General features: G+C 69.6%; 51 protein-coding genes, 1 tRNA gene and 1 pseudogene (2 of these 53 only partly in view). 32 read left to right on the top strand and 21 right to left on the bottom strand.

Annotation, left to right across the window (positions count from 1 at the left end):
- The 3 genes in view from ACT53Q_RS11765 to ACT53Q_RS11755 are tightly spaced (each overlapping or abutting the next) and all read right to left on the bottom strand, a layout consistent with a single transcriptional unit that may run on beyond the window.
- Positions 1-284, bottom strand: the beginning of a protein-coding gene (locus tag ACT53Q_RS11765; RefSeq protein ID WP_476186823.1) for a response regulator. It extends 376 nt beyond the left edge of the window; the window shows 284 of its 660 coding nt (coding positions 1-284); the start codon lies at positions 282-284; the stop codon falls past the left edge of the window.
- Positions 281-1,003 carry a sensor histidine kinase gene (locus ACT53Q_RS11760; RefSeq protein WP_476186822.1) on the bottom strand — a complete coding sequence of 241 codons (723 nt, stop codon included), beginning with the start codon at positions 1,001-1,003 and terminating at the stop codon, positions 281-283. Before ACT53Q_RS11760 ends, ACT53Q_RS11765 begins: the two co-directional genes overlap by 4 nt.
- Complete coding sequence (locus tag ACT53Q_RS11755) at positions 1,000-3,378, bottom strand: serine/threonine-protein kinase (RefSeq protein WP_476186821.1); 2,379 nt, start codon at positions 3,376-3,378, stop codon at positions 1,000-1,002. The genes ACT53Q_RS11760 and ACT53Q_RS11755 overlap by 4 nt, the downstream gene beginning before the upstream one ends.
- Positions 3,379-3,756: 378 nt before the next feature.
- Here ACT53Q_RS11755 and ACT53Q_RS11750 point away from each other — a divergent pair, with 378 nt between their 5' ends.
- The 8 genes from ACT53Q_RS11750 (at position 3,757) to ACT53Q_RS11715 (ending at position 16,721) form a co-directional block, all read left to right on the top strand.
- Positions 3,757-4,023 carry a hypothetical protein gene (locus tag ACT53Q_RS11750; RefSeq protein WP_476186820.1) on the top strand — a complete coding sequence of 89 codons (267 nt, stop codon included), beginning with the start codon at positions 3,757-3,759 and terminating at the stop codon, positions 4,021-4,023.
- 450 nt (positions 4,024-4,473) lie between these two features.
- Entirely contained in the window at positions 4,474-5,460 is a 987-nt protein-coding gene (locus ACT53Q_RS11745; RefSeq protein WP_476186819.1) for a chromate resistance protein ChrB domain-containing protein, read from the top strand.
- Between the two features lie 29 nt (positions 5,461-5,489).
- Positions 5,490-6,158 (top strand): ferric reductase-like transmembrane domain-containing protein, encoded by a 669-nt coding sequence (locus ACT53Q_RS11740; RefSeq protein ID WP_476186818.1) that lies wholly within the window; start codon positions 5,490-5,492, stop codon positions 6,156-6,158.
- A gap of 59 nt (positions 6,159-6,217) precedes the next feature.
- Complete coding sequence (locus ACT53Q_RS11735) at positions 6,218-9,463, top strand: FlgD immunoglobulin-like domain containing protein (RefSeq protein ID WP_476186817.1); 3,246 nt, start codon at positions 6,218-6,220, stop codon at positions 9,461-9,463.
- A 16-nt stretch (positions 9,464-9,479) separates the two neighbouring features.
- Positions 9,480-10,382, top strand: coding sequence for a TolB family protein (locus ACT53Q_RS11730; RefSeq protein WP_476186816.1), 903 nt, complete (start codon positions 9,480-9,482; stop codon positions 10,380-10,382).
- On the top strand, positions 10,379-11,548 hold the full coding sequence (locus tag ACT53Q_RS11725; RefSeq protein WP_476186815.1) for a FlgD immunoglobulin-like domain containing protein: 1,170 nt from the start codon (positions 10,379-10,381) through the stop codon (positions 11,546-11,548). Before ACT53Q_RS11730 ends, ACT53Q_RS11725 begins: the two co-directional genes overlap by 4 nt.
- A 263-nt stretch (positions 11,549-11,811) precedes the next feature.
- Positions 11,812-16,245 (top strand): RHS repeat-associated core domain-containing protein, encoded by a 4,434-nt coding sequence (locus ACT53Q_RS11720; RefSeq protein WP_476186814.1) that lies wholly within the window; start codon positions 11,812-11,814, stop codon positions 16,243-16,245.
- Entirely contained in the window at positions 16,245-16,721 is a 477-nt protein-coding gene (locus tag ACT53Q_RS11715) for an Imm42 family immunity protein (protein WP_476186813.1), read from the top strand. The genes ACT53Q_RS11720 and ACT53Q_RS11715 overlap by 1 nt, the downstream gene beginning before the upstream one ends.
- A 41-nt stretch (positions 16,722-16,762) precedes the next feature.
- On the opposite strand, the pseudogene ACT53Q_RS11710 reads toward ACT53Q_RS11715, so the two are convergent.
- Positions 16,763-16,897: pseudogene (locus ACT53Q_RS11710) on the bottom strand (IS256 family transposase); the annotation flags it as partial.
- A gap of 55 nt (positions 16,898-16,952) precedes the next feature.
- Here ACT53Q_RS11710 and ACT53Q_RS11705 point away from each other — a divergent pair.
- From ACT53Q_RS11705 to ACT53Q_RS11665, 9 genes are all read left to right on the top strand, one after another.
- On the top strand, positions 16,953-17,252 hold the full coding sequence (locus ACT53Q_RS11705; protein ID WP_476186842.1) for an RHS repeat domain-containing protein: 300 nt from the start codon (positions 16,953-16,955) through the stop codon (positions 17,250-17,252).
- An 83-nt stretch (positions 17,253-17,335) separates the two neighbouring features.
- Entirely contained in the window at positions 17,336-17,602 is a 267-nt protein-coding gene (locus tag ACT53Q_RS11700) for a hypothetical protein (protein ID WP_476186812.1), read from the top strand.
- A 74-nt stretch (positions 17,603-17,676) separates the two neighbouring features.
- Entirely contained in the window at positions 17,677-17,985 is a 309-nt protein-coding gene (locus ACT53Q_RS11695; RefSeq protein ID WP_476186811.1) for a hypothetical protein, read from the top strand.
- Between the two features lie 539 nt (positions 17,986-18,524).
- On the top strand, positions 18,525-19,913 hold the full coding sequence (locus ACT53Q_RS11690; RefSeq protein WP_476186810.1) for an SWIM zinc finger family protein: 1,389 nt from the start codon (positions 18,525-18,527) through the stop codon (positions 19,911-19,913).
- Positions 19,914-19,920: 7 nt separating this feature from the next.
- Entirely contained in the window at positions 19,921-21,432 is a 1,512-nt protein-coding gene (locus ACT53Q_RS11685; RefSeq protein WP_476186809.1) for a DUF5691 domain-containing protein, read from the top strand.
- Positions 21,429-22,508, top strand: coding sequence for an ATP-binding protein (locus tag ACT53Q_RS11680; protein WP_476186808.1), 1,080 nt, complete (start codon positions 21,429-21,431; stop codon positions 22,506-22,508). The genes ACT53Q_RS11685 and ACT53Q_RS11680 overlap by 4 nt, the downstream gene beginning before the upstream one ends.
- Positions 22,509-22,515: 7 nt before the next feature.
- A complete protein-coding gene (locus ACT53Q_RS11675; RefSeq protein ID WP_476186807.1) occupies positions 22,516-24,840 on the top strand; it encodes a DUF5682 family protein in 2,325 nt (774 codons plus the stop codon).
- Positions 24,828-26,036, top strand: a complete 1,209-nt coding sequence (locus ACT53Q_RS11670) for a VWA domain-containing protein (protein ID WP_476186806.1) — start codon at positions 24,828-24,830, stop codon at positions 26,034-26,036. Before ACT53Q_RS11675 ends, ACT53Q_RS11670 begins: the two co-directional genes overlap by 13 nt.
- Positions 26,037-26,256: 220 nt before the next feature.
- Positions 26,257-27,312 carry a TraB/GumN family protein gene (locus ACT53Q_RS11665; protein WP_476186805.1) on the top strand — a complete coding sequence of 352 codons (1,056 nt, stop codon included), beginning with the start codon at positions 26,257-26,259 and terminating at the stop codon, positions 27,310-27,312.
- Between the two features lie 36 nt (positions 27,313-27,348).
- On the opposite strand, the gene dxs is transcribed toward ACT53Q_RS11665, so the two are convergent.
- The 7 genes from dxs to ACT53Q_RS11630 form a co-directional block, all read right to left on the bottom strand.
- Complete coding sequence (gene dxs, locus ACT53Q_RS11660) at positions 27,349-29,268, bottom strand: 1-deoxy-D-xylulose-5-phosphate synthase (protein ID WP_476186841.1); 1,920 nt, start codon at positions 29,266-29,268, stop codon at positions 27,349-27,351.
- A gap of 97 nt (positions 29,269-29,365) precedes the next feature.
- Positions 29,366-30,574: a hypothetical protein gene (locus tag ACT53Q_RS11655; protein ID WP_476186804.1), complete on the bottom strand. Its 1,209-nt coding sequence runs from the start codon at positions 30,572-30,574 to the stop codon at positions 29,366-29,368.
- A 153-nt stretch (positions 30,575-30,727) separates the two neighbouring features.
- On the bottom strand, positions 30,728-31,342 hold the full coding sequence (locus ACT53Q_RS11650) for an HNH endonuclease (RefSeq protein WP_476186840.1): 615 nt from the start codon (positions 31,340-31,342) through the stop codon (positions 30,728-30,730).
- A gap of 194 nt (positions 31,343-31,536) precedes the next feature.
- The gene (locus ACT53Q_RS11645) at positions 31,537-33,327 is read right to left on the bottom strand and encodes an acyl-CoA dehydrogenase C-terminal domain-containing protein (RefSeq protein WP_476186803.1); all 1,791 of its coding nucleotides are present in this window, start codon (positions 33,325-33,327) and stop codon (positions 31,537-31,539) included.
- Between the two features lie 75 nt (positions 33,328-33,402).
- Positions 33,403-33,888, bottom strand: a complete 486-nt coding sequence (locus ACT53Q_RS11640) for an LEA/WHy family protein (RefSeq protein ID WP_476186802.1) — start codon at positions 33,886-33,888, stop codon at positions 33,403-33,405.
- A gap of 126 nt (positions 33,889-34,014) precedes the next feature.
- Positions 34,015-34,599, bottom strand: a complete 585-nt coding sequence (locus tag ACT53Q_RS11635; protein WP_476186801.1) for a lipocalin family protein — start codon at positions 34,597-34,599, stop codon at positions 34,015-34,017.
- A 231-nt stretch (positions 34,600-34,830) separates the two neighbouring features.
- Positions 34,831-34,906, bottom strand: a tRNA-Phe gene (locus tag ACT53Q_RS11630).
- Between the two features lie 158 nt (positions 34,907-35,064).
- On the opposite strand from ACT53Q_RS11630, the gene ACT53Q_RS11625 reads away from it, so the two are divergent.
- On the top strand, positions 35,065-35,562 hold the full coding sequence (locus ACT53Q_RS11625) for a DUF6491 family protein (protein ID WP_476186800.1): 498 nt from the start codon (positions 35,065-35,067) through the stop codon (positions 35,560-35,562).
- On the opposite strand, the gene ACT53Q_RS11620 is transcribed toward ACT53Q_RS11625, so the two are convergent.
- From ACT53Q_RS11620 to ftsY, 4 genes are read right to left on the bottom strand one after another with little or no spacing between them, the layout of a single operon-like run.
- Positions 35,493-35,813 (bottom strand): oxidative damage protection protein, encoded by a 321-nt coding sequence (locus ACT53Q_RS11620; protein WP_476186799.1) that lies wholly within the window; start codon positions 35,811-35,813, stop codon positions 35,493-35,495. The genes ACT53Q_RS11625 and ACT53Q_RS11620 overlap by 70 nt on opposite strands.
- A 13-nt stretch (positions 35,814-35,826) precedes the next feature.
- Positions 35,827-36,891, bottom strand: coding sequence for an A/G-specific adenine glycosylase (mutY, locus tag ACT53Q_RS11615; RefSeq protein ID WP_476186798.1), 1,065 nt, complete (start codon positions 36,889-36,891; stop codon positions 35,827-35,829).
- Positions 36,888-38,144, bottom strand: a complete 1,257-nt coding sequence (locus tag ACT53Q_RS11610; RefSeq protein ID WP_476186797.1) for an AsmA family protein — start codon at positions 38,142-38,144, stop codon at positions 36,888-36,890. Before ACT53Q_RS11610 ends, mutY begins: the two co-directional genes overlap by 4 nt.
- A complete protein-coding gene (gene ftsY, locus ACT53Q_RS11605; RefSeq protein ID WP_476186796.1) occupies positions 38,141-39,439 on the bottom strand; it encodes a signal recognition particle-docking protein FtsY in 1,299 nt (432 codons plus the stop codon). The genes ACT53Q_RS11610 and ftsY overlap by 4 nt, the downstream gene beginning before the upstream one ends.
- Here ftsY and rsmD point away from each other — a divergent pair.
- The 8 genes from rsmD (at position 39,381) to ACT53Q_RS11565 (ending at position 45,220) form a co-directional block, all read left to right on the top strand.
- Complete coding sequence (rsmD, locus tag ACT53Q_RS11600; RefSeq protein WP_476186795.1) at positions 39,381-39,974, top strand: 16S rRNA (guanine(966)-N(2))-methyltransferase RsmD; 594 nt, start codon at positions 39,381-39,383, stop codon at positions 39,972-39,974. The genes ftsY and rsmD overlap by 59 nt on opposite strands.
- A 73-nt stretch (positions 39,975-40,047) precedes the next feature.
- The gene (gene coaD, locus ACT53Q_RS11595; protein ID WP_476186794.1) at positions 40,048-40,563 is read left to right on the top strand and encodes a pantetheine-phosphate adenylyltransferase; all 516 of its coding nucleotides are present in this window, start codon (positions 40,048-40,050) and stop codon (positions 40,561-40,563) included.
- Positions 40,564-40,677: 114 nt separating this feature from the next.
- The gene (locus tag ACT53Q_RS11590; protein WP_476186793.1) at positions 40,678-41,175 is read left to right on the top strand and encodes a hypothetical protein; all 498 of its coding nucleotides are present in this window, start codon (positions 40,678-40,680) and stop codon (positions 41,173-41,175) included.
- A gap of 103 nt (positions 41,176-41,278) precedes the next feature.
- Positions 41,279-41,533: a YfhL family 4Fe-4S dicluster ferredoxin gene (locus tag ACT53Q_RS11585; protein ID WP_476186792.1), complete on the top strand. Its 255-nt coding sequence runs from the start codon at positions 41,279-41,281 to the stop codon at positions 41,531-41,533.
- Positions 41,530-43,299 carry a gamma-glutamyltransferase gene (gene ggt / locus ACT53Q_RS11580; protein WP_476186791.1) on the top strand — a complete coding sequence of 590 codons (1,770 nt, stop codon included), beginning with the start codon at positions 41,530-41,532 and terminating at the stop codon, positions 43,297-43,299. Before ACT53Q_RS11585 ends, ggt begins: the two co-directional genes overlap by 4 nt.
- A gap of 30 nt (positions 43,300-43,329) precedes the next feature.
- Complete coding sequence (locus ACT53Q_RS11575; protein WP_476186790.1) at positions 43,330-43,875, top strand: GNAT family N-acetyltransferase; 546 nt, start codon at positions 43,330-43,332, stop codon at positions 43,873-43,875.
- Between the two features lie 40 nt (positions 43,876-43,915).
- A complete protein-coding gene (locus ACT53Q_RS11570; protein WP_476186789.1) occupies positions 43,916-44,806 on the top strand; it encodes an MBL fold metallo-hydrolase in 891 nt (296 codons plus the stop codon).
- Positions 44,807-44,827: 21 nt separating this feature from the next.
- Positions 44,828-45,220 carry an MAPEG family protein gene (locus tag ACT53Q_RS11565; protein ID WP_476186788.1) on the top strand — a complete coding sequence of 131 codons (393 nt, stop codon included), beginning with the start codon at positions 44,828-44,830 and terminating at the stop codon, positions 45,218-45,220.
- Positions 45,221-45,349: 129 nt separating this feature from the next.
- Here ACT53Q_RS11565 and upp read toward each other — a convergent pair whose 3' ends face one another.
- The 4 genes from upp to ACT53Q_RS11545 are packed head-to-tail and all read right to left on the bottom strand — an operon-like array spanning position 45,350 to position 49,004.
- A complete protein-coding gene (gene upp / locus ACT53Q_RS11560; protein ID WP_476186787.1) occupies positions 45,350-45,979 on the bottom strand; it encodes a uracil phosphoribosyltransferase in 630 nt (209 codons plus the stop codon).
- 37 nt (positions 45,980-46,016) lie between these two features.
- Positions 46,017-46,718: an alpha/beta fold hydrolase gene (locus tag ACT53Q_RS11555; RefSeq protein WP_476186786.1), complete on the bottom strand. Its 702-nt coding sequence runs from the start codon at positions 46,716-46,718 to the stop codon at positions 46,017-46,019.
- Positions 46,715-47,473, bottom strand: a complete 759-nt coding sequence (locus ACT53Q_RS11550; RefSeq protein WP_476186785.1) for a response regulator — start codon at positions 47,471-47,473, stop codon at positions 46,715-46,717. Before ACT53Q_RS11550 ends, ACT53Q_RS11555 begins: the two co-directional genes overlap by 4 nt.
- Before the next feature lie 10 nt (positions 47,474-47,483).
- Positions 47,484-49,004 carry an ATP-binding protein gene (locus ACT53Q_RS11545; protein WP_476186784.1) on the bottom strand — a complete coding sequence of 507 codons (1,521 nt, stop codon included), beginning with the start codon at positions 49,002-49,004 and terminating at the stop codon, positions 47,484-47,486.
- Positions 49,005-49,217: 213 nt separating this feature from the next.
- On the opposite strand from ACT53Q_RS11545, the gene ACT53Q_RS11540 reads away from it, so the two are divergent.
- Together ACT53Q_RS11540 and ACT53Q_RS11535 are read left to right on the top strand one after the other, a co-directional pair.
- Positions 49,218-49,715 (top strand): hypothetical protein, encoded by a 498-nt coding sequence (locus ACT53Q_RS11540; RefSeq protein WP_476186783.1) that lies wholly within the window; start codon positions 49,218-49,220, stop codon positions 49,713-49,715.
- 3 nt (positions 49,716-49,718) lie between these two features.
- Positions 49,719-51,032, top strand: a complete 1,314-nt coding sequence (locus ACT53Q_RS11535) for a di-heme oxidoredictase family protein (RefSeq protein WP_476186782.1) — start codon at positions 49,719-49,721, stop codon at positions 51,030-51,032.
- Between the two features lie 88 nt (positions 51,033-51,120).
- On the opposite strand, the gene ACT53Q_RS11530 is transcribed toward ACT53Q_RS11535, so the two are convergent.
- The gene (locus ACT53Q_RS11530) at positions 51,121-52,617 is read right to left on the bottom strand and encodes an aminotransferase class III-fold pyridoxal phosphate-dependent enzyme (protein WP_476186781.1); all 1,497 of its coding nucleotides are present in this window, start codon (positions 52,615-52,617) and stop codon (positions 51,121-51,123) included.
- A gap of 121 nt (positions 52,618-52,738) precedes the next feature.
- Between ACT53Q_RS11530 and ACT53Q_RS11525 the strand changes: the two genes are divergently transcribed.
- From ACT53Q_RS11525 to ACT53Q_RS11510, 4 genes are read left to right on the top strand one after another with little or no spacing between them, the layout of a single operon-like run.
- Positions 52,739-53,170: an Lrp/AsnC family transcriptional regulator gene (locus tag ACT53Q_RS11525; RefSeq protein ID WP_476170058.1), complete on the top strand. Its 432-nt coding sequence runs from the start codon at positions 52,739-52,741 to the stop codon at positions 53,168-53,170.
- A gap of 7 nt (positions 53,171-53,177) precedes the next feature.
- Positions 53,178-54,209, top strand: coding sequence for an isopenicillin N synthase family dioxygenase (locus ACT53Q_RS11520; RefSeq protein ID WP_476186780.1), 1,032 nt, complete (start codon positions 53,178-53,180; stop codon positions 54,207-54,209).
- Between the two features lie 41 nt (positions 54,210-54,250).
- Complete coding sequence (queA, locus tag ACT53Q_RS11515) at positions 54,251-55,324, top strand: tRNA preQ1(34) S-adenosylmethionine ribosyltransferase-isomerase QueA (protein ID WP_476186779.1); 1,074 nt, start codon at positions 54,251-54,253, stop codon at positions 55,322-55,324.
- Entirely contained in the window at positions 55,314-55,922 is a 609-nt protein-coding gene (locus ACT53Q_RS11510) for a flavin reductase family protein (protein ID WP_476186778.1), read from the top strand. The genes queA and ACT53Q_RS11510 overlap by 11 nt, the downstream gene beginning before the upstream one ends.
- Before the next feature lie 24 nt (positions 55,923-55,946).
- Here the strand turns inward: ACT53Q_RS11510 and ACT53Q_RS11505 are convergent, their stop codons facing one another.
- A protein-coding gene (locus ACT53Q_RS11505; RefSeq protein ID WP_476186777.1) for a lysozyme inhibitor LprI family protein crosses the window boundary here: on the bottom strand, positions 55,947-56,486 show its 3' portion. Its footprint extends 489 nt past the window's final position; 540 of the gene's 1,029 nt are visible here — the last part of the coding sequence; its start codon lies off the right edge, out of view; its stop codon occupies positions 55,947-55,949.

Genomic DNA, 56,486 nt, shown 5'->3' with positions numbered 1-56,486 from the left:
ACGTGCGCGTCGTCGCCGAACAGGGTCGTGACCACGATGACGCAGCGCGGATGCTCCATCGCGAGCCGGCGGATCAGGTCGACGCCGCTGCCGTCGGGCAGGCCGAGGTCGACCAGCGCCACGTCGGGCGACGGGCCGGTCTCCAGTTGCCGCCGCGCCTGCGCGAGCGTGCCGGCGCAGGCCACCTGCACGCTGGCGAAGCGCTGTTCGAGCAGGCGCATGAGCCACGCGGACACGTCGGGCAGGTCTTCCAGGATCAGCGCGTGGGCCGGGATCGCGGTCATTGCGGCATGCTCTCCGTGTCGATGCCTGCGGGATATCCCGTCGATGCGGGAGCGACATCCGGCAGCGGAAAGCGCAGGCGCACCTTGGTGCCGCCGAGCGTGCCGGCCTGCCAGCGGATGTCGCCGTGCAGTTCCCCGGCGCGCGTCTGCATGCTGCGCGTGCCGCGTCCGCTGCCGATGCGCGCGGGATCGAACTGCCCGTCGTCGGTGACTTCGAACACCAGGTCGTCGCCGACGCGATCGATCACCACCCGCAGCCGATGCGCCGCCGCGTGGCGCAGGGCATTCGTGATCGCTTCGCGGCCGATGCGGAACAGGTGCATGGCCTGCGCCGGATCGAGTGGCGGATCGGGCAGGTCGTCGGCCTGGCGCCAGTCCAGCGCGATGTCGCGGGTGTCGAGCCGCTGTTCGGCTTCCTCGCGCAACTGCGCCAGCGCTTCGAGCAGCGTGCCTTCGACGCCGCGTTCGCGGGCGAGGATGGCGCGCAGGTCCTGCAGCACTTCGCGCACCAGCTGCTGGTGCTCCGGTTCGCGCACGCGATGCAGCAGCGTGAGCAGGCGGCTGCCGATGTCGTCGTGCAGGTCGTCGTGGATGCGCCGACGTTCCGCTTCCAGCGCCTGCGCGAGGTCGACCTGACGCTGCAGCGCGGCGACGAGTTCGCGGGTCTCCCCGGACGGCGCGGATCTGGCGGTGCGCCACCGTCGCCACCACCGCATCATGCCGGCGCTCCTGCCGCGAGCAGCCGTTCGCGGTTCTTGCGCGTGCGTGCGTGGTCGGCGCCGAGGTTCGCTTCGAGGATGGCCTGCGCCGCGCGCAGTTCCCGCACCGCGTCGGCCTTGCGGCCGGCACGGGTGAGGATCTCGCCGAAATTGCTGCGGAAGATGCCGACGTAGGGATGGCCCGCGCCCAGCGCGCCGGTGGCGTCGTCGAGCACCGCGCGCATCGTCGCGATCGCTTCGTCGTGGCGGCCGCGCTTGGACAGCAGCATCGCGAGGTTGCTGCGCGGCGCGAGGCGTTCGGGATGTACGTCGCCGCCCTGCGCTTCCTGCACGGCGACGATGGCGCGCAGCTGCGCTTCCGCCTCGTCGAACTTGCCGAGGTCTTCGAGCACGTAGGCGCGCTGGTTCATCGCCATCAGCGTGTTCGGCGCGTCGTCGCCGAAGCGTTCGGTGGTCGCCTGCACCAGCGTGTCCAGCAGCGGGCGGGCTTCCTCCAGTGCGCCGCGCTGGATCAGCAGCGCGGTGAGGTTGTTGAGCGTGACCAGCGTGCTCGGATGCCGCGGCCCCAGCGTCTCGCGCCGCGCGGCGTAGGTCTCGCGGTAGATGGCTTCGGCCTGCTCGGTCTTGCCGAGACGGTCGAGGATGCCGCCCAACTGGTTGTACGCGTACAGCGTGAGCGGATGGTGCGCGCCGAGCGTCGCCCGCCGGCGCTGGTACACCTCGCGTGCCAGCGGCTCGGCGGCGGCGAATTCGCCACGGTACTTCAGCAGGCCGGCGCGGTTGTGGCGTGCGGTCAGCGCGTCGGGATCGTCCGCGCCGAGGGCGCGCGCCGCGCGTGCGTCGGTCTTCGTGGCCAGCGCATGCGCTTCGTCGATGCGACCTTCCGTTTCGAGCATCGTGGTCAGTGCGATGCCGGCGCGCACGGCGATGCGATCGTCGGCGCGTTTTTCGGCCGACTGCAGGATCGCGCGCAGCCGCTTCTCGCCTTCACCCGGATGTGTCTTCGGATCGATCGCGGCCGCGGCGTTGATGCGGATCGCCTGCGTGTCGAAGGCCGATTCGCCGCGCAGGCGGGTGGACAGCGCGTCGGCGGCTTCCAGCAGGTCCGTCGCCTGGTCGGCCTCGCCCATGTGCAGCAGCGACGTGCCCAACGTCGATGCCAGCGCCATGCGTGCCCCTTCGGGCAGCCGCGACGCACGGCTGAGATAACCCTGGCGCGTGATCGCCAGCCACTCGCGCATGCGCAGGTCGTTGCCGGCGCCCTGTTCGGGATCGGCCGAATGCAGCATGTCGGTGAGGAAGTCGTTGACCGCGTCGCGTTCGGCCAGGCGCAGTTCGGCGATGCGTCGCGCTTCGGCTTCGGCCAGCGCCATGCGCGTGGACACCACGGTCGCGACGACCAGCGTCGCGATCATCATGGCCGCCGAGATCGACAGCGCGCGGTGACGGCGCACGAACAGGCGCGTGGTGCGCCACAGGCCAGGCGGCACGGCTTCCACCGGGCGGCCTTCGGACCAGCGCCGCAGTTCGTCGGCGAGTTCCGCGGCCGAGCCGTAGCGGTCCGCGGGATCGTGGGCGATGGCCTTCATCACCACGGTGTCGAGCTCGCCCTGCGTCGCCGGCGCGATGCGGCCCAGCGGCACCGGCGCGCGCGCGGCCACCAGCTTCATTGCGGCGACCACCGACGTGGTGTCGGTGAGGCCGGGGTAGGGCAGCGCGCCGCCCAGCAGTTCGTAGGCGATCGCGCCGAGCGCGTAGACGTCCCAGCGCGGATCCGCCGGCGCGCTGCCGTCAAGTTGCTCGGGGCTCATGTACGGCAGCGTGCCCAGCACCGCGCCGGCGGTGGTCACGCGGGTGAGGTCGCCGCGTTCGAGCGCGGTGGCGATGCCGAAGTCGATGATGTGCGGCTGGTCCTGCGCATCGACGAGGATGTTCGACGGCTTGAGATCGCGATGGATCACGCCGCGCGTGTGGGCGAAATGCACCGCGCGGCACAGCGCTTCCAGCAGGCGGATGCGTTCCCGCAGCGGCGGTGCGGATGCGGCCCAGGCATCGAGGCGGCGGCCGTCGACGTACTCCATCGCCAGCCACGGCACCGGCCCGGACGGGCCGTCGACCGCGCCCGATTCGTACAGCCGCGCGATGCCGGGGTGTTCGAGCATCGCCAGCAGCTCGACTTCATGGCGGAAGCGCGCCGCCAGTTCGGGACTGGCGAGGCTGCCGTTGAGGATCTTCAGGGCGACGTTGCGCCTGGGCACCGCCTGGCTGGCGAGCCACACGGTGCCATGGCTGCCTTCGCCCAGCAGCGATGTGCGCCGGAAAGGGCCGAACGCGGCGCCGTCCGGGTGTGTCCCCTCGTCGACCATGATGCTCATCCCCCTTCTGGCCCGATTGTAGAAGAAAACGCCGGGCGGTTGGCGCGGCCGCGACGTCGGGCGCTTGCACGCGCCAAGCCCGGCCGTCGGGCGCAGACTGCGCGATCCCGGGTTGCGTGCGTCCGCCTCGTTTCAGGTGCGCCGGATCGGTTCATGCGCACATGGCCTGTTGCGCGGACGTCATCGATCGTCTTCGCGCTGTGCTTCGGATGTGTTCACTGCATGTGCGGAAATTCGCTGGCTCGACGTGCAGAGGTCTTGCCTTTCGATCCCGCCATCGTTGCAGCGGAAACGCAGTCGACGGTGTCGATCGTGGTGCCGGCATGAAGGTTGCATTTTCCTGCGCGGGGTGAATCCCGGCGCACAGGAGCGGAGCACATGCCCTGCAAGGCAACGCACAAGACGACGGTCATCAAGGTCACGCCAACCGCGAAGGTGAAAGTGTCCAGAGAGATCACCGAAACGGAAGGCACCTCGGCGAACGAGGACGTCCTGCCGCAGGGCGATCACCGCGAGGTGCAGACGCTGCTCGTGCAGTACCGGACGGCGGATTTCGACGACGACAAGACGCGCCCGATGCAGCAGATCTTCCATCCTGCCTGCCGCGGATCGACCAGGAACGAAACGAGCGGGGCCGGTTCGTGAGCGACGACGCTCGACGCTCCTCCTGACGCGACCGCGACGACGACCCTGGCTACGGCCGTTCCGGCGGCGGCAGCCAGCACGGCCATCACCACGTGAAACGGATGGCGGGAACGATCGACGCCGACCGCTGCCGATGACGCGGGTCCCGGCGGTGGCAAGCCTGTTTCGACGATCCAGGTCCGACAGGCATCCCTGCAGGCCACTGCCAAGGGATGCGCTCGTGCTCGCGGTGAACATTCCCGTAGCGGGACGCGTTTGCGTTGTGATAGCGTCCGCGAAAATTCCTGCGTCCGCGCCCAGGGTGCGGTGCGTTGTCCCCGAACCTTCCGGGAGTTCCCGGGCTGGATCCGGTCTCAATCCGCGCGCCGAGCGTCGTCCAGGATCGACGGCAACCAGAACAAGGATGACCATTGGATGTCGGAAGTGCCGAGACGAACCGCGCGATTTGCCTTGTGTCTGGTCGCATGGCTGCTGTTGGCGGGGTGTGGCGTTTCCACCCACCCGCAGGCAGCGGTGGTCACCGAATATGGTCTGGGGCCCGACAAGTGGGCGACCGCCTGGCTGATGACCCGCCACGCCGTGCCGGGCGCGGCGCTGAAGGTGGTATCGCAAGGCAAGCCGCTGGTGCCCGGGCTCGCGTTCGACGTGCCGACCTCGCCGCTGCGCCGCGATCGTGACCACGCCGCCTTCCAGGCCGTGGTCGAGCATTACAAACTGACCGACCCGGACCTGCTGCGGATGGCGACGATCGTCCGCGACATCGAGGTCAACTACTGGGGCAACCCGGACGCGGCCGAGTCGCCGGCCGTGGAGACCGCCTTCCGGTCGATCCAGCAGCGTCACGGCCGCTACTCGGTGGCGCCGGAGTGCTACCTCGCGTTCTACGATCGGGTCTTCGATGCGGTGCACGCCCAGCGCACCAGCGGCAAGGCCCTCGACGCCGACAGCCTGAAGGTCGATTGCCACGCGCTCGCCAGCCAGGACGCGCAGGGACCGCTGGTCCCGGAACTGCCGATCGAGACCCTGCTCGCCGAGATGAAGGCCGGCAAATCGGTGGCGTTCGTCGACGTGCGCGAGCCCGAAGAATTCGCCGAAGCCCACATTCCCGATGCGCTCAACATCCAGCTGCGCGAACTGGGCGAGGACGACCTGGCGAAGCTGCGCGGCGTGGACTACGTCGTCAGCTACTGCATCAAGGATTTCCGGGGCTTCGAGATGGCGCGCTCGCTGCGCGATGCAGGGATCGGCAATGCCGTGATCCTCAATCCCTACGGCATCAAGGGCTGGATCGCGGACGGCCTGCCGACCGTCGGCCCGAAGGCGATGACGCCCGTCGCCGCGCACCAGCGACTCGCCCGATGCATGGACTCGCTGCAGGCCTGCAAGGACAGTGCCGAGGCGGTCAAGCCTGCGGCACCCGGGAGCAGCGCCAAATGATGACGCAGACCACGACCCGCATCGTCCGGATGGTGCTCGCGCTGGTGTGCTTTGCGCCGCTGATCGTCTGGCTGGCGTCGGTCCAGCATCCGCTGTCGTATGTCCGCTTCGGGGGCATGCCGCCGGGTCAGCAGCTGTATCTGGTCGCCAAGCTGGCGGGCCTGCTGGCGTTCTGCCTGTTCTGGACGCAGTGCGTGCTCGCGCTGGCGCGGCATGCGCCGATGCTGCCCGGATTCCCGGCCAGCGATCTGCGCCTGCATCGACGCCTCGGCTTCACGACGGCGGGCCTGATCCTGATGCACGTCGGTTGTTTCCTCGTCGCCACTTCGATGCGCACCGGGCATCCGGCGTGGGACTTGCTGCTGCCGGTGTTCGATCAGGGCTTCTACAAATTCAACATCGGCCTCGGCGTGGTCGCGTTCTGGCTGGTCTGCGTCACCGTCTTCGCCGGCTGGCGCACGTCCCGGGGCGGCCGTCGCTGGAAGGCGATCCACTTGCTCTGGCCGGCCGTGTTCGGCCTTGCCTTCTGGCATGCGTTCACCATCGGGACCGAGTCCCGTTTCGGCGGCATGCGTTATCTGGTGCTTGCGCTGGTCGCGAGCCTGACGGTGGCGGCCATGGCGCGATGGTTCCGTTCCCGTCGACGACCGCCTGTTGGCGGCAGACCTTGGAACAACGGCGTCACCCCGGCTTCCTGATCGACACGCAGCAAGTAGCACGCAGCACGCTGTTTCTCCCCGTTTCCGGAGATCACCCCATGCAAGTTCCGAATCCGGCTTCCCTCGGCGCTGCGATCCCGGCCAGGCGATGGCCGGGCGTCATGGCCGTCGTCGCGATCGTCTGCCTGCTGGCCGGTCTGGTCATCGTGCCCAAGAGCCACGGTGCCGAAGACGACCTGCAACTCTACCCGCCGGAATCGTCGAACTTCGGCCGCGTGCTGCGCGTGTCCGGCATCGCGAACCCGGGACAGGCGGTGCGGATCGAGGCGAATGGCGAGGTGGTGGCACGCACCGTCGCCAACGAGAGTGGGGACTTCGCAGTCGCCTTCACCCCGGTGCGCGGGATGAACACGATCCAGGCTGTCGAGGACGGCCGGTTCTACCCGGCGCATTCGGCGGCGTTTCGCGTGCGGCAGGATGCGCCCCGCATTCTCGATCGGCCGATTGCCGTGTCGAACGCCGCCAACGCGACGGCGTCGACCCATCGCAACATCGTCATGAAGGTCACGCTGGCCGCGCCGGTCATCACCACGCCGCCGGCGACGACCACGGCCAATCCCATCACGCTCAGCGGCACGGCGCCGGCGAGCAGCACCGTCAACTTCTACGTCAACGGGCGCTACACCCGCGCGGTGACAGCGACGGCCGGCGGCACGTTCTCGACCTGGGTGCCGCTGGAGGACAGCCTCAACAGCGTCTATGCGGTCGCGACGAGTGGACCCGACACCAGCCCGGCATCGAACACGGTCCAGACGACCTACACCAATTCGATCGCGCGTACCTACGCGACCGGCACCATCTCGGTGCCGACGGTGTGGACGGCGGGCAGTGCGCCGACCTACACGATCAACGGCACCCAGACCATCAGCAGTACCGGCGCGCTGTGGATCCAGCCGGGCGTGACGGTGAGTGTCACCGGCAACTACAAGCTGCTGACCAACGGCGGCGAGATCGCGATCCGCGGGTCTTCGACCGCACGCGTGACGCTGCGACCGAGCACTGCGCTGTGCACGAACTCGTCGCCGCAACGCAGCGACTGGCCAGGCATCGAAGCCACGGGCTCGACTGGACGCGTGTCGATCGAGTATGCCGATGTCTACTGCGCAGCCAACGGTCTCTACTTCAACGGTGGCACGGGATCGGCACGGTATTCGAAATTCCTGAACAGCGCCAATGGCGTGCAGACGAAGGGCACCAGTTCGTCGGCCATCATCGCGCCGCTCATCTCGGGCAACAACGAGTTCCAGGGCAACACGAAGGGCATCCTGGTCTCCACCGACAGTCGCCCGACGATCTCCGGCAGCAATGTCTTCACGAGCAATTCCGAAGGCATCCGCGTCACCGGCAACGCGACGGCGGCCAACAATCCGCTGCCCGTGATCAACGGCAACAGCTTCTACGGCAACTCGACGTACAACCTCTACACCGAGAACTTCAACAACAACAACACGGTCGTGCTGGACGCGACCGGCAACTGGTGGGGAAGCGCCGACCCCGGGGTGATCATCGCCACGATCCGGGAACGCAGTGCAAGCAGTTCTTCGCCCTACGTCAACTACGCCGGGTTCCTCAACGCCGCCGGCGGCACGGCGGCCTACACTGGCAGCACGCTCGTGGGGCCGGTGACCGCGACTTCGACGCTGGCCGCCGGCGACTATCTGATGCTCAGTGACATCCCGGTGTCTTCCGGCGTGACCTGGACGATTCCCTCGGGAACGGTGATCCGCTCGGTCGCCGCGCGCCGCATCGTGGTCTCCGGCAGTCTTCAGGCGTCGGGCACCAGCACGCAGCGGGTGCGTTTCACATCCGCGAAGGACTTCCCCGCGAAGGGCGACTGGGGCGGCATCGAAGTCGCGACGGGCGGCACGGCGACGCTGAACTATGCCCGCGTCGAATACGCCAGCAAGGGCGTCTTCTTCAATTCGGGGCAGGGCACGGTCACCCATTCGCTGATCCGCTTCTGCGACAGCGGCATCCATGTCGCCAAGCTCAGCAACCCGACCATCAACCTCGGCAACGAGATCTCGAACAACACGTACGGCATCTACGCGGACGCGGCGGGTGCCGGCACATCGGCCAACAATCCGCAGCCGGTGGTCAACGGCAACAGCCTGTTCGCCAATGCGTCCTACAACGTCTACACGGTCAACTACGTTGCGCCGAAGCAGACCTTGAACGGTACGGGCAACTGGTGGGGCACGGCATCTCCATCCGGGATCGCCGCCACGATCAACACCACGCCATCGTCGGCGACCACGGTCAACACGACCGGCTACCTCACGGCCGAACCGTTCCTGCCGGCGATCAACCTGACGAGCTTCGCGCTGAGCGTGCGCGAAGTGCGGCCGATCGTGTCGACCACGCCGGCCTCCGGCACGTTCACGCTCAATCGCGGCGGCACCGTCACCTTCCAGATCAAGCGCGACTCCGACGGCGTGGTCGTCCGGCAGTGGAGCCAGTCCTTCGTCGCCGGGTCGAATGCGTTCAGCTGGGACGGCCGCGACGATGCCGCGCAGCTGATCCCGCAGGGCGCGTATCGCGCTGTGCTGACCGCGACCGATGGCCTCGATCCGTTCGTCTACGACGCCCCGGTGCCGCCGGTCGACACCAACAACACCGGCGGCATCGGCTCCCCGCCTACGACGTTCAATCCCTACACCGGCGAGCAGTACAAGCTCAACGTGACGTTCCAGAGCCCGACCCTCGCGTCGCTGCTGGTCACGCCGCAGAGCGGCGCGCCGTTCTACGTGTTCCAGAAGGTCTACTACCCGGCGGGCTCGAACTGGGTCTACTGGGACGGTCGTGATCCCAACGGCGTGCTGCTGACCGTGCCCGCGACCGTGTGGGTGGACGATGGCCAGATCATGCGGACAAACGGCATCTACGTGTTCTCGCCGATCGTGCAGATCACGGGAACGAGCGCAGCCCCGAACATCGAGGTGCGTTCCGACCCCTACCTCATCACCAGCAGCTACGAGCAAAACGCGAAGATCGTGTATCGCATCAGCCTGGATGCGACGGTGCGGGTGACCCTGTTGCCGCCGGGCATCGTCGATCCCGCGAGTCCGTCGGCCATCGTGCTGGTCAACAACGAATCGCAGACCGCGAAGGATGGCAGCAACGCCCCGATCGACCACACGGTGGAGTGGCGCGGCTACAACACGGCCGATCCGAATGCGGTCCTGGTGAGCACCGACGGCGCCTACACCTTCGCGATCGAAGCGACGCTGCCCGCAACCGGGCAGAAGACGCTGTATCGCGGCATCCTCAATATCGTGCAGTGATCGGACCGAAGATCGGATGAAACGCCCATCGTTCCATGCACGCAGCACCGTCCTTGGACTCGCGGCGGCGGGGCTCGGCATCGTGCTGGCCGGATGCCGCCATGCGCCCTCGAACGCGCCCATCGCGTTCCTCGCGCAAGGCGATGGGCGCTGGCAGGTGTGGTGGATGCCCACGCCGGAGGCCGCGCCGAAGCAGGTCACGCACCTGCCGCAGGACGTCGCGAAGCTGTCGTGGTTTCCCGGCGGGCAGGAGGTGCTGGCGAACCTGCAGGACGGCCGTCTGCTGCGCGTGAACGTGCGCACCGGCGCCACGCAGCCGGTGAACTTCCCGTTCGCGGGCATCCTCGATGCCGTCATCGGGCCGGACGGCCAACGGGTCGCGTTCTCGATGAGCCTCGCCGACAGCAATGATCGCAACGACATCTGGACCTACGATTTGGTCAGCGGCGAGCGTCGCAAGCTGTTCGCGATGCCCGGCCTGCAGCACGAGCCGGCGTGGAGCCCGGACGGCAAGTCGATCTATTTCCTCTCCGGCAAGGGCCAGCAGACGCACGACATCTGGCGCGTCGACGTGGCGTCGGGCAGCACGGAGCAATTGACGGTGAACAGCCTGTACCATTTCGACCTGGCCGTGCGCGGCGACGGCTCGCTCGCCTATTCCGGCAACCAGGGCGGCAACTACGACCTGTGGCTGATGTCGCCCAAGGGCAAGCCGGAGCGCCTGATGGATGACGCGGCGCTCGATGCGCGCCCGTCCTGGTCGCCGGACGGCGAGTCGCTGGTGTTCGAGTCGACGCGCGAAGGCGCGATCCCCGACCTGTGGCGCTGGGACGAAGATACCCGGCAGATCAAACGCATCACGCATATCGCCGGCGGTGCGCGGATGCCGGTCTGGGCCGTCGCGGGAGATCGCCGATGATGCGCATCACCGGTGCAATCGCCATGCTGCTGTGCCTGGTCGCGACGACCGCCTGCGACTCGCAGGGGTCGAAGACTGCGGCCGGCGGCCAGGCCAAATCCAGCCTCGTCATCGCGCAGGTCCGCGCGGACCGCACGGCCTTCGATTCGGCGAAGCAGGAGTTTGTCACCCTCCGCTTCAACCTCAACGAACCAGCCGACGTGACCCTCAGCGTCTACGACGGACGCGACCATCAGGTCTATCGGCAGGAAGCGAAGCACTTCGAAGCAGGCGATCGCTCTCTCACCTGGAACGGCATGGACGGGCAGGGGCATCCGGTGCCGCCCGAGGCCTACGCCTACACGCTCACCGCGAAAAATGGCCACGGCGAAACGTCTCACGACCTCACCGACCTGACCGGCGGCGATCTCCTGACCGTGAAGGACGTGCGCTGGGATGCCGGAGCGGGCGTGGTGCGTTACACGCTCGACCGGCCTGCGCGCGTCAATCTCCGTCTCGGCCTGCAGGACGGGCCCTACCTGCGCACGCTCATCGACTGGGTGCCGCGCAGCGCAGGACCTCAGGAAGAGCACTGGGATGGCAAGGACGCGTCCGGCGTGCTCGCGCTCGGCAGCAACCCGGCGGTGACGCCGGTGGTCAAGGCGTATGCGTTGCCGGACAACACGCTGTTCGTCGGCACGCCATCCGATCGCCTGCAGTTCGTAGCCGAACGCACGGCGCCGGTGCTGCGCGAGCGAACCGCGCCCCGACAGGCGAAACAGATGTTTGACAACGCCCAGCAACCGCTGGAGACGCGCGGCGACCTGGTCGCGATCCTAGGTTTGGCTGGCAAGCATGGCCAAGACAAGGACGGCCGCTGGATCGTGTCTGGGGAGGTGCCGTTCACGGCGAACGTGCCGGAAGCTGATCGCCAGCGCGTGCTGCAGCGCCGCTTCGAGGCGGTGTTCTACGTCGACGGCGTGTTCACCCACGAGAACGAGCTGGGCTATCTGCCGCTCACCTGGACCTGGGACGCCTCGCAGGTCAATCCCGGCGAGCACTTCATCACCCTCAACATCCGCGGCTACGAAGGCAACTTTGGTGCGTCGACGCTCAAGGTCGTCGTCGAACCGAAGCCGGTCGCCGCCATGCCCACGAACTCCACTCCGAAGCAGGAGCACCCATGAGTCTCTTCTCTCGACAGGCATCGGCCATGCGGACGCAGGCGAGTGGACGAACAGTGGCGACACTCCGTTCCGTATGGCTCGGCCTGCTAACGACGCTGGCATTTGCATGCCTCTTCAATGCAGGGTTGGTGCGCGCGAATGGATTTGGTGGCTCGGTAGCGGGAAGCGGTGCGCCAACTCGCGAAGATCGGCCGTGCGCAATCTGTCCTCTCGTAAAGCCTGCATTGGTTAAGTCGCGCGTTGAATCGGGAGTGGGAGACCCGGTGTGGGCATACGACGGCAGCTTGCACTTGAGCTACATGGATCTTGTCGTTGGGCGTAACTTTCCCATCAAGATCGTGCGCAACTATGACAGTCGCTCCGAATACGACAGTTCAATTGGATACGGTTGGTCATTCGCCTTCGACCGTCGGCTTTTCGAATATCCAGACGGTTCAATCGTTGTCAGGTCGGCATCGGGCAGCAAGTCAAAATTCGTTTATTCGGGGGGCGCATACGTGGCACCGCTCAATGGCGCTCAGGGGACACTGACGGCGTTGGGGAGTGGAGCGTACGAGTTGCGTTTGGCGAACGGCGATATTGACCGTTACGATGCCGACGGACGTCTGTTCTCGATTGTGGCCGCCAGCGGCGCGAAGCTGGAACTGCTCTACGACAGCCGCGGCCGGCTGCCGCTGATCGGCACCTCGCCTCGGGCGCTGGATCCGAACACGCCGATGGTCGTGGCCTACCAGCCACGGGTGACGCGCATCCAGGAGCGTGGCGCCGACGGCACGCTGACCGGCTACTACGTCGATTTCCAGTACAACGACACCACCGGGCGCGTCACCTCTGTGACGGCCAGCGACGGGCGCGTGGTGAACTACGGCTTCGACGTGACCGGCACCGCGACGCGCGGCAATCTCGTTTCGGTTTCCGGGTTGACCGACTACAGCCAGACGTTCGCCTACACGGTCGACGCGAACAATCCCGATCCGCACAACGTCACCTCGATCACCGACGGCACCGGTGCGACGCCCGTCGTCAACCAGTACGACAGTTCGGATCGGGTCAAGAAGCAGACCGAAGGATCTCAGATCCTGGACTTCGTCTACGGCAACCTGACGACGACGGTGACGCAGACGGTGAAAAACTCCTCCGGGAGCACCATCCAGACGCGGGATACGACCTATGTGTTCGCTGCTGGCGGCTACTTGACGAAGATCACCGACCCGCAGGGCAATGAAACACGCTACATCCTGGATGGCAATAAAGACATCACGCGCACCGAACTGTGGGAGAAGCAGGGCAGCAACCTCGTGCTTCTGAAGGCCGTGGACAACACCTACAACGGGTTTGGCCAGACGCTGACCGAGACGGTGACGCTAGACAGCGTCGGCGGCCAAGCCGCGGAGGTGATCACCACGACCTGGACCTATGACAACGGCTGGGTGGCGAGCGTCCAGACCGTCTCCAGCAAATACAGCCAGATCTTCCGGACCGAGTACACCTTCAACCGAGACGCCCAGAACCGGCCGGTGTCGATCGCGTCGGTGAAGCGCCGCAAGGACGACGGCACGTTCGCGACGACGAGCTTCACGTATTGCACGGCAGCCGAAGCAGCAGCTGCGAACAGTACGTGCCCCGACACGGTGCTGGTCAAGCAGGTCGACGGCCCGCGCACCGACGTGAGCGACGTCGCCACGATCACCTACTACGGCACCACCGACACCAGCGGTTGCAGCGGGACGGGCAACTGCTGGCATCGCGGCGACCGCAAGACGATCAACAATGCGCTGGGCCAGAGCATCACCTTCCTGCGCTACGACGCCGCGGGCCGTGCGGTGAAGGTGCAGGACGCCAACAGCGTCGTCGCCGAGCTGGAGTTCCACCCGCGCGGCTGGCTGAACCAGCAGATCGTGCGCGGTCCGAACGACACGGTGACGACGGACGACCAGATCACGACGTTCGACCACGACGCGCGTGGCAACCTGACGAAGGTAACGTCGCCCGACGGCAGCTTCGCGACGCTGACGTATGACGGCCGCGACCAGCTGACGCGGATCGACGATCAACTGCAGGGCTGGATGGTCTACAAGTATGACTCTGCCGGCAATGTGGAGAGTCGCGAGTGGCGTCAGGGCACGGGTGGATCGACCCTCAAGCGCTCGCAGGCGCTGACGGTTGACGCGCTGGACCGGGTGGTGCAGGCGACGGGCGGCACGGCGGGCAACACGGCGTCGCTGACCTACGACGCCGCAGACCGGCAGACGAAAGTCATCGACCCGAACAGCGTGCAGGCGACGCAGACCTATGACGACCTGGACCGCTTGATCGCGACGGTGTCCGACAGCGGCAGCGGTGGCCTGCTGGTGACGACGGGCATGGCCTACGACGCCATCGGCCACCTGCGCAGCGTGGTCGACCCGAAAGGTCTGACCACGAGTTACGTCTACGACGCCCTAGGTCGGATGACGCAGCAGTCCAACCCGGATAGCGGCACGACGAACTACACGTACGACGACGCTGGTAACCTCAAGACGAAGACCGACGCGCGCAACATCTCCGCTACCACGACCTACGATGCGCTGAACCGGCCGCTGACGGTCACGTATCCGACGACGGCGGAGAACGTCACCTACGTCTACGACACCGTCAACGCGGTATGCACCGCGGGCGAGACGTTCGCGCTGGGTCAGCTGACGAAGATGACCGACCAGAGCGGCACCACGGAGTACTGCTACGACCGGTTCGGCAACCTGATGCGAAAGGTGCAGACGACGGGCGGTGTGGCGCACGTCGTGCGCTACACCTACACGCTCGCGAACCAGCCGGCGAGCCTGACCTACCCGGACGGCACGCTGGTGGACTACGTGCGGGACGCGAACGCCCGCATCAAGGAAGTCGGGGTGACGGTGGCGGGCGGCACGCGGCAGGTGCTGGTGGGCAACGCGACCTACCTGCCGGCAGGCCCGGCGAGCAGCTGGCAGTTCGGCACCACGCGCACGCTCACGCGCACCTACGACCAGGATTACCGGGCGACCGGAGTGCGCGATCCGGGTGCAGGCGGGCTGGACATCGGCTACGTCTACGACAACGCGAGCTACCTCAAGCAGATCACGACACAGAGCACGTCGGCGATCCGCGCGAAGTTCGACTACGACACGCTGGGCCGACTGCTGGACCGCAAGAACGCAGCGGACGTGATCCAGGAAAGCTACACCTACGACGGCACCGGCAACCGGCTGACGACAGGCACGTGGCGCACGATCGCCGATCCGAACGCACCGCCCGGTGGCGGCGGAACGATCGATCAATTCACCACCGAGACGTATGCCTACTCGCCGGCGAACCATCGCCAGTCAGGCAGTGGTGCGAGTGAACGGGAGTACGATGCGGCCGGCAATCTCCGGAAGATCAATCCGAACGCACCCGGCGGGAATCCGGATCGGGAGTACGTCTACAACGACGCCAACCGGATGAGCCTCGCGAAAGCCGGCGGCGTGCTGCAGGCGACGTACCTGTACAACGGCTTCGGCGAGCAGGTACAGCGGCAGACGGGCGTCACGACGCGGTTCGTCTACGACGAAGGCGGCAGCCTGCTTGGGCAGTACGACAGCACCGGCGCGGTCGTGCAGGAGTACGTGTACCTCGACGGCATCCCGGTCGGCACGATCCTGTCGACGTCGCAGGGCACGGGCAACGCGAGGTTGAAGTGGGTACAGACCGACGCGCTCGGCACGCCCCGAGCCATCGTTGACCCGACGCGGAATCTCGCGATCTGGCGCTGGGACGAGAACAGCGAGGCGTTCGGGAACAGCGCGCCGAACACCGACCCGGACGCGGACGGCACGAGCTTGGTGTTCGACCTGCGGTTCCCGGGGCAGCGCTATGACGCGGCGAGCGGGCTGTACTACAACTACTATCGGGATTATGACCCTGCGACGGGGCGGTACGTCGAGAGCGATCCGATCGGGTTGAGCGGTGGAATCAGCACTTACGGCTACGTGGGCGGGATGCCGACTGGGGCGATTGATAGGATGGGATTGCTGTATGCCGAGCGCTATGCAGCTTATTTTGCTGCGGGTGGTTTCATGTTGGGCGCAGGGATTTCTGTAGGTTTGGTTACGGTGACTCTCGGGTTAGATACCCTCGCCGTACCTTTGCAGATTGGCATCCCCACTGTGGCAGGCGCTGTTCTTGGTTATAGTCTCGGAAGGAGTATTGATATTGCGCTTGCTTTATGGGACGCGTACCACTCGCCTGCATCAGTGACAATGTTCCCGCCTGTAGTTTTAAGCCAATCTACGGGCACAGAAGGGTCGTCATGCCCAACAGAATCTGGGGCCGCTCTAGGCGGACTAACGGGGAGTCCTAATCCTGACGACGGTGATGGCGATGATGAGGCGAGCTCCAAGGGCGAAAAATACGAAAATCCAGGACATCATGACCCATCGGGAGGAGGGCCAAATTCTTACAACCGCACAAAAAGCGTTCTCCCTGACAATCATCAGGAGCTTTGGAACAACAGCAGGCTAGGACCTGATGGAAACAGATGGACAAAGGTGGGAGAAGGAAGAAAAGCTGTTTACCACCGTTTTCAGAGCGATGGTAATGGAAATTGGCATTGGAACGGGTCGACAACAGGAAGAACTGCAAGCGGCGCATCGAGAGCAATAAGAATCAACGATGTGCCAAGCTCAGTACGGAGGTGGTGATGAAATTTCTTATTGGAGAAAAATCGAAATTTGCAATTGAGGTCGAGATAACAAAACCCGGTGCCTCGCCGTTTGGCTTCGTTTTAGTCTGGATTAACGGCATATACATTGGTGCCCATGAGGACGGAGTGCCTCTCCTGGTCTTTCTTCACAGAATAAAGAGGGTTTTGGATTTGGAGATTAATGGTTGCAATTTTCCTGATGATGCCAGTGATGTGTTTTTTCGAAAGATGCTCAAAGGAGAGATTGAGGATGGTGACAAATATCGGCTTGGACTGGGCGAGTCATTCGACGATTTTTCAATCATTGGATATAGGAGTGATTCAGATGTAACGATTATTTGGTGCATTAGTGAATCGCCATTCTTTGAGTATCCAGATTATCCAAAGGGTGTTCATTCTGCAGTTATTCCTATCGATGTTTTTACAGGCGTTTTATCTCGATTTGAGCAATTCATTGTTCTGCCGATGGCTTAGCGTCGTTGGGGTCTGCCAAACGAACTGTGTACTCTCGGATTTCACAGCGCGCTCAGCGGCACCCGTTCTTCGCCGGGCATCACTTGGAAGCTCTGCAACCCAGGCTTCCAGTGATGGATCGATTTCCTGTTCCTCGACGCTTCCCGGACGGCCAGGAACAGACCCTTGAAGGCCGTAACCCCCACATAGGGCGCGCCCAGGCGCGCCCCAGGTGGGCAAGAGTTGTATTCGATGGACGAAGGCTTCGACCTTTCAAGGCCGAATACGCTTTTTTCCAGAACTGCTTTCAACGCCAACAGCGTGATCGCCGAGCTGGTGTTCCACCCACGTGGCTGGCTGAACCAGCGGATCGTGCGTGGTCAGAACGACACGGTGACGACGGACGACCAGATCACCACGTTCGACCACGATGCGCGCGGCAATTTGACGAAGGTGACGTCGCCCGACGGCAACTTCGCGACGTTGACCTACGACGGCCGTGACCAGATGACGCGCATCGACGACCAGTTGCAGGGCTGGATGGTCTACTAGTACGCTCGGCTGGTAATGTCGAGAGCCGCGAGTGGCATCAGGGCACGGGCGGATCGACTCTCAAGCGTTCGCAGACGTTGACAGTGGACGCGTTGGACCGGGTGGTGCAGGCCGCGGGCGGTACGGCCGGCAATACCGCGTCGCTGATCTACGATGCCGCGGGCCGGCAGACGAAGGTGACCGGCCCGAACAGCGTGCAGGCGACGCAGACCTGTGACGCCTTGGGCCGGCTGATAGCGACGTTGTCCGACAGTAGCAGCACCGGCCTGATGGTGACCACTGGCATGGCCTGCGACGCCGTCGGCAACCTGCGCAGCGTGGTCGACCCGAAGGGCCTGGCCACGAGCTAAGTCTGCGATGCCGTCTATCGCTGTATGCGCCATGCACGAGACGTTCGCACTCGGTGCGACAAGGATTCTGGAAAGTGGATGCAAAATCCGGATTTGATTTGATCGCGAGCTCCGCGTCAGCCTTTCTTTGCGGATTCATCGGGCCGTACTTGTCGACGATTTTTTCTTTCTTCCTTCCTTTTTTCGGGCGTCGCTTGACGAAGGAAAATTGGAGGATGATGAAGAAAAAGTCTCCGACGGCATTTGGATTCCTGTCGTCCTTGTTCGTTTCATGCCTTGTTGCTTTCATTTGCTTGCGCCAACTTGAGTATATGCTCGGCGTTGTTGCAATTTTGTTCGTTTTGGGTATTTCTGCCTCGATGAAATTGAAGACAAAAAATTGAAAGCGGCAGTGTGTCCGGAGTCGGTTGTCATCGGGCGCCGACTTTGCCGAGCCTGCGGCTTGGGCATGGGACGTATCCCGACGCCAGTCGTAAACGATGGCGGGCGACAGATCGCCACGTCCGACCACGACGCTTGCGGCTGCCTCACGGTGTGGCGTCAACCGAAGTCATTTTCGCGACGCCAACCTGCAAGGCCCGCGATCAGCTGATCCGGGTCGTCGACCAATCACGGGGCGGAACCGTCTGCGTCCGCGAGGCAGTTGGCGATGTCGACGGTTGAGCGAGGTAGCATCGGCATATCCATCCAATGGCGTGGACTGGCAGGCGAAGACGACCAACCCGACGACCCATCATCCATGCCATCGTGCCTGCAGCGAACATCCGGTCGAACATTCTCGCAGCACACCTGCGCCGCCCCGTTTGCGCGCTCCACGAATTCGCATAAGCTCTCCGGCACCTCGTGGAGCCCCTGCGCCGGATGATGCGATCCCTGCCGCCCGTGACATTGCCGCACTCGACGTCGATCGGGCGGAGGTAGCGTGGCGTTGACCCTGGCGGTGGTGCAGTCGCTCGCACCGGATCAATCGACGCTCGCGTCCGCCGGCAAGTTGCGGCAGCCGAAGCAGTGGGTGAAGGTCGCGCGCAGCGAGGGCTTCGGCGTGATCTGGGGCGAATGCCAGGGCTCCGGCGCCAATCCCTACTTCGTGGTCGCGGAACTCGTCGACCACGGCTACAAGTGCACCTGTCCGTCGCGCAAGTTCCCGTGCAAGCACGTGCTGGGGCTGATGTGGCGTTTCGCGGAGGCGCCGGAAGGCTTCGCCGACGATGCGCCGTCGCCGTGGGTGCAGGAGTGGATGGGGCGTCGCAAGCGCGGCGGCACACGGCCGGCAGTGGCGACGGAGGGTCCGGCGAAGGATCTCGACGCCGCGCGCGCGGATGTGGCGCCGGACGCGCCGCCGTCGGCCGAAGAACTGGAGAAGCGCGCGAAGGCTGCCGAGCGCCGGCGTCAGCAGGCCGACGAGGCGGTGCGCGCCGGGCTCGACGATCTGCGCCAATGGACCCGCGACCAGCTGCGCGGCGGCGTCGCCGCCTTCGTCGACGAGGCCGGCCCGCGCTGCCGGCGCATCGCGGCGCGCCTGATCGACGCCAAGGCCGCGATCCTCGCCTCGCGGGTCGACGAACTGCCCGCGCGCCTGCTCGCGTTGCCCCGCGAACTGCGCGCCGAAGCTGCGCTGCTGGAGTTCGGGCAGTGGACGCTGCTCGCGCGTGCCTGGGCCGCGACGCCGGACGATCCCGACGCGCGTTCATCGCTGCTGCAGGCGCCGACGCGCGACGCCGTGCTCGGCGATCCGCAGGCGCTGCGCGTGCGCAGCACGTGGGAGGTCTGCGGCTGCCAGGTCGAGACGCGCCGCGACGGCCTCGTCGCGCAATCGACGTGGCTGCTGGATGTCGGCCACGACGCGCCGCGCTTCGCGCTGCTCCTGGATTTCTTTCCCGCGACTGCCGGTCGGCGCAGCGCCGCGTTCGTGCCCGGGCAGCGCTTCGCGGCGGAACTGACCTTCCATCCCGGCCGTGCGTCGCTGCGGGCGCTGCTCAGCGACGGCCAGGCCGGTGGCGACGCCATCGCGACGGGCGCGCGCCCGCAGCCGCCCGACGATCCGCTGGCGCTGCATCGCGCGCACCTCGCCCGCGTGCCGTGGGCGATCCAGACGCCGTTGCTGCTCGGGCCCGGCCGGCTGCTGCGCGATGCGCAGGGTCGCCTGTGGTGGCGCGGTGCGGGCGAGCATGCGCTGCCGGTGGCGCCGCTCGACGACGACGCGCTGTGGCGCGGCCTGGAATGGCGCTCGGCCGTCGCGCTGTGGAACGGCTTCCAGGCGACCGTGCTGCGCATCGACACCGCGATGGGGGCGGCGTGGCCCGATGCATGACGCGACGTTGACCACTGCGATCGAACGCCTCGTCGCGCGCTGGCTGGTCGGTGGCGATGCGCCTGCCGAGGCCGATGTGCCCGCCGAATGGCGCGACGCGCTCCCGCCCATCGACGAACTCGCGCTGCTGGCGATAAGTACGCAGGCGCGGCAGTGCGTGCTGGCGCCGATCGTGCCGGCGTCGGCGCAGCCCGGTCTCGCGCTGCCGATGCCGGCGCTGGCCTTGCTGCCCGATCCGCTGCGCCTGCGCTTCCGTCGGCTGGTGCGCAGCGTGTCCGCACCGACGCTGGGCGCGCTGCTGCACCTGCTCGCCGCGCGCGGGCGCATGGCGCATCCGTTCGACTGGCGTCCGCAGCCCGATCACGACGATCTGCCCGAGGTCTACGCGCCGCTGCGCGCGTGGGAGGCGGCGCAGCGCACGCCGCGCCGCAGCAGCGCCGGCGACCATGACGACTGGGACACGCTGCTCCCGTCCGAACGTCGTCGCCTGCTGCAACGGCTGCGCGCCGAAGATCCCGCCGCCGCGCGCGAACGACTCGCGACCGGGCTCGCGGGCCTGTCGGCCGAACACCGTTTGCCACTGGTCGAAACCCTGGCGATCGGATTGGGCGCCGATGATCTGCCGCTGCTCGAATCGCTGGCCACCGATCGTTCCGAGAAAGTGCGGCAGGTGGTGGCGCGGTTGCGTGCGCGGCTGGGCCTGCGGGTCGCGCTGGCGCCGGAAGAAGAAGCCGAGGTCCGCACGTGGTTCGACGTCGGCAGGACCGGCCTGATCCAGCGGCGCACAAAGGTGACGTTGACGCCGCTGAAGACGCGGCCGCAGCACGCCGCGCGCTGCGCGCGGCTGGCGCAGCTCGGCTGGTCGGACCTGTGCGCGCTGCTGGGGCTCGACGCCGATGCGCTGGCCGAGGCCTGGACGCTGGCCGACGAAGACGATCCCGCAATCTTCGTCTGCGCCGCGCAGACCGCGCCGGACCGCGCGGCGCTCGCGCTGCTGCGGCGCGTGCTGTCGGGCGAACTGGCGCTGCCGATGACGGCCGAGGTGCAGGCCGCGATCGAGGCGATCCTGGCGCGCTTGTCCGACGCCGCGCGCGCCGACCTCATGCGCGAACAGCTCGACGCCGCCGGCCTCTTCGATGGCTATGCCGCGCTGCTGGCGCTGATGCCGGCCGCCTTGCCCGGCGCCGGGCCGGATCTGCGCAGACTGCGCCGCAGCCCGCGCTGGCGCGGCTACGAGCAGGCGCGGGAGCGGCACCAGGGCGACGGCGGCGGCGCAAACACGCGCTTCGCGCAGGAAACCGCCGCGCTCGCCGCGCTGCTGCCGCATGCCGCCGCGCAGGAGCTGCTGCGTGCGCTGGTCGACGCGGGCATCTCGCCCGGCGACCCCGCGCTCGATGCGCTGCATCTCAATGTCGAACTGCCGCCCGGCGCTGCGCCGGCGCCCCCGATCCACGCCGCGTCGATCCACGCCGCGTCGATCCAACCCCAGTCGAATCCATTCCCGGGAGACTCCCCATGAGCGAACTGCAGCGCACGACTGCGGAACAGACCTACGCCGCCGAACTGGCCGCGCTGTGCGCCGACGACGCGCGTCCGCGCCCGGCCAACTGGCAGATGTCGCCGCAGGCGGTCGTCACCTACCTGATGGGCGGCCAGGCCATCGACGGCACCGTGATTTCGCCGAAGTACGTCGGCAACCGCCGGCTGATCGAATCGGCAGTGGCCACGCTCGCCACCGACCGCGCGCTGTTGCTGCTCGGCGTGCCCGGCACCGCGAAATCCTGGGTGTCGGAACACCTCGCCGCGGCGATCTCCGGCGATTCGTCGCGGGTGATCCAGTGCACCGCCGGCACCGACGAGAACCAGGTGCGCTACGGCTGGAACTATGCGCAGTTGCTCGCGCACGGCCCCTCGCGCGATGCGCTGGTGCCGACGCCGCTGTTCCGCGCGATGGAGGCGGGCACGCTGTGCCGCATGGAAGAGCTCACCCGCATGGGCTCGGAAGTGCAGGACACGCTGATCACCGTGCTGTCGGAACGGATGATGCCGATCCCCGAGCTCGACCAGATCGTCCACGCGCGCCGCGGCTTCAACGTCATCGCCACCGCGAACAACCGCGACAAGGGCGTGAACGAACTCTCGGCGGCGCTGAAACGGCGCTTCAACGTGGTCGTACTGCCGCTGCCGGACGACGCGGACGAGGAAGTGTCGATCGTGCATCGCCGCGTCATCGACATGGGCCGCAGCCTGGACCTGCCGGTGCCGGCGAACGCCGCGGACGAGATCGCACGCGTGGTCGCGATCTTCCGCGAACTGCGCGACGGCAAGACCCGCGACGGCAAGACCGCGCTGAAGACGCCCACCGGCAACCTGTCGACCGCCGAAGCGATCGCGGTGATGGTCGGCGGACTCAGCCAGTGCCACCACTTCGGCAACGGCCGCCTCGGCGCCGAGGATCTCAGCGCGAACCTGGTCGGCGCGATCGTCAAGGATCCGGTGCAGGATCGCGCGGTGCTGGAGGAATACCTCGAAACGGTGCTGAAGAAGTGCAGCGACTACGCGGCGTATTACCGCGCCATGCTCGACGTGATCTGACCCGCGCATGCCGGCCGCGACACACCATTTCGGCATCCGCCACCACGGCCCGGGCTCCGCCCGCCGGCTGCGCGCGGCGCTGTCGGCCGTGCGGCCGGCCTGCGTGCTGATCGAAGGTCCTGCCGACGCCAGCGAACTGCTGCCGACGCTCGCGCATCCGGCGATGCGTCCGCCGGTCGCGCTGCTGTCGCATGCGATCGATGCGCCGGACGACACCGTGTTCCATCCGTTCGCCGAGTTCTCGCCCGAATACCAGGCGGTGCGCTGGGCGGTCGAACACGGCGTGCCGGTGCGGTTCATCGATCTGCCGTCGTCGCTGCTGCGCGCGGCGCGGGCGGACGAGGCGGACGAGGCGGACACGGCGGGCGAGGGCGCACCGGACGAGAGCAGGCCGGACGAGCGAAGGCCCGTCTCCGCCGATACCGGACCGGGCGACGCGGCCGAACGCGACGACCACCGCCTGCGCATCGATCCGATCGGCGCGATCGCCAAAGCCGCGGGCTACGAAGACGGCGAATCGTGGTGGAACGACTGGATCGAGAGCGCGACCGATGCGCACGATCCGATGCATGCGTTCGAAGCGGTCGCCGAGATCATGGCCGTGTTGCGCGAACGCCATCCCGACATTTCGCGCCACGAGCAGCGGCGCGAGGCGCACATGCGGCTGGCGATCGCCGCGGCGGCGAAGGAATTCGACGGCGCGATCGCGGTCGTCTGCGGCGCGTGGCACGTGCCGGCCCTGCGCGCGAAGCACAAGGCGGGCGACGATCGCGCGCTGCTGGCCGGCCTGCAGAAACAGAAGATGCAGACGACCTGGGTGCCGTGGACCTCGCCGCGGCTGGCCTACGCCAGCGGTTACGGTGCCGGCGTCGCCGCGCCGCGCTGGTATGCGCACCTGTGGCGGCACGGCGACGAGACCAGCGGCACCGCGCGCTGGGTGGTGAAGGTCGCACGCGAATTCCGCAAGGCGGGGATGCCGGTGTCGACCGCATCGGTGATCGAGACCGTGCGCATGGCCGCGGCACTGGCCGCGCTGCGCGAGCGCCCGCGCGCCGGCTTCGAGGAAATCCGCGACGCGATCGTCGCCTGCGTCTGCGGCGGCGAGACGCTGCCGTGGACGCAGCACGCGAACGCGCTGCTGCTGGGCAACGAGGTCGGCGCGATCCCGCCGGACACGCCGCTGATGCCGCTGCAGGAGGACCTGCAGCGCCAGCAGAAGGCGACGAAGCTCAAGCCCGAAGCGCTGCCGCGCGAACTCGCGCTCGACCTGCGCACCGACAGCGGCGCGGCGCGCTCGACGCTGCTGCATCGCCTGCGCCTGCTCGATGTCGACTGGGGCCGGCTGGAAGACGCCGGCCGCAGCCGCGGCACGTTCCGCGAGCGCTGGACGCTGGCGTGGCAGCCCGAGTTCGCGGTCCGCCTCGTCGAACACCTCGCCTGCGGCCCGACGATCGAACGCGCCGCCGCGGCGCGCAGCGTGGAGCGCATGCACGCCGCACCGGGGCTGGCGGCGCTGACCGAGCTGATCCAGGCCTGTCTCGAAGCGCAACTGCCGGCGGCGGTCGATGCCGGCCTCGCGCTGCTCGACGACAGCGCCGGGCACGCGCAGGAATGCCGCGAACTGCTGGAGGCGCTGCCCGCGCTGATCGCGCTGCGCCGTTACGGCAGCGCGCGCGAGATGGCGCTCGATCGCGTCGGTGAGCTGGTCGAACGTCTGCTGGTGCAGGCGGCGCTGGCGTTGCCGTACGCGGCGCGCAATCTCGATGCCGAACAGGCGGCGGCGCTGTGCGGTGCGCTGCAGCGCATGCAGGCCGCGCTCGACATGGCCGAGATCGGGGCGGAGATCGTCGAGAGCTGGTGGCGCGCACTCATCGAGATCGCGGACCATGCGCAGAGCGATCGCCGCGTCTGCGGACTCGCCTGCCGGCTGGCGTACGCCGCCGAGCGCATCGACGCCGACACGCTGCAGGCGACGATGCAGCGCATGCTGTCGCCGGGCGTGCCCACCGCCGACGCCGCGCGATTCTTCGAAGGCTTCTTCGAGCAGGGCAGCAAGCGCCTGCTGCACGACGACGCGCTGCTGGGCATCGTCGACGCCTGGCTGCTGGCGCTGGACGGCGAGGTCTTCCAGGCGCAGCTGCCGCTGTTCCGGCGCGTGTTTTCCGAACTGGATGCGCACGAGCGCAAGCGGCTGCTCGATCGCATCCGGCGTCCGTCGCAGGTCGCGGCGTCCGCGTATCGCGTCGATGCCGCCGGCCTCGACGCATGGACGGCGCAGGCGCCGCGATTGTCGGCGCTGCTGCGCGGGGAGGTGCCGGCATGGCCGACGTGAACGACATGGACGCGCACGACATGACCGATGACGCCGCCGGTGGCGAAGCCGACCGCGCGCGCCGCTGGCACCTGATGCTGGGGCAGGACGACGCCGCGCTGCTGTCGGACTCGGACCGTCGCCTCAACGCCGCACTGTCGGCGCTGTACGACGGTGGCGGCGAGGCCGAGAAGGGCCGGGGCTCGCTGTCGCGCTCGGCGCCGCGCGTGGCGCGCTGGCTCGGCGACATCCGCGAATTCTTCCCCGGGCCGGTCGTGCAGGTGGTGCAGAAGGACGCGCTGGAGCGTCTCGGGCTGCGGCAGATGCTGCTGCAGCCGGAATTCCTGGCCGCGCTGGAAGCCGACGTGCACCTGGTCGCCGACCTGATCAGCCTGCGCTCGATCATGCCGGAGAAGTCGCTGGAGACCGCGCGCATCGTCGTCGGCAAGGTGGTCGAGGACCTGATGCGCCGGCTGGAACGCAAGACCGCCGAAGCCGTGCGCGGTGCGGTCAACCGCGCGAAGCGCACCACGCGGCCGCGCCCGGGCGACATCGACTGGCCGCGCACGCTGCAGGCGAACCTGCGCCACTACCAGCCCGAGTTCCGCACGGTCGTGCCGGAGAAACTCATCGGCTTCATGCGTCACCAGCGCCGCCTCGTGGACCTGGACGAAGTGGTGCTGTGCGTCGACCAGTCCGGTTCGATGGCCAGTTCGGTGGTTTATGCCTCGATCTTCGCCGCGGTGATGGCGTCGCTGCCGGTGGTGCGCACGAAACTGGTGTGCTTCGACACCGCCATCGTCGACCTCACCGACGACCTCGCCGATCCGGTGAAGGTGCTGTTCGGCGTGCAGCTCGGCGGCGGCACCGACATCAACCAGGCGATCGCCTACTGCGAACAGCGGATCGAGCGACCGGCGAAGACGCACCTGATCCTGATTTCCGACCTGTACGAGGGCGGCGACGGCGCGCAATTGCTCGCGCGGGCCGCGTCGCTGGTGCGGCAGGGCGTGAACCTGATCGTGCTGCTCGCCCTGAGCGACGACGGCCGCCCCGCCTACGATGCGCGCATGGCCGAGGCCTTCGCCGCGCTCGGTGCCCCGGTCTTCGCCTGCACGCCGGACCAGTTCCCGGATCTCATGGCGACCGCGCTGCGGCGCGAGGACGTGCTCGCCTGGGCCGCCGACCAGGACATCAAGGCGGTGCGTGCGGGTTGAACGTGGCGGGTTCGTGCCGGCATCGTCGGCGTAACGTCGGGCTACGCCGTGTTGCGCATCGGCCGATGCATGCCTGCGCGTGCACCGCCGCCCGATGATCCGTCGCCGCTCAGGCGCATGGGCCGAAGCCATCGGTTTCCTGAATGCGGGCCGCCGGCCCGGGCGAAGGCCGCGCGGTTTTGGTGGAGACTGCGCTCCCCCTCCCCCGAAGGTGACAAGCATGTCGCTTCGCGTCACGTGGTCCGCGCGGGTCTTCGCGCCGTTGTTGGCTTTCTCTCTCGTCCTGATCTCCGGCGCGGCCCGCGCCCAGGATGCCCCTCCGCAGGAGGACACCGCGTCGACCGAGACCGCGGTGCCGGCGGGCACGCAGGACCTCGATGCGATCGTCGTCACCGGTCGCCAGCCCGGTCCCGGCCTGTGGAAGGTGCGCAAGGGCGATCACGTGCTGTGGATCCTCGGCGTCGAAGGCCCGCTGCCGAAGCACATGGAATGGGATTCGGCGAACGTCGAACGCAAGATCGCCGCGTCGCAGGAAGTGCTGGCCACGCCGTCCGCCACGCTCGATGCCGACGTCGGTTTCTTCCGTGGCCTGACCCTGCTGCCGTCGCTGCTGCGCGTGCGCAAGAATCCCGACGGCAAGCTGCTGCGCGACATGGTGCCGCCGGCGCAGTACACGCGCTGGGAAGTGCTGAAGGCGCGCTACATCGGCTCCGATCGCGACGTCGAGGAATGGCGTCCGCTGTTCGCCGCGCTGCACCTGTACCAGAAGGCGATCAACCGGATCGGCCTGACCGAGGATTCGGTCGTGAACAACGTCGTGCGCAAGGCCGCCAAGCGCAGCGGCGTGCCGGTCACCGACCCCAAGGTCACGGTGAAGATCGCCGATCCGAAGAATGCGCTGAAGACCTTCGCCGGCGAATCGCTCGACGACACCGCCTGCTTCGCGAAGACGATGGAGCGCATCGAGGTCGATCTCGGCGCGATGGTCGAACGCGCCAACGCCTGGGCGCAGGGCGACACCGAAACGCTGCGCGCGAAGCAGGGTCCCAGCCAGTGGCGGGCCTGCACCGAAGCGATGACGAGCAACGCGGCCGCGCGCCGGCTCGGCTTCGCCGACATCGAGGCGCGCGTGCAGACGGCGTGGATGGCTGCGGCGGAGAAGGCGCTCGACAAGAACGCCTCGACCTTCGCGATGCTGCCCACCAGCCAGCTCTTCAGCGATGACGGCTACCTGGCGAAGCTCGCCGCCAAGGGCTACGCGATCGAGGAGCCCTGACGGGCGCCTCGATCCGTCGGTGAATCGATCCCCGGATCAGCCCGCCGCACGTGCGGCGGGTGCTTCCGCGGTCGACGCCAGCGCGGGCCAGCGCGCGCGCACCGCTGCGCGGATGCCGGCGGCATCCAGGCCCGCTTCGGCCAGCAACTGTTCGCGGCTGGCGTGGTGCTGGAACGCATCCGGCAGACCGAGGTGCAGGATCGGCAGCACGACGCCTTCGGCCGACAGCAGTTCGGCCACGCCCGAGCCGGCACCGCCGGCGACGACGTTGTCTTCCAGTGTCACGAAGCCGTCGTGGGTCTTCGCCAGTTCCAGCAGCAGCGCGCGATCGAGCGGCCGCACGAAGCGCATGTTGACGACGGTGAAGCCGAATTCCACGCCGACCTGTTCCGCCGCCGGCACCAGCGCACCGAACGCCAGCAGCGCGATGCGCGCACCCTTGCGGCGGACCTCGGCCTTGCCGATCGGCAGCGTCTCCAGCGTCGGTTGCACCGCGACGCCGGGGCCGGTGCCACGCGGGTAGCGCACCGCGGCCGGACCCGGATGGCGATGGCCGGTGGTCAGCATCTGCCGGCATTCGTTCTCGTCGGCTGGGGCCATCACCACCATGTTCGGCACGCAGCGCAGGTAGCTGAGGTCGAGGTTGCCGGCGTGGGTCGCACCGTCGGGCCCGACCACGCCGCCGCGGTCGATCGCGAACAGCACGTCGAGGTCCTGGATCGCGACGTCGTGCACCAGCTGGTCGTAGCCGCGCTGCAGGAAGGTGGAATAGATCGCGACGACCGGCTTGGCACCTTCGCAGGCCATGCCCGCGGCCAGCGTCACCGCGTGCTGCTCGGCGATGGCGACGTCGAAGTAGCGATCGGGATATTCCTTGCTGAAGCGCACCAGGCCCGAGCCCTCGCGCATCGCCGGGGTGATGCCGAGCAGCTTCGGATCGGCCGCAGCCATGTCGCACAGCCAGTCGCCGAACACGTCGGTGTAGGTCGGCTTCTTCGCGCCGGGCTTGGCGACGACGCCCTTTTCGGGATCGAACGGCGACACCGCGTGGTAGCCGATCTGGTCGCCTTCGGCCAGTTCGTAGCCCTTGCCCTTGGTCGTGATGATGTGCAGCAGCTGCGGGCCCTTGAGCGTGCGCAGCGTCTTCAGCGTGGCGACGAGGTCGGCGACGTTGTGGCCGTCGATCGGGCCGGTGTAGTGGAAGCCCATTTCCTCGAACAGCGTGGACGGCACGAACATGCCCTTCCAGTGCTCTTCCCAGCGGCGCACGAAGCGTGCCGGCGCGCTGGTGCGCTTGTCGCCGAGCAGCTTCTTGCCGCCTTCGCGCAGCGCGTTGAGCGTGCGGCTGCCGGTCATGCGGCCGAGCATCTTGGTCAGGCCGCCGACGTTCTCGCTGATCGACATCTGGTTGTCGTTGAGGATCACCAGCAGGCTGGGCTCCTCGTCCATGCCGCCGGCGTGGTTCAGCGCTTCGTAGGCCATGCCGGCGGTCATCGCGCCGTCGCCGATCACGGCGACGAACCTGCGGCTCTCGTCGCCCGCGCGCTGCGCGGCGATCGCCATGCCCAGCGCGGCGGAGATCGACGTGGACGAATGGCCCACGCCGAACGTGTCGTACTCGCTTTCCTCGCGCTTGGGGAACGGCGCCACGCCGTCCTTCTGCTTCACCGTGTGGATGGTGTCGCGGCGGCCGGTGAGGATCTTGTGCGGGTAGGTCTGGTGGCCGACGTCCCAGACCAGGCGGTCGTTCGGGGTGTCGTAGAGGTAGTGCAGGGCGACGGTCAGCTCGATCACGCCGAGGCCGGCGCCGAAGTGGCCGCCGCTGCGGCCGACGGATTCGATGAGGTACGCGCGGAGTTCGTCGCTGATGGCCCCCAGTTCGTCTTCGGGGAACTGGCGCAGGTCGGCGGGCGTGGCGATGCGCGAAAGGCGCGGATAGCGCGCGGAGTCGATCACGATGGCGTGGGGTCCGGAGGTCAACGGCGTATTGTCCCTCCGGCTGCCATCCAGCGGCAACACAAGCGTTCGGCCGGCAAGATGCCGGCAACGTCGTTCAGCGTCCGCGCAGGCGGTCGAACAGGCCCCCGGCGGCGCGGTTGTCGGTCGGCGGCGGCGCGGTGTCGCCCTGCTGGCTGGCGAAGCCGGTCGCCAGGTTGGCATTCACGAAATCGATCACGTCCGCCTCGGGCACGCCGCTGGCGGCGGTGATCTCGGCCAGCGTCTGCGGGCCCTTCATCATCGCGGTGGCGATGCGGAAGTGGCGGGGGTACTCGCGTTCGGTCTGCGGCCACTTTGCCAGCACGAACTTGCCGTCCGGGTCGTAACCGGCCAGCAGCCGGCCCTCGCCGGCGAGCAGGCCGCCGTACCACTGCAGGCGTTGCAGCGGCTGGGCGGTGCCGAGCTTGGCGATGGCCTCGTTCCAGCCGCGGTCGTCCAGTTGCTCGAAATCGCGCAGGCCGACGGTCGCCACGAAGTATTCGGCGAGCGGCTTGAGCGTGGTCGGGCCGAAGTATTCGCGGCGGACGAAGTCGATGAACAGCGCCGGCCCGCGGCCGCTCTGGTAGCGGGCGCGGCCGGTGAGTGCACCGGGGCGCAGCCACTGCGAGAAAAGGGTGTTGCGGCCGGAGACGAAGGCGGGTTCTTCCTCGGCGGCGGGTGCCTCGGCGGCCGCAGGCGCATCGGCGGCGGGCGGCGCGGCCTGCTGCGCGGGCGGCGGGGCCACCGGCGGCGCGACGGGCGCCGGAGCAGGTGCGGCGACAGGCGCAGGTGCGGGTGGCGGGGGCGGCGCGATGGCCGGCGGCGGCACCGGGGGCGCGACCGGTGCGGGCGTGGGTGGGGCCAGCGGCGGCGCGACCGGTGGCGCGGGCGCAGGCGGCGGGACGGGTGCCGGGGCGACCTGCACGGGCTCCGGGGCCGCGACCGGCGGGGCCGGCGGCGGCGCGGGTTCGGGTTCTTCCTCGATCACGCCGCCGATCTCGCTCAGCAGCACGGTCAGGGCGTCGGCGTCGAACGGGCGCGGCAGGCGGTAGTCGGCCTGGGTGCGCGGGGCAGCGGTCAGACCGATGACGTGCTTGCCGGCGGCGTGCAGCCGCAGCCAGCTCATCGGGCCGTACATGCTGTCCATGTCGACGATGACGTAGTCGGCGTCGTTCTCCGACAGCAGCGACCAACCGCGCACGCGACGGGAGGCATGCCCGAAGGCGGTCCTCACCTCGGATTCGGTCGCCTGATCCATGCCGGTCAGCCCCAGCGTCAACGCCATGATGTCAGCCCGTTCTGCGCGATCGCAGAGTGTCGCGAAGCCGTTTTTCCCCGTCAACGCGCGCGCTGCGACCGTTTTCAACGCTGTGCGTCACTTTTCGGGCCGGGGCGCCGGCGGAATGCGACGCACGACACGGAACGGGGCGCAGGCGCCTCAACTGACGATCGACACGCCGCGTGGATTCTTCGGCAGGTGCGTCTTCAGGAACGCCATCTGGTCGGCCAGGATGTTCCTGTTCGACAGGATCAGGTGCTCGATCCAGCTCGGCCGGTAGGGGATCGCCAGCAGCGGCATCGATGCCTGCTGCGGGGTGCGGCCGCCCTTGCGCGAATTGCACTGGAAGCAGGCGGCGACGACGTTCTCCCACACGTCGCGGCCGCCGCGCGAGATCGGCATCACGTGGTCGCGGGTCAGCAACTGCCGGCTGAAATGCTTGCCGCAGTACAGGCAGAGGTGCTGGTCGCGCGCGAACAGCGCGGTGTTGGTGAGCGCGGGCGTGGGATCGAGCGCATGTGCCCGGGCGTGGCCGCGCGAGGCGACGATCGGATGCAGTTCCATCACGCTGCGTTCGCCGGTCAGCCGGCTGATGCCGCCGTGGATGCGCAGGCACGGGTCGCCGAGCGTCCACGCCACCGCGTCGCGGGCGTAGAGGCAGGCGGCGTCCTGCCAGCTGATCCAGTCGAGCACGCGGCCGTGCGCATCCAGCGACAGCAGGCGCACGCTGTCCAGCCGCACGAGCGCGGCCTCGGGACCGCAGGCATGGGCGATGGAAGCAGGGAATGCGGAGACGGAAGACTCGCCACCGGCCGGGACGGCGGGAACGCCGCGGTCGGGCGGGCCGGGGCGGGGATCCCCGGGGATCGGGCACAACGCGGGTGTGTCGGCCTCCATATGGAAGCCGAGCTTATACCCATTTCGTGACGCTGTGGGGACGCCCGGCGTCCCCGTGGCCCGGGCGCCGATCAGTCGCCGAAACCGGCGTCCGCCAGCGTCATCAGCGGCGCCGCGCCGCTGGCGATGGCCGCCGCGTGCGTGCGCGTGCGCGGCAGCAGGCGCGCGAAGTAGAACCGCGCCGTCTCGCGCTTGGCGTCCTTGAACGCCTGCGGCTGCGACGAGGCATCGGCCGCGGCCACGCTGCGTGCCCACCAGTAGGCGAGGGCGGCGTAGCCCGAGTAGAACAGGTAGTCCCACGCCGCGGCGCCGATCTCGTCGGCGTCGGCCATCGCGCGCTTGCCGATCTTCATCGTCAGCGCCTGCCATTCCTGCGCCACCTCGCGCAGCGGACCGACGAATTCGCCCAGCGCATCGTTGCCCGACTGCGCCGCGCAGAACTCCTCGATCATGCCGAGGAACACCTGCAGGCCGGCACCCTGCAACTGCATCACCTTGCGGCCCATCAGGTCCAGCGCCTGGATGCCGGTGGTGCCTTCGTACAGCGTGGTGATGCGGGCGTCGCGCGCCAGCTGTTCCATGCCGTGCTCGTGGATGTAGCCGTGGCCGCCGAAGCACTGCTGCGCGTGGTACGTGCATTCGATCGCCCATTCGGTGAGGCAGGCCTTCACGATCGGGGTGAGGAAGCCCAGCAGCGCGTCGGCGCGCTTGCGGGTCTCCGCGTCGGGATCGTGCGCGACCACGTCGACCAGCGACGCGCCGTGGTAGCCGAGCAGGCGGCCGCCTTCGATCAGCGCCTTCTGGGTCAGCAGCATGCGGCGCACGTCCGGATGCACGAGGATCGGGTCGGCCGGCTTGTCGGGATTCTTCGCGCCGGTGAGCGAGCGCATCTGCAGGCGTTCGCGCGCGTAGCGCAGCGCGTTCTGGTACGCGCGATCGGACAGACCCAGGCCCTGCAGGCCGACCGCGAGGCGCGCGGTGTTCATCATGGTGAACATCGCCATCAGGCCCTTGTGCGGCTCGCCGATCAGCCAGCCTTCGGCGCCGTCGAAGTTCATCACGCAGGTCGCGGAGGCGTGGATGCCCATCTTGTGTTCCAGCGCGCCGCAGCGGACGGCGTTCTGCTCGCCGAGCTTGCCTTCACGATCCACTTTCACCTTGGTCACGATGAACAGCGAGATGCCCTTGCTGCCGGCCGGCGCGTCGGGCAGGCGGGCGAGCACCAGGTGCACGATGTTGTCGGTGAAATCGTGGTCGCCGGCGGTGATGAAGATCTTGGTGCCGGTGATCGCGTAGCTGCCGTCGGCGTTGGGCACGGCGCGGGTCTTGAGCAGGCCCAGGTCGCTGCCGCAGTGCGGCTCGGTCAGGCACATCGTGCCGGTCCAGCGGCCTTCGACGATCGGCTTGAGGAAGACCTCCTTCTGCCAGTCCTCGCCGTGGTGCATCAGCGCCTCGGTGGCGCCGTGCGAGAGCAGCGGGAAGTTGCCCCAGGCGAGGTTCGCGGCGTCGATCATCTCCTTCACCGGCACGCCGACCGCATGCGGCATGCCCTGGCCGCCGAACTCGGTCGGCGAGGTCAGGCCGCACCAGCCGTTCTCGGCGAACTGCGCGTAGGCCTCGCGGAAGCCCGGCGGCGTGGTCACCTTGCCGGTGGCCTTGTCGAGGCTGCAGCCCTGTTCGTCGCCGATGTGGTTGAGCGGCGCGATCACCGTCTCGGTGAAGCGCGCGCCTTCCTCGAGGATGGCGTCCACCAGTTCGCGGTTGGCGTCGGCGAAGCCGAGGCGGGTGAAGGCGGCTTCACTGTCGAGCACGTCGTACAGCGCGAAACGGATATCGGCGAGCGGGGCTTTGTAGGCGTTCATCGTGGGCGCAGGGAATTCGCTGAAGGGTTCGGTGAAGGGAAATGCGGAGGTGCGACGGCGGCGGGCGGCGCAGCGTCAGCGCAGCGTGCCGGGCAATCCGGGGACGGGGCTGAGCGCGCTGGCGCGGCGGACCTTGTAGTCGTGCGCCTTCTTGTCCTGCGCGCCGGCGGTGAGCGTGCCTTCGAGGACGTAGTCGAGGTTGCGGTGGTCGGCCAGCGCACCGGCGACGACGATCCGCGCGCCGGCGCCCGGGTCGAGGGTCACGGTGGTGGTGTCGGCGGTTTCGGGACCGACGGTCAGCGCCGGGCTGGCGGCGAGCGTGCCGGCGTCCTCGGTGCCGGCGCGCAGCGTGAGGGCGACCTTGTCGAAATGCATCGCGACGTTGCTGAAGTTCTGCAGCCGCAGTTCCACTGTCCAGCGCCCGTCCGGGCCGACCGTGAGTTGCTGGATGCTGGCCGCCGGTTCCGACACCCGGCGCACCGGCCCGCTGGCGCAGCCGGCCATCGCGAGGGCCGTCGCGGCGAGGAACGCCGCCATCGCTCGAACCTTCCAACGCTGCATCGCCTGCTCCGGGACCGGGAATCCGGCCATGGTAGCGCGGCCCGCGTCCGGACCGTACGCCCCGGTAGGTTTCGCGCCGGCGACCGGGTCAGCCGCGGCTGGGCAGCCCTCGATCGTCGTCGGGGATCAGCGCAGCCGGCCGCTCGTGATCAGCGGCGCGAGATCGTAGCCCATGGCCTCGGCCCGGGCCTTGAGCGCCTCGAACCGCGCCCGGTCCATGTCCGGCGTGCGCGAGAGGATCCACAGGTATTCCCGGCCCGGCTCGCCGACCATCGCCCACTGGTAGTCGGGATCGAGCGCGATCACCCAGTAGTCGGCCCAGGTCAGCGGCAGCCAGGACAGCCAGTCGGGTGCGAACCGCACTTCCAGCCGGCCGGCGTGGTCGGGATCGCGCCGGGCGACGCCTTCGGCCTCCAGCCGCTCGCCGTCCTCGGTGCGGCAGCGGTTGACCACGCCCACCAGCGCGTCGTCGCGCAGGGTGTACTGGGCGGTCACCTCGTCCTTGCACTTGCGCTGGAAGAACATCGGCAGCCGCGCGATCTCGTGCCACTCGCCGGCGTAACGGGTGATGTCGAGGGCCTCGACCGAGACGACGTCGTCGGGCGAGGCGGCCGCGGCGATGCCGGCCGGCAGCAGCGCGGCGGCGGAGAGCAGCGCGGCGGACAGCGCCCCGGCGAACGGACGCGTGCGGGACCGGCGGGGACCTGTCATGGCACGCTCCGAGGCGCCGCGCGTCGCGGCCGGCCGATGTTAGCGCATGGCGGCGTCGGCGCCGGGCATCGCCCGATGCCCGGCCGTCGGACTCGCCGCCGTCCGAGCGTGCATGGGAGGACGGAACGCGATGCCGGCCATGTCTTCACTCGTTCCGCCGAGTTCGCGTCCCGAAAACAAAAACGCCAACCCGGAGGCTGGCGTCGTCTGCTTCGATGTTTTTCGATCCGATGGTGGCCGGGGAGGGAATCGAACCCCCGACACGGGGATTTTCAATCCCCTGCTCTACCAACTGAGCTACCCGGCCATCGGCGAGCGCGGCATGATACGGGGACGCGGCCGCGAGGGCAAGCCGGCCGAGCGCTGAATGTCGGATCGGGGCGGGTGCGCGTTCGCCGGAGGCGGGCGCATCATCCGGCCGAGGCAGTCGGTACGTGCCTGCCCATGTCCCCCGCGGAGGTTCCCATGCGTCGCCTGACCCGTCTCGTCCTTCCGTTGCTGCCGGCCGTCGTCGCGTTGTCCGCCTGCGCCACCGGCGCGGCCCAGCGCGATGCCGAACGCCTGGCGCTCTACCGCAGCCATGCCGGCAATCCCGTCGACAGCATCCGCTACCTCAATACCAACAACGGCTGGACGCCGCTGGGCGACGGCGCGTTCGCGCTGTGGACCGCGCCGTCGAAGGCGTGGCTGGTGCAGCTCTATCCGCCGTGCAACGAACTGGACTTTGCCGACCGCATCGCCTTCCGGGACCCGATGGGTCGCCTCAGCGCCAAGTTCGACCGGGTGATGGTCGCCAACCACGGGTTGATGCCGATCTCCTGCACGATCCAGGAAATCCGCCCGCTCGACGTGAAGGCCATCCGCACCGCCGAGCGCGACATGCGCGCGAAGCGTCAGGTCGAGGTCGCGCCGCCGTCGCCGCCCGCTGCGGCATCGGCCTCCGGCGGGGCCGGCGGCGAATAACCCGCCGGCTTCTCGGCGCCGCCGCCGAACAGGAACTTCTCCATCTCGCCCAGCAGGAACGTGCGGTGCGCCGGGTTCATGGGCGAGAGCCGGTTCTCGTTGATGAGCATGGTCTGGTGCGCCAGCCATTTCGACCAGGCGCCCTTGCCGATGCGGGCCAGCACGCGCTGGCCGGGTTCGCCGGGCCACGGCGCGAAGTCGAGACCTTCGGTTTCGCGTTGTTCGTATTCGCAGAAGACGATGCGGGCCATGGTGGGGAGTCCGTCAGGAAAGGGAAGTGATCAGGGTGCGGATCGGCGCGGGGATGCCGAGCGCGTCGAAGTCGGCCGGCGCGATCCAGCGCAGGGCGTCGGGATCGGGTGACGCCGCGCGCAGCGCGACGCCGCGCCACGCCGCGGGATGCAGCCGCAGCCGGTAGTGGGTGAAACCGTGGTGGATCTCCGCCAGCGCCTCGCCGTTGTCGTAGTCGCCGGCGACGTGCATCTCGAACCAGTCGCGCGCCGCGGTGTGGTCCGCCGCTTCCGGCAGCGACCACAGCGCGGCCCACACGCCGCTCGCAGGACGACGCTGCAGCAGCACGCGGCCGTCGGCATCGCGCAGCAGCAGCACGACTGCGCTGCGTTCGGGCAGCGGCTTGCCGGGCTTGGGCGTCGGCAGCTCGGCGGTGCGGCCCTCGCGTCGCGCGACGCAGCGGTCCTGCAGCGGGCACAGCACGCAGGCGGGATCGTGGCGGGTGCAGAGCGTCGCGCCGAAATCCATCTGCGCCTGGGTGTAGTCGGCCATGCGCGCGTCGGGCAGCAGCGTTTCGGCGATCGTCCACAGCTTCTTTTCGACGGCGGGCAGGCCCGGCCAGCCTTCGACGCCATGCACGCGGCACAGCACGCGCTTGACGTTGCCGTCGAGGATCGGCACGCGATCGCCCCAGGCCTGCGACAGGATCGCGCCCGCGGTGCTGCGGCCGATGCCGGGCAACGCGGTCAGCGCGTCGAGGTCGCGCGGCAGGTCGCCGCCGTGAAGTTCGACGCAACGCTTCGCGGCGGCGTGCAGGTTGCGGGCCCGGGCGTAGTAGCCGAGTCCGGACCACAGCGCCAGCACGTCGTCCTGCGGCGCCGCGGCCAGCGACGGCAGGTCGGGCAGGGCGGCGACGAAGCGCTCGAAATACGGGATCACCACCCGCACCTGCGTCTGCTGCAGCATGATTTCCGACAGCCACACCCGGTACGGCGTGCGCGGATGCTGCCACGGCAGATCGTGGCGACCGGACACGTCGAACCACGCGAGCAGGGCGTCGGCGTAGGACGTGGTCGAAGACGATGCGGCGCGGCTCACGGCACGGCCTCGTCGTCGAGTTCGACCTCGACGCCGTCCAGCGTCGCGCCCGAGATCACCAGCTTCGGCGAGGTCAGATGGCCGTCCAGCGGCGGCAGCGGTGCGCCGCCGGCGTGCTGCGTCCAGTCGATCACGTCGTACAGGCGAAAACGCGCGTCGAACGCGGTGGCGTCGCGGCGCAGCGACAGCGACGCGACGTCGGACAGATCGGGCTTGCCCGCGTAGCGCAGCGCGAACGGCAACGGCGAGGTCGAAGACGACACCGGCGGCGGCAGTGCCGGCCACGCTTCGGGCCAGCGCGGCAGCGCGCCGGCGAGATCGATCGCCAGCCGTCGGCCCAACGCCAGCGCGCCGTGCGCGTCGAGCGACGGCAGCGGCCCGTCGCCGCGCAGGGTGACGCCGGCCGGCGCGAGTACCCACGTCGCATCGTCGAACCGCAGCGGCCCGGCCAGGCCGAGCGTGAAGGGCAGGCGGGTGTCGCCGGACTCGTAGCGCGCGGCGATGCCGAGCTTCGCCGGCACCATCGCGAGCGTGCCGTCGCCGAGGTGCAGCGGGCCGGCGAGGTGCACCGTCGCCGGCAGCCGCCAGTCGCCGCGTTCGATCGTGACGTGGCCGGTCGTGGCGATGCCGGCGTCGTTGGCGGGTCGGGTCATCGCCACCGCGAGATCGAACGGGATCGCGGTCGGCGCATCGAGCCAGCGGCCGCGGAAATGCGCGTTCGCGGGGCGATCCGGATGCAGCGACGGCAGGTCGACGGCGATGCCGTCGATCCGCCAGTCGTGGTTGTCGATGCGGCCGTCGACGATGCGCAGGCCGTCGGTCAGCGTCGGGATGCGCGTTTCCGCACCGGGCGGCCGCTTCGCCAGCCACGCCTGCAGGGCCGGCACGTCCAGCACCGGCGCGTCGAGTTCGACCCGCTGCACGGTGAGGTCGGTGCCGCGGCTGCGCAGCGTCGACCACGGCAGCGACAGCAGCGCGCGATCGGCGCGCAACAGCACGGTGTCGCCGCCCGGCACGCGCACGACGAGATCGCGCACCACCAACTGCGGCGTGCCGCGCAGGCGCGCGTCGGCGCTGCCGGCGGTGATGTCGAGATCGAGGCTGCCGCCGATGCGATCGAGCAGCACCGGCACCGAGCGTTCGGGTTGCAGCAGCCAGCCGGCCGAGGCGGCCAGCAACGCCAGGGCGACGAGGAGGACGAGCAGCCGGCGCCTGCGTCGGCCGCGCGGCGCATCGGCGCCCGGGTCGGTCACGCGCCCAGCGCCTCCGGCAGCAGCGCGTCGACGAAGGCTTCGGGGTCGAACACGCGCAGGTCCTCGGGGCGCTCGCCGATGCCGGCGAAGCGGATCGGGATGCCGAACTCGCGGGCCAGCGCGAACACCACGCCGCCCTTCGCCGTGCCGTCGAGCTTGGTCACGACCAGCCCGGTGACGCCGGCCGCGGCGTGGAACTGGCGCAGCTGCGACAGCGCGTTCTGGCCGGTGGTGCCGTCGATCACCATCAGCACCTCATGCGGCGCGGTGCCGTCGAGTTTGCCGAGCACGCGCTTGATCTTGCCCAGTTCGGCCATCAGCCCCTGCTGGGTGTGCAGGCGGCCGGCGGTGTCGGCGATCAGCACGTCGGTGCCGCGCGCCTTTGCCGCCTGCAGCGCGTCGAACGCGACCGACGCCGCGTCGGCGTTCTGGCCCTGCGCGACCACGGCGACGCCGTTGCGTTCGCCCCAGGCCTGCAACTGCGCGACCGCGGCGGCACGGAAGGTGTCGCCGGCGGCCAGCATCAGCGAGCGGCCCTCGGCCTTGAAGCGGTGCGCGAGCTTGCCGATGGTGGTGGTCTTGCCGACGCCGTTGACGCCGACGGTGAGGATCACGAACGGCTTGTCCGGCGCGATCGCCAGCGGCTTCGCCACCGGCACCAGCATCGCGATCAGATCGGCGCGCAGCGCGGCGAGCAGGGCGCGGGCGTCGGCGAACTCGCGCGACTTCATCCGCTTGCGCAGGCTGTCGATCAACTGGGTGGTCGCGGTCACGCCGACGTCGGCGGTGAGCAGCGCGGTCTCGATCTCGTCGAGCAGGTCGTCGTCCAGCCGCGGGTTGCGCGAGAACAGGCCGCCGAAGCTGCGGGCGAAGGCGCTGTTGCGCAGGCGCTCGCGCCAGCCCGGCTTGCCGGCCGCGGCGGCGGGCGCCGCATCGGTGGCGACGCCGGGGATGTCGCCCGTGGCGGGTGCGGGTTCGGCGGGAGATTCGGTGATGGATGCGGTCGCGGCGTCGGCGACGGATTCGGCCGACGGCGCGGGTTCGACGGGAAGGGTTGCGGCTTCGGTGCTGCCGGCGTCCTGCGGCGTCTCGGCCGGGGGAGCGGCCTGCGTGGCCGGCGGCGCGGCCGCGTCCGGTTTCTTGCGGCGGAAGAAGGGGATCATCGAAGGGGCGGCAAAGGGCGACGCGAATCGCGGACAATGACCGCATGTTAGCACCCGCCCTCCCGGCCTCCCGATGAACCGTCGCCGCCCCGTGCCCGCCCCGTCGGGACGTCCCGGGACCGTGCGCATCATCGGCGGCGACTGGCGCGGCACGAAGCTGCCGGTGGCCGATCTCGACGGCCTGCGGCCCACCGCCGACCGCGTCCGCGAGACGCTCTTCAACTGGCTGCAGCCGATGCTGCCCGGCGCGCGGGTGCTGGACCTGTTCGCCGGCACCGGCGCGCTGGGGCTGGAAGCCGTCTCGCGCGGCGCGCGCGAAGCGGTGCTGGTCGAGCGCGATCCCGCGCTGGCCGCGGCCCTGCGCGCGATCGCGGCGAAGCTGCCCGGCGGCGAGCGCGTCCACGTCGCGCACGAGGACGCGCTCGCGTGGCTGCGTCGCGCCCCCGGGCCGTTCGACCTCGCCTTCGTCGATCCGCCGTTCGCCGCGGGCCTGTGGGCGCCGGTGCTGGCCGCGCTCGAACCGCATCTCGCCGACGATGCCTGGCTGTACGTCGAGTCGCCGGCCGACGCCGCGCCCGATCCCGGCGCAGCCTGGCGGCTGCATCGCGAGGGGCGCACCCGCGACGTCCGCTACGCCTTGCTCTGGCGCGCGACGGCGGGGGGCTGACCGGCGCTCCGGTCGAGCGGAAGCGACTGTTACACTGCGCCGACATCCCGCTGCGGTGATCCCTTCGACGCCCATGAGCCAGGCCTCCAGCCCGTCCCCTGCCCGGATCGCGGTCTATCCGGGCACCTTCGACCCGATCACCAACGGTCACCTCGATCTCGTCGAACGCGCCGCCCCGCTGTTCGAGCGACTCGTGGTCGGCGTGGCCGAGAGCCCGGCCAAGCGTCCGGCGCTGCCGCTGGCGCTGCGCGTGGAACTGGCGTGCGAATCCCTGGCGCGCTACCCCAACGTCGAGGTCCGCGGCTTCGATTCGCTGCTGGCGCATTTCGTGCGCGACGTCGGTGCCCGGGTGCTGCTGCGCGGCCTGCGCGCGGTCTCGGACTTCGAGTACGAGTTCCAGCTGGCGAGCATGAACCGGCACCTGATTCCCGAAGTGGAAACGTTGTTCCTGACGCCGGCCGAGCAATACGGTTTCATTTCCTCCTCGCTGGTGCGCGAAGTGTCCCGCCTCGGCGGCGACGTGTCGGGCTTCGTGCCGCCGGCGGTCAACGCCGCGCTGCTGGCCGAATGGCGGCGCGTCCGCGACTGAAGCGCTGCAACCAAGTCCCGCGATGGCGCCGCCTGCGTTCCCGCGCCGCCGTCCCCGTTCCACCAACGTCCACGAGACGCGCACCGTCTCTTCCGCATGAGGGGAGTTCCGCCCATGAAGCACATCGTCCGCCTGCTGTTCATCGCCCTCTTCGCCTTCTCGCTCGCGGCCTGCGACAAGGCGGCCGAGGCGCCCAAGGAAGCCGACAAGGCGCCGCTGTCCGCGCCGAACAACGAAGACCCGGCCGCCTGGCGCGAATACGTCAGCGACGTGGTCAAGCACAACATGACGGGCGTCACCAGCGCGCCGTTCGTGTACCTGCTGCCGGCCGAGAGCAGCCAGGACTTCCAGGGCAGCTACGACCGCCTGCTGGACAAGGCCAAGTCCGACGTCGACCGCGGCGTCCTGCCCGGCAACCTGCTGGCGTACGCTTCGGCCTCGCTGTCCTCGGCCAAGGCCGCGGATCTGGCGATCGCCGCGTTCAAGGACGCCAAGCCGGGCAAGCTCGAAGGCGTGAAGCTGCTGTTCGTCGGCAAGGCCGAGGACAGCGAGCGCGTCAAGGCCGCGGTCACGCCGTCCGGCGTCACCTACGTCTTCGTCGAGGCCAAGTGATGTCCCGCGACGGGCCCCTGCCCGTCGTGCTGGTCTCCATTCCGCGCTTTCCTTCCGTGTTCCCGTCGCCGCGGCCCGCGCCGCGGCGGCGTTTCCCGCCCCCATGTCGCTGAAGATCAACGCGCTCTGCATCAACTGCGACGTCTGCGAGCCGGTGTGCCCGAACCGTGCGATCACGCAGGGCGAGACCATCTACGTCATCGATCCGGCACGCTGCACCGAATGCGTCGGCCACCATGACGAGCCGCAGTGCGTGGTCGTGTGTCCGGTCGAGTGCATCGATCCGGACCCGGCCCATCCCGAATCGCGCGAGGCCCTGCTGGCCAAGCTCGCCGGACTCCAGGAGCAAGACGCATGACTTCCCCCCGTTTCGTCGCCGTCCTGTCCTCGTCGTTGCCGGTCGTCGCGCTGGTCGCCGCGCTGGCGTTCGCGCCGGCGTCCTTCGCCGCCGATGGCGCCGCGCCGCCCGCGCATCCGCCCGGCGCCGCGATCGCCAGCGCGCACCAGCTCGCCACCGACGCCGGCATGGAGACGCTGCGCCAGGGCGGCAACGCCTTCGACGCCGCGGTCACCGTGTCCTCGGTGCTGTCGGTGGTCGAACCGATTTCCTCGGGCCTCGGCGGCGGCGGGTTCTTCCTGCTGCACGACGCGAAGACCGGCCGCGACATCTTCGTCGACGCGCGCGAGACCGCGCCCGCCGCGGCGACCACCGCGCAGTACCTCGACGCGCAGGGCAAGCCCGACCGCGACCGCGCCACCAACGGGCCGTGGTCGGCGGGCATCCCCGGCCTGCCGGCGGGCCTGGTGCACCTCGCGACGCAGTACGGCCGGCTGCCGCTGAAGACCAGCCTCGCGCCGGCGATCCGCATCGCCCGCGAAGGCTTCCCGGTGTACGCCCGCTTCGCCAAGGGCTACGCCGCGCGGCACGAGGTGATGGAACGCTACAAGGGCACGAAGGCCGTGTTCCTCGCCGCCGGCCACGCGCCGCAGGAAGGCGAACTGTTCCGCCAGCCCGATCTGGCGCGCACGCTGGAAACGCTGGCGGCGCAGGGTTTCGACGGCTTCTACCGCGGTCCGATCGCGAAGAAGCTGGTGGCCGGCGTCAATGCCGAAGGCGGCAAGTGGACCGCCGACGAGCTCGCCCGCTACCGCGTGAAGGAACGCGCGCCGCTGTCGTTCGAGTACGACGGCTGGAAGATCGTCACCGCGCCGCCGCCGTCGTCCGGCGGCGTGGCGCTCGCCGAAATGCTGCAGATCCTCGAACCGTGGGACCTGCAGAAGCTGCCGCAGGCGCAGCGCGTGCATCTCGTGGTCGAGGCCATGCGCCGCGCGTTCCGCGACCGCACGTTCTACCTCGGCGATCCGGATTTCGTGAAGATCCCGATGCGCACGCTGATGGACCCCGACTACGCCGCCGGCCTGCGCGCGACGATCCATCCCGACAAGGCCACGCCCAGCGAGTTGCTGTCCGGGCAGCCGACGCCGCTGGAGGACGACGAGACCACGCACTTCTCGATCCTCGACGCCGAAGGCAACCGCGTCGCCGCCACGCAGACGGTGAACCTGCTGTTCGGCTCCGGCCTGATCGCGCCCGGCACCGGCGTGCTGCTGAACGATGAGATGGACGATTTCGCGCTGGTGCCCGGCGTGCCGAATGCCTTCGGCGTGATGGGCTACGACGCCAACGCGCCGAAGCCGGGCAAGCGCATGCTCAGCTCGATGACGCCGACCTTCATGGCATCGAAGGACCGCGTCGCCGTGCTCGGCACGCCCGGCGGCAGCCGCATCATCACGATGGTGCTGCTGGGCGTGCTCGGTTATGCCGACGGCCTCGACGCGCAGCAGGTCGCCGCGCTGCCGCGCTATCACCACCAGTGGCTGCCCGACGTCATCGACACCGAACGCGACGCACTGCCGGACGACGTGATCGCCGCGCTGCGCGCGATGGGCCACGTCGTCACCACGCCGAAGGACGCCGCCGGCGGCCAGCGCTCCAGCGACACCTGGGGCAACCTGCAGACGGTCGAGTGGAACCTGCGCGACAACACGCTGCACGGCGGCACCGACCCGCGCAACCCGGTGGGCGAAGCGAAGGTCGAGGCCATGCCGGCGACGGCGCCGTGATCCGGGCTCGCGCCGTATGAGCCCGTTCCCATGAGTTTGTTCCTGCATCTGCCCCATGCCTGCGAGCGCGTGCGCCTGCGCCGCCTGCGCGTGTCGGACTTCCGCGCGTTCCACAACTATCGCGGCGATCCCGAAGTCGCGCGCTACCAGGGCTGGTCGGCGACGTCGGAAACCGAGACCGAGGCGCTGCTGCGCGATTACGCGCGCAACGCCGGGCTCGAAGCCGGCGAATGGACGCAGATCGGCATCGCCGGCAACGCGGACGACCGCCTGGTCGGCGATCTCGGCATCGGCCTGTCGCCGGACGCGCGCATCGCCGAGTTCGGCGTGTCGCTGCATCCGGATTTCCAGCACCAGGGTCTCGCGCACGAGGCGGTTTCCGGACTGATCGCGCTGCTGTTCGCGCACACGTCGGTGCAGCGCGTGATCGCGTCGACCGACGTGCGCAACGGGCCGTGCCTGCAGATGCTGGACCGCCTCGGCCTGCAGCACGTCGGCACCGCGCAGACCACCTGCAAGGGCGAGGACTGCACCGAACTGCTCTACGCCATCGAACGACCCGTCCGCACGTCCTGAGGGCATCCCGCCATGAGGACATCGTCATGAAGGCATCGCCATGAAACTCTGGTCCCTGCTCGGCAATTCGCAGAAGCTCGATGGCGGTGCGATGTTCGGCAACGCGCCGCGCGCGGTGTGGGAACGCTGGATCGCGCCGGACGACCACAACCGCATCCCGCTGGCCTGCCGCGCGCTGCTCGCCAGTCCGCTGGCCGGCAAGACCGTGCTGTTCGAGACCGGCATCGGCGCGTTCTTCGAGCCGAAGCTGCGCGAGCGCTACGGCGTGGTCGAGGATCGCCACGTGCTGCTCGACGCGCTGGCCGAGGCCGGCTTCGACCACGCGGACATCGACGTCGTCGTGCTCTCGCACCTGCATTTCGACCACGCCGGCGGCCTGCTGGCGCCGTGGCGCGAGGGCGCCGCGCCGGAACTGCTGTTCCCGAACGCGACCTTCGTCGTCAGCCGCGGCTGCTGGGAACGCGCGCTGCATCCGCATCCGCGCGACCGTGCCAGCTTCATCCCCGAACTGCCGGCGCTGCTCGAAGCGAGCGGGCGGCTGGAACTCGTCGACGGCCCGCACTGCGCGGCGCTGGGCGACACGGTGCGCTTCCACTACAGCGACGGCCACACGCCGGGGCTGATGCTGGCGGAGATCGTCGGCCCCGAACGCGTCGATGGCGCCGCCCACGGCGGCGTGGTGTTCTGCGCCGACCTCATCCCCGGCCGGCCGTGGGTGCACGTGCCGATCACGATGGGCTACGACCGCAATCCCGAGCAGTTGATCGACGAGAAGCGCGCCTTCCTCGACGACAAGCTCGCGCGTAACGTGCACCTGTTCTTCACCCACGACCCGGACTGCGCGCTGGCGCAGGTCGTGCGCGACGACAAGGGCCGCTACGGCACCGCGCACGAGGTCGCCGCGCTCAAGGCGCGACCGCTGGTCGCCTGATCCCGCCGCAAGGAATCCGCCATGCCCCGCATCACGTTGCTGTTCGCCGCCCTGCACGCCGTGCTGGTGGTCGTCCTCGCGGCCCGCGTCGCGATGTTCCGCTTCAGCGCGAAGATCGCGCTGGGCGACGGCGGCGACAAGGTGATGACCCGGCGCATGCGAGCGCACGGCAACCTCATCGAATACGCGCCGCTGGCGCTGCTGCTGCTGGGCCTGCTCGAACTCTCCGGGCTCGACCCGCGCTGGCTCTGGGGCTTCGGCGGCATGCTGCTGGTCGGCCGCCTGCTGCACGCGTACGGGCTGTCGCGCCGTTCGGGCACGTCGCCCGGGCGTTTCCTCGGCACGCTGCTGACGTGGGGCGTGCTGCTGGGCGAAGCGGGCGTCGGCGTGTGGATGTTCGCGTTCGACGCCTGATCCGCGCGACCGCGAATCTGCGTGCCCCTGTAGAGCGGAGCAAAGCTCCGCTACCCCGTCTCCGGAGAGGTGGCAGCGGAGCTTTGCTCCGCTCTACCGAGCGAGGGAATCGCGCTTCGCGTGCGACCTTTACGCCGGCGTGTTGAACAGCCGGTCGCCGGCGTCGCCGAGGCCCGGCAGGATGTAGCCGTGGTCGTTGAGGCGGTCGTCGATCGCGGCGGTCCAGATCGCGACGTCGGGGTGCTTCGCTTCCAGTGCGCGCAGGCCTTCCGGCGCGGAGACGAGGAAGATCGCCTTCACCCGCGCCACGCCCGCGGCCTTCAGCGCGTCGATCGCCGCCAGTGCGCTGCCGCCGGTGGCCAGCATCGGGTCGATCAGCAGCGCGGTGCGGCCGGCGATGTGCTCGACGAAGCGCTGGTAGTACGCGTGCGGCTGCAGCGTTTCCTCGTCGCGGCGCAGGCCGATCACGCTCACCGGCGCGTTCGGCAGCAGCGCCTGCACGCCGGGCAGGAAGCCCAGGCCCGCGCGCAGGATCGGCACCAGCGTGATCGCGCTCTGGTCGCAGCGGCCGACGGTCAGCGGCCCGGCCCAGGTGTCGATGGCGCGGTCGCCCAGCGCGAGGTCGGCGGTGGCCTCGTAGGCGAGCAGGGTGGCGATCTCCGCCGAGACCTGGCGGAACAGCGCCGGCCCGGTGGCCGCGTCGCGCAGCAGCCCGAGCTTGTGGCGGACCAGCGGATGGGTGACTTCGACGACGGACATGACGGACCTGCGGCGCGTGGGAACGGGGGCCTCTAGGCTAACCGAGCCCGGCCGCGAAGCGGGCGACGGCGTCCACCGCCGCCTGCGTGCGTGTCTGCAACAGCAGGTGCGGACCATCGATCGCGACCTCGCGCGCGTCGGTCAGGCCCGCGCACAGCGCGCGGTGCGCGCCCGGACGCAGCAGGCGATCGTGCGTGGCGCGCAGGCACAGCGCCGGCACGCGGATGCGCGCGAGGCGGTCGCGCACGTCCACGCGCATGGCCGCCTCGGCGCGGGCGCGCAGCACCGCGGGCGCGACGGTGTCGAGCGCGTCGCGCAGGTCGCGTCGCAGCGCCGGCGTGCTCCAGCGGCCGAGCAGCGCGAACGACAGCGCCGCCGTCGGCACCGCACGCACCGGCGCGATCCGCGCGAACGCGGCCAGCGGCGAGGGCACGGGCACCGGTGCCTTCGCGAACGTGGTCGACAACACCAGCCCGCGCAGGTTGGGCGGCGGATCGGCGGCGATCGCCAGCGCGACCGGCCCGGAGAAGGATTCACCCAGCAGCACGAATGGCGCTTCGGGCGGCAATGCCTCGCGAGCCATCGCTTCGAGCGCGTCGTAGCCGAGGACGCGATCAGTCGGATAGGCGATCGCGGCCACGTCGGCGAACCCGGCGGCACGCGCCGCTTCCGCGAACGGGGCGAGCAGGCGCGTGGTGCCGTCGAGCCCCGGCAGCAGCCGCAGCGCCGGCAGCGTCATGCCTCGCCCGCGCCGGCTTCGTCCAGCTTGTAGCCCATGCCGTACACGGCGACGATCGGGTCGGCACCGTTGCCGCAGGCGGCGAGTTTCCGGCGCAGGTTCTTGATGTGGCTGTCGACGGTGCGGTCGCTGACCACGCGATGGTCGAGGTAGGCCGCATCGATCAGCTGCGTGCGCGACAGCACGCGGCCCGGGCGCGCGTGCAGGGCGCGTAGCAGCCGGAATTCCACCGGCGTCAGCGACAGCAGCGTGCCGCGCAGGCGCGCCTCGAAGCGGTCGTCGTCCAGTTGCAGCAGCGGTGCGACGCTCGCCGGCGCGACGGGGGACGGCGGCAGCGGCTGCGCGCGGCGCAGCACCGCCTTCACCCGCGTCACCACTTCGCGCGGACTGAACGGCTTGCAGATGTAGTCGTCGGCGCCGAGTTCCAGGCCGAGGATGCGGTCCATCTCCTCGACCCGTGCGGTGACCATCAGGATCGGCACGCGTGCGGCGCGCGGGTCGGGCAGGGCGCGGATCGCGCGGCACACCGACACCCCGTCGCGGCCGGGCAGCATCAGGTCGAGCAGGATCGCGTCGGGCAGGCTGGCACCGGGCACGCCGTCGCGCACCCGCGCCAGCGCGCGTTCGCCGTCGTCGACGATCTCGGCGGTGCAGCCGTCGGCGCGCAGGTAGTCGCGCAGCAGTTCGGCGAGCTTGGGCTCGTCCTCGACGATGAGCACGTGCGGCGAAGGCGGGGCGGCGGCCGGGGCGTTCATGCGGCGAGTGTCACCGCTCCGGCAGCGTGATGTCGATGCGCAGGCCGCCCAGCGGCGTATGCGTGGCGACGATGCGGCCGCCGTGCGCCTCGACGATGTTGCGGCAGATCGCCAGCCCCAGGCCCGCGCCGCCGAACTTGCGGCTGCGCGAGGGCTCGACCCGGTACAGGCGCTCGAACAGGTGCGGCAGCGCGGCGTCGGGTACGCCCGGCGCGCTGTCCTCGATCGTCAGCCGGCCGCCGTCGCGCTCGCGCACCAGCGTGACGGCGACCGTGCCCGGGCGATCGGTGTAGCGGCGCGCGTTCGCCAGCAGGTTGTCGAGCAGTTGCCGCAGCCGCGCGCGGTCGCCGCGCGCCAGCGGGCACGCAGCGGTCGCCGAAACCTGCAGCAGCAGGCCATCCTCGCGCAGGCCGCCCTCGTGGGCGCGGGCCGCTTCGTGCACGACCTCGGCGAGGTCCATCGGCTCGAAGCGGTAGCTCAGCGCGCCGGCTTCCGACAGCGACAACTGGTACAGGTCTTCGACCAGGCTGCGCAGCCGCGCGCATTCGGCCTGCAGCGACGCCAGCCGTTCGGCGTTCACCGTGCGCACGCCGTCCTGCAGCGCCTGGATCTCGCCGCTGAGCACGCTGATCGGCGTGCGCAGTTCGTGGGCGATGTCGGCGCTCCACTGCCGGCGCGCGTCGCGATGGCGTTCCAGCGCGCTCGCCAGCGCGTTGAAGTCGCTGGCCAGCGCGCCGAGCTCGTCGGTGCGGGTGGCGTCGATGCGCGCGGCGTAGTCGCCGGCGGCCAGCGCGCGGGTGCCGGCAGTGAGCGCGCGCACGGGCCGCAGCAGCCAGCGCGAGAGCGCCCACGCCACCAGCAGCGCGGCCAGCAGCACCGACAGCGCCAGCCACGCGATGTGCTCGCGCTGCTGGCGCACGAATTCGAGGTCGACGTCTTCGCTCAACCGCGGCAGCGGCGCGATCAGCAGGCGGCCGACGACGGCGCCCTGGTCGAGGATCGGAATGCTCGCGGCGTCGCGCGGCAGGCCGGGATTGCCGGCGACGACCTCGCCCTGCGCGTCGAGCAGCAGCAGCCGCGGGCGCAGGTCGATGCCGATGCCCGGCGCGTAGCGCGGCGGCGGGAAGGGTCGGCGGTCGCGTGGCGGGCCGGGTGGCTCACCGGGCGGGCGGGGCGGTGGGAAGCCCGCGGGATCGGCGTCGGGGCCCGGCGGGCGGGCGGACGGATCGGCGGGCGGTTCGGCCGGGTTGGCGGGCGGGCCGGCCGGCGGTTCGCCGAACGGCGTGTCGAGGCTGAGCAGCCGCAGCAGCCGCGGCGTGTCGCCGCGCAGGAAGCGCCAGTCGCCGTGGCGGGCGTAGGCGTCCGACAGGTGTGCGCTGGCGGTCTGGATGCGCTCGCGTTCCAGCCGGTTGACGTAGCCGAGGAACCCTTCCTGCACGCTGCGTCCCTGCAACGTCGCGAACACCGCGAGCGCGACGACGCTCACGGACGCGAAGGCCAGGAACAGGCGGTGCCAGAGGCGCAGCGACATGGACGACACGGAAGCGATCGGAGGCCGCACCTTAGCCCGTCCGCCACCGCTGCGGCAGGTGCATGGACGGCCGCTGCCCCGATTTCCGCCATATCTCCGCGATGTCTCCACGATTCCTGCACAACGCCTCCACGGCCGCTGCGGAATGCGCGCCTAGCCTGATCAGGCCGGAATCGCCGGCGTGCCAGGCCAGGTGCCCCCATGTCGCGTCGCATGTCCCGTCGTTCTCTTGCCTCCGCGCTGCTGGCGCCGTTGCTGCTGCTGGGCCTCGCCGCCGTCGCGCAGTCGCGCGGCGACGGTCCGCCCGATCGCATGGCGGATCAGATGGGCAATCGCCCGCCGCCGCGCGGCGAGGCCGGCGGCCGTCCTTCCGGTCCGCCGCCGGGTCCGCCGATCGACGAACTCCGCCGCACGCTGTCGCTGGACGATCGCCAGGCGCAGGCGGTGACGAAGATCCTCGAAGCCCATCGCGCGCAGGTCGAACAGTTGCATGCCCGCACCCGCGCCGAACACGACGCGCTCGCCAGCGCGACCGACGCGCAACTGCGCAAGGTGCTCGACGCGCGTCAGTTCGAGGCGTTCCAGACGTGGAAGCAGACCCACCGGCCGCCGCCGCCGCCGCCGTTCGACCGGCAGGGCGGACCGCGCGGGCAGGGCGATCGCCGCCCGCCGATGGGCCCGCCGCCGACCGGTCCGCAAGGGGAGGGCTGAGCCATGCGCGCCACGTCCCTGCGTCGTCGCTTCGCCTCCGGCGCCTCGCGTCGCGCCTCTCTCGTCGCTTTCGGCGTGCTCGCCGCCGCCGTCGCGGTGACGCTGCCGACGTGGTCGGCGCCGCTGCGCACGCAGCGCGAAAGCCGCGGCGTCGTGGTCATGAAGCTGCCTGCCGTGCGCCATGCCGCGCTGCGCGCGGGGCAGCCGCTGCCGGTGCCGACCACCGCGTTCGGCGAACCGTTGCCGGGCCTGACCGCGGCCCAGCGCAACGATTTCTCGGTCGGCCTGGGCCGCTTCCTCAACGCGGAATCGCCGCAGAGCGGGCTGGGCCCGATCTTCAACAACAATTCGTGCATCTCCTGCCACGGCCAGCCGGCGCCGGGCGGCGGTTCGCCGGTGCGCGTCACCCGCTTCGGCCAGCTCACCGGCACCACGTTCGATCCGCTCGAAGCGTTGGGCGGTTCGCTGCAGCAGGTGCGTGCGATCGACCCGCAGGCGCTGGAAGTCGTGCCCGCGCAGGCCAACGTCGTCGCCCAGCGGCTGTCGACGCCGTTGTTCGGGCTGGGCCTGATCGAGGCGATCCCGGACGAGACCATCCTCGCCAACGCCGAACGCCAGAAGAGCCTCGGCCTCAACGGCGTGCCGTCGCTGGTCAACGATGTCGCGACCGGCCGCGTGCGCGTCGGCCGCTTCGGCTGGAAGGCGCAGCAGGCGACGCTGCTGGCGTTCTCGGCCGACGCCTTCGTCAACGAGATGGGCATCACCAACCGCCTGTTCCCGGCCGAGAACGCGCCCAACGGCAACGCCGCGCTGCTGGCGCGGTTCGACCGCATCGCCGATCCCGAGGACCGGCCCGATCCGGTCAGCGGCAAGGCCGACATCGACGTCGTCGCCGAGTTCATGCGCTACCTCGCCGCGCCGCCGTCGGTGCAGTTCACGCCGACCGCGCTGCAGGGCCGGCAGACGTTCGAGCAGATCGGCTGCGGCGGCTGCCACATGGCGCAGATGACCACCGGCCCCAGCGACATCGCCGCGCTGAACTTCAAGGCGCTGTATCTCTACTCCGACCTGCTGCTGCACGACATGGGCAGCCTCGGCGACGGCATCGTGCAGGGCACCGCCGGGCCGCGCGACATGCGCACGGCGCCGCTGTGGGGCCTGCGCGCCCGCGCGCCGTACCTGCACGACGGCCGCGCCGGTTCGGTCGATCGCGCGATCCAGTTGCACGACGGCGAAGCGCTGCCCGCGCGCAACGCCTACCAGGCGCTGACGGCGACGCAGCGGCAGCAACTGCTGGAATTCCTCGGTTCGATCTGACGTGCGAGTCGAAAACGACGACGCCCCGGAACCGGGGCGTCGTCGTGTCTGCTCGCGATGTCGACGGCCGTCGCGGCCGCGGCGCGCGTCAGGCCGCGGCGGCCTGCTGCACGCGCGGGCCTTCCAGCAGCGCGCGCTTGACCATGCCGACCAGCAGGTCGAGTTCGTCGGCCTGCATCGCGAAGTGCGGGGTGAAGCGCAGCGAGTTCTCGCCGCCGTGGATCACGCCGATGCCGTGCTCGCGCAGCCATTCCTCGGTGGAGCCGGTGCCGTAGCCCTTGAACGCCGGCGACAGTTCGCACGAGAACAGCAGGCCCGTGCCCTGGACCTTGGTGATCAGGCCCGGCAGCTCGGCCTTCAGCGCTTCCAGCTTCGCCACCGCCTCGCGGCCGCGCTCGCGGATGTTGGCGCGCAGTTCCGCCGTGAACAGGCCCAGCACCGCGGTGGCGACGTCCAGCGCGCGCGGGTTGGTGGTCATGGTGTTGCCGTAGGTGCCCTTGCGGTACAGCTCGGCGGCGCGCGCGTTCGCGGCCAGCACCGACAGCGGGTACTGCGCGGCGTTGAGCGCCTTGGAATAGGTTTCGAGATCCGGCGTCTCGATGCCTTCGAAGCCGGGATAGTCGACGATCGACAGAACGCCGTTGGCACGCAGGCCGGCCTGGATGGAGTCGATCAGCAGCAGCGCACCGTGCGCCTTCGTCAGCTCGCGGGCCACGTCGTAGAACGCGCGCGGCACCGAACGGCCGGGATCGCCTTCGCCCATCACCGGTTCCAGGAACATCGCCTCGATGAACCAGCCGTGCGCGTCGGCATCGGCGAACACCTTGCGCAGCGCGTCGGCGTCGTAGGGCTCGACCGTGATCACGCTGTCCTCGCCGCGGAAGCTGGCGAGATGCTGCACGTACGACTTGCGGCTGGAATCCGAATACAGCGCCGGACGCTCGGTGCGGCCGTGGAAGCTGCCCTTCACGACGACGCGCTTGATCGTGCGGCCGGCGTGCTTCGCGCCCGGATCGGTCATCAGCTTGGCGTTGACGTCGATGATGCGGCAGGCCAGCGACACCGATTCCGAGCCCGAGTTCAGGCACAGGAAGCGCTCGTACGGGCAGTGGCCGAGGGTGTGGCCGATCTCGCGGCGGATCGCGCGGTCGAAGCGCAGCTGCGCGAGGTTGGGGGTCATGATGTTGGCCATCGCCTGCGGGCGGGCCATCGCGTCGATGACGGGCTTCGGCGCATGGCCGAAGCCGAGCATGCCGTAGCCGCCGGAGTCGTGCAGCACCGCGCCCTTGAGCGTGACGATCCACGGGCCGCGCGCGGCGAGGGCGACGTACGGGTTCACGGTGTCGTTGGAATAGAAGTTCACGAACCCGGCCTGCACGGCCAGGATCTGCGCGTTCTCGTCCAGGTCCAGCAGGTCGGCGAATTCGTCGGCGATGCGCGCGAATTCGGCGCCGGCGGCTTCGATGGCCTCGGCCAAGTCGGGGTGGCCGGCCGCGAACGCCAGCACGGTCGCGTCGTCCAGACCGTGGGTGCGACGGGCACCGGCACGGGCGCGGAGCGGGGCGAGGGTGTCGAGGAGGGACATGGCAGGTCTCCGGCCGAAAGGGTCGAACCATCCATTATCGGGATATTCCGGTCGATTGGCAGTTGTGATCTGTACGTTTTTCGTCGATATTTCGTCGAATCGACGAAAAAGGGGCCCGCGCATGAAGCTCACCGAGACCGACCAGCAGCTGTTGTCGCTGCTGCGCGAGAACGCCCGGGCCTCCACCGCCCAGATCGCCCGGCGGCTCGGGCTGTCGCGGACGACGGTGCAGAGCCGGATCGAGCGGCTGGAGCGCGAGGGCGTGATCAGCGGCTACACCGTCCGCGTCAGCGACGAATACGAGCGCGGCCAGGTGCGGGCGCACATCATGATCGCGGTGCAGCCCAAGCAGATGACGGTGGTCGTCGCGGCGCTGCGGGCGATGCCCGAACTGCGCTCGCTGCATTCGGTGAGCGGCGCCTACGACCTGATCGCGATCGGCGCGGTGCCCGACGTCGGCGCCTGGGACGTGCTGACCGACCGCATCGGCGCGATCGAGGGCGTGGAGCGCACCACGTCGTCGATCGTGCTGTCGACCAAGTTCGAACGCTGAGGCGGCCATGTCCGACGCTGCGAACGCGGAGACGCTGCCCGTCGTCGACATCGCGCCGATGCGCGCCGCGCCCGGCGACGTGGATCCGGCGGCGCGGGCGCGGGTCGCCGCGCAGATCGCCGACGCCTGCCGCGCGCACGGCTTCTTCTACATCGCCGGGCACGGCATCGACGACGCGCTCCAGACCGCGCTGCGCGACGCGGCGCAGGCGTTCTTCGCGCTGCCGGAGGACGAGAAACTGCGGATCGACATGCCGCGCGGCGGCCGCGCGTGGCGCGGGTTCTTCCCGGTCGGCGGCGAACTCACCAGCGGCCGGCCCGATCGCAAGGAAGGCCTGTACCTCGGCACCGAACTGCCGCCGGACGACCCGCGCGTCGTCGCCGGCTGGCCGCTGCACGGCGCCAACCTCTGGCCCGAACGCCCGGCCGCGCTGCGTGAGGCGGTCACGGCGTACATGACGGCCGCCGTCGACGCCGGGCAGGCGGTGCTGGCCGCGATCGCGCTGAGTCTGGGACTGGAGGCGGACTGGTTCCGGCGCCACTACACCGCCGATCCGACGGTGCTGTTCCGGCTGTTCCACTACCCGCCGCAGCCCGCCGATGCCGACGACTGGGGCGTCGGCGAGCACACCGACTACGGCCTGCTCACCCTGCTGCTGCAGGACGACGTGCCCGGCCTGCAGGTGCGCACGCCGCGCGGCTGGATCGACGCGCCGCCGCTGCCGGGCACGCTGGTGTGCAACCTCGGCGACATGCTCGACCGACTCACCGGCGGCACCTACCGCTCCACGCCACACCGGGTGCGCAATGCGAGCGGCCGCGAGCGCTATTCCTTCCCGCTGTTCCTCGATCCGGCCTTCACTGCGCGGGTGACGCCGCTGCCCGGCCACGCGCGCATCGATCCCGCGCAGGTCGCCGCGGATCGCGCCGACCGCTGGGACGGCGCCAGCGTGCTCGCGCCGTTCGACGGCACCTACGGCGACTACCTGCTGGGCAAGGTCGGCCGTGTCTTCCCCGACCTGCACGCGCAGGTGGTCTGAGCGGCGCGGCTTACAATGCGCGCCCCTGGACGCCGACGCCCATGAAGAAGTCCGACTTCCATTTCGACCTGCCGCCCGAACTGATCGCGCAGGCGCCGCTGCCCGAGCGCTCCGCCAGCCGCCTGCTGGTGGTGCCGCCGGCCCCCGCGGGCTTCGACGACCGCGGCGTGCGCGATCTGCCCGATCTGCTGCAGCCCGGCGACCTGCTGGTCTTCAACGACACCCGGGTGATCCCGGCGCGGCTGTTCGGCCAGAAGGCCACCGGCGGCCGGGTCGAGATCCTGATCGAGCGCCTGTTGCCCGACAACGAGGCGCGGGCGCAGGTCGGCGCCAGCAAGTCGCCCAAGCCCGGCGGCCGCATCGCGCTGGACGCCGGCGGCGAGGCCGAGGTGCTGGGTCGCGACGGCGAGTTCTACCACCTGCGGTTCCACCTCGACGAAGGGCTGGAATCGTGGTTGCTGCACGCCGGCAGGCTGCCGCTGCCGCCGTACATCAAGCGCGAGCCCGGCGTCGACGACCGCGAGCGCTACCAGACCGTGTTCGCGAAGGAAGTCGGTGCGGTCGCCGCGCCCACCGCGGGCCTGCATTTCGACGCGGCGCTGCTGGACGCGCTGAGCGCGCGCGGCGTCGAGTTCGGCCACGTCACCCTGCACGTCGGCGCCGGCACGTTCCAGCCGATGCGTGCCGATGATGTGCGCGACCACCGCATGCACGGCGAATGGCTGAACGTCGGTGCCGAACTGGTCGCGCAAATCCGCCGCACGCGCGAGCGCGGCGGGCGCGTGGTCGCGGTCGGGACCACGGTCGTGCGCGCACTCGAAAGCGCGATGCGCACGCACGACGACGGCACCCGCGAACTGCAGCCGTTCGCGGGCGAAACCCGCATCTTCATCTTCCCCGGCTACCGCATCCGCAGCGTCGATGCAATGGTCACCAACTTCCACCTGCCGGAAAGCACGCTGCTGATGCTGGTCTCGGCGTTCGCCGGCCGCGAGCGCATCCTCGCCGCGTACCGGCATGCGGTCGAGCAGCGCTACCGCTTCTTCAGCTACGGCGACGCGATGCTGCTGTGGCCGCAGCCCGATGCCGCCGCGGAGACGCCGCATGCAGCTTGATTTCACCGCGCTCGACGCCGCCGAGGCGTATCGCTGGATGACCGCGACGGTGACGCCCCGGCCGATCGCGTGGGTGTCGACGCGCTCGGCAGACGGCGTCGACAACCTCGCGCCCTTCAGCTTCTTCCAGGTGGTCTGCGATGCGCCGCCGACGCTGCTGCTGAGCCTCGGCCCGCGCGCCGACGGCAGCGAGAAGGACACGCTGCGCAACCTGCGCGAGCGCGGCGAACTGGTGATCCAGTTGGTGTCCGCGGCGCAGGCCGCGACGATGAACGCGACGTCGGCGTCGTTCCCGCACGGCGTCAGCGAATTCGAGCGCTGCGGCGTGGCGTCGCTGCCGTCGGAGCGCGTGGCGCCGCTGCGGGTCGCCGGCGCGCCGGTGGCGTTCGAATGCCGGCTGGCGTCGATCCAGCCGTATCCCGCCGAAACGCCCAGCCATCACCTCGTGTTCGCCGAGATCCTGCTGGCGCACGTCGACGACGCGGTCATGGCCGACGCACGCCACGTCGATCCGCTGAAGCTCGATCTGGTCGGCCGCCTGGGCGGCATCGGCTACGCGACCACGCGCGACCTGATCCACCTGCGGCGCCCGGGCTGAGCCGGGCACGCGCCGGCCGGTGCGTCACTCCTCGCCGACGATCTCGACCAGCGCCTTCGCCCGCGCCTCGCTCAGCCACGCCAGCCACACTTCCTTGGGCGTCGCCGGGTAGCGCACGGCCGCGAACGCAGCCCAGGCATCGCGGTAGCGCAGCCACGTGCGCTGGGTGGTGCGCACGCCGTCGGACGTGACCGTGCCGTAGGCGAAGTCGTCCTTCTTCTTCGCGATGTCCAGCGCCGCCAGGATCTTGCGGTACACCGAATTGAGGGTCTTGTCGTCGCGGGCGAAATCGGCCGGAACCTTGGCCGGGCGCTCGCGCCGCTCGAAGCGTTCGACATCCGCCAGCAGCGCGATGTCCAGCGTCTCGTAGGCATCGGTGGCCATCGCGCCGCGCGCGGTGCCGCTCATGTCGGTTTCCTCGCTGGCGACGTTGTCGAAGTAGTCCTTCGCCGCCTTGCGCAGGGCCGCCAGCGCCGCGCGCTGCGGCGGCGTCCACGACGCCTGCAGCGCGGTCCAGCGCCGCTCGCGGGCGGACTGCGCGAAGTCGGCCTGGCGGCCGGCGCA

This window comes from Lysobacter sp. DMC97, assembly GCF_056313745.1.
The sequence above is the reverse complement of the archived record's forward strand: the minus strand, read 5'-3'. Positions and strand labels throughout refer to the sequence as shown.

What these genes read in the sequence shown, in the direction of transcription:
- ACT53Q_RS11760 (WP_476186822.1), bottom strand. Translation starts at nt 1,003, where the DNA reads ATGATGCGGTGGTGGCGACGGTGGCGCACCGCCAGATCCGCGCCGTCC.
- ACT53Q_RS11755 (WP_476186821.1), bottom strand. Translation starts at nt 3,378, where the DNA reads ATGAGCATCATGGTCGACGAGGGGACACACCCGGACGGCGCCGCGTTC.
- ACT53Q_RS11750 (WP_476186820.1), top strand. Translation starts at nt 3,757, where the DNA reads ATGCCCTGCAAGGCAACGCACAAGACGACGGTCATCAAGGTCACGCCA.
- ACT53Q_RS11740 (WP_476186818.1), top strand. Translation starts at nt 5,490, where the DNA reads ATGGTGCTCGCGCTGGTGTGCTTTGCGCCGCTGATCGTCTGGCTGGCG.
- ACT53Q_RS11735 (WP_476186817.1), top strand. Translation starts at nt 6,218, where the DNA reads ATGCAAGTTCCGAATCCGGCTTCCCTCGGCGCTGCGATCCCGGCCAGG.
- ACT53Q_RS11730 (WP_476186816.1), top strand. Translation starts at nt 9,480, where the DNA reads ATGAAACGCCCATCGTTCCATGCACGCAGCACCGTCCTTGGACTCGCG.
- ACT53Q_RS11725 (WP_476186815.1), top strand. Translation starts at nt 10,379, where the DNA reads ATGATGCGCATCACCGGTGCAATCGCCATGCTGCTGTGCCTGGTCGCG.
- ACT53Q_RS11715 (WP_476186813.1), top strand. Translation starts at nt 16,245, where the DNA reads ATGAAATTTCTTATTGGAGAAAAATCGAAATTTGCAATTGAGGTCGAG.
- ACT53Q_RS11705 (WP_476186842.1), top strand. Translation starts at nt 16,953, where the DNA reads ATGGACGAAGGCTTCGACCTTTCAAGGCCGAATACGCTTTTTTCCAGA.
- ACT53Q_RS11680 (WP_476186808.1), top strand. Translation starts at nt 21,429, where the DNA reads ATGAGCGAACTGCAGCGCACGACTGCGGAACAGACCTACGCCGCCGAA.
- ACT53Q_RS11675 (WP_476186807.1), top strand. Translation starts at nt 22,516, where the DNA reads ATGCCGGCCGCGACACACCATTTCGGCATCCGCCACCACGGCCCGGGC.
- ACT53Q_RS11670 (WP_476186806.1), top strand. Translation starts at nt 24,828, where the DNA reads ATGGCCGACGTGAACGACATGGACGCGCACGACATGACCGATGACGCC.
- ACT53Q_RS11665 (WP_476186805.1), top strand. Translation starts at nt 26,257, where the DNA reads ATGTCGCTTCGCGTCACGTGGTCCGCGCGGGTCTTCGCGCCGTTGTTG.
- ACT53Q_RS11655 (WP_476186804.1), bottom strand. Translation starts at nt 30,574, where the DNA reads ATGGCGTTGACGCTGGGGCTGACCGGCATGGATCAGGCGACCGAATCC.
- ACT53Q_RS11645 (WP_476186803.1), bottom strand. Translation starts at nt 33,327, where the DNA reads ATGAACGCCTACAAAGCCCCGCTCGCCGATATCCGTTTCGCGCTGTAC.
- ACT53Q_RS11640 (WP_476186802.1), bottom strand. Translation starts at nt 33,888, where the DNA reads ATGCAGCGTTGGAAGGTTCGAGCGATGGCGGCGTTCCTCGCCGCGACG.
- ACT53Q_RS11635 (WP_476186801.1), bottom strand. Translation starts at nt 34,599, where the DNA reads ATGACAGGTCCCCGCCGGTCCCGCACGCGTCCGTTCGCCGGGGCGCTG.
- ACT53Q_RS11625 (WP_476186800.1), top strand. Translation starts at nt 35,065, where the DNA reads ATGCGTCGCCTGACCCGTCTCGTCCTTCCGTTGCTGCCGGCCGTCGTC.
- ACT53Q_RS11620 (WP_476186799.1), bottom strand. Translation starts at nt 35,813, where the DNA reads ATGGCCCGCATCGTCTTCTGCGAATACGAACAACGCGAAACCGAAGGT.
- rsmD (WP_476186795.1), top strand. Translation starts at nt 39,381, where the DNA reads ATGAACCGTCGCCGCCCCGTGCCCGCCCCGTCGGGACGTCCCGGGACC.
- ftsY (WP_476186796.1), bottom strand. Translation starts at nt 39,439, where the DNA reads ATGATGCGCACGGTCCCGGGACGTCCCGACGGGGCGGGCACGGGGCGG.
- coaD (WP_476186794.1), top strand. Translation starts at nt 40,048, where the DNA reads ATGAGCCAGGCCTCCAGCCCGTCCCCTGCCCGGATCGCGGTCTATCCG.
- ACT53Q_RS11590 (WP_476186793.1), top strand. Translation starts at nt 40,678, where the DNA reads ATGAAGCACATCGTCCGCCTGCTGTTCATCGCCCTCTTCGCCTTCTCG.
- ACT53Q_RS11585 (WP_476186792.1), top strand. Translation starts at nt 41,279, where the DNA reads ATGTCGCTGAAGATCAACGCGCTCTGCATCAACTGCGACGTCTGCGAG.
- ggt (WP_476186791.1), top strand. Translation starts at nt 41,530, where the DNA reads ATGACTTCCCCCCGTTTCGTCGCCGTCCTGTCCTCGTCGTTGCCGGTC.
- ACT53Q_RS11575 (WP_476186790.1), top strand. Translation starts at nt 43,330, where the DNA reads ATGAGTTTGTTCCTGCATCTGCCCCATGCCTGCGAGCGCGTGCGCCTG.
- ACT53Q_RS11570 (WP_476186789.1), top strand. Translation starts at nt 43,916, where the DNA reads ATGAAACTCTGGTCCCTGCTCGGCAATTCGCAGAAGCTCGATGGCGGT.
- ACT53Q_RS11565 (WP_476186788.1), top strand. Translation starts at nt 44,828, where the DNA reads ATGCCCCGCATCACGTTGCTGTTCGCCGCCCTGCACGCCGTGCTGGTG.
- upp (WP_476186787.1), bottom strand. Translation starts at nt 45,979, where the DNA reads ATGTCCGTCGTCGAAGTCACCCATCCGCTGGTCCGCCACAAGCTCGGG.
- ACT53Q_RS11555 (WP_476186786.1), bottom strand. Translation starts at nt 46,718, where the DNA reads ATGACGCTGCCGGCGCTGCGGCTGCTGCCGGGGCTCGACGGCACCACG.
- ACT53Q_RS11550 (WP_476186785.1), bottom strand. Translation starts at nt 47,473, where the DNA reads ATGAACGCCCCGGCCGCCGCCCCGCCTTCGCCGCACGTGCTCATCGTC.
- ACT53Q_RS11545 (WP_476186784.1), bottom strand. Translation starts at nt 49,004, where the DNA reads ATGTCGCTGCGCCTCTGGCACCGCCTGTTCCTGGCCTTCGCGTCCGTG.
- ACT53Q_RS11540 (WP_476186783.1), top strand. Translation starts at nt 49,218, where the DNA reads ATGTCCCGTCGTTCTCTTGCCTCCGCGCTGCTGGCGCCGTTGCTGCTG.
- ACT53Q_RS11535 (WP_476186782.1), top strand. Translation starts at nt 49,719, where the DNA reads ATGCGCGCCACGTCCCTGCGTCGTCGCTTCGCCTCCGGCGCCTCGCGT.
- ACT53Q_RS11530 (WP_476186781.1), bottom strand. Translation starts at nt 52,617, where the DNA reads ATGTCCCTCCTCGACACCCTCGCCCCGCTCCGCGCCCGTGCCGGTGCC.
- ACT53Q_RS11525 (WP_476170058.1), top strand. Translation starts at nt 52,739, where the DNA reads ATGAAGCTCACCGAGACCGACCAGCAGCTGTTGTCGCTGCTGCGCGAG.
- ACT53Q_RS11520 (WP_476186780.1), top strand. Translation starts at nt 53,178, where the DNA reads ATGTCCGACGCTGCGAACGCGGAGACGCTGCCCGTCGTCGACATCGCG.
- queA (WP_476186779.1), top strand. Translation starts at nt 54,251, where the DNA reads ATGAAGAAGTCCGACTTCCATTTCGACCTGCCGCCCGAACTGATCGCG.
- ACT53Q_RS11510 (WP_476186778.1), top strand. Translation starts at nt 55,314, where the DNA reads ATGCAGCTTGATTTCACCGCGCTCGACGCCGCCGAGGCGTATCGCTGG.